The following is a 55,091-nucleotide window of genomic DNA, read 5'->3' as shown; positions in this document are numbered from 1 at the left end:
CACGACATGACCGGGCGGCGGCGGATCCGCCTGGCCAACGGGCGGGAGGCGTCGTCGCTGGAGATCCAGCAGGATTACCTGGGCAAGGCCAAGGACTTCGTGGACCGGCACGGCGGCGACCCGATCACCCACAGGGTGCTGGATCTGTGGGAGCGCACGCTGCGCGCGGTGGAGACCGGGGACCTGGACCTGGCGTCCCGCGAGATCGACTGGGTGATCAAGTACCAGCTGATCGAGCGTTACCGCAAGAAGTACGACCTGCCGCTGTCGTCTCCACGGGTGGCGCAGCTCGACCTGGCCTACCATGACGTACACCGCAAGCGGGGGCTGTTCTACCTGCTGCAGCGGCGCGGGGCCGTGGAGCGGGTGGCCTCCGACATCAAGATCTTCGAGGCGAAGTCGGTGCCTCCGCAGACCACCCGGGCGCGACTGCGCGGCGAGTTCATCCGCAAGGCGCAGGAGAAGCGGCGCGACTTCACCGTGGACTGGGTACACCTAAAGCTGAACGACCAGGCGCAGCGGACCGTGCTGTGCAAGGACCCGTTCCGCAGCGTCGACGAGCGGGTGGACAAACTCATCGCCGACATGTGACCGAGCGGAGCAAGGGAAGGTTTTCGGCGGCGACCTTCGTCGCGAACACGCCGTGGTCCACCGACAGCAGCACGTCCGGTAGCCAGCGCAAGGTGGGGTTCCAGTACTCCGGCTTACGGCTGCGGGTGCCGAACGATCGGCGTTCGCGGGAGTGGATCTCCGTCGCGGTGACCGCCTTGGAGTTGTCCGTCTCGCCAAAGGACTGCGCGGAGTAGCCTGCGCCCCTGAGGATCTGGCTGGTGAGCGCCTTGCCGGACTCGACATGCTCGGCGACGCGGATCGCGAACCGCGTGACAGTCAACATCGAGTTCGCGGCGGAGTTCGGCTGTCCCCCAGAACCAGCGCGACATCCGGTTGACCCAGCCGCCTGTGCGGGTCGCGGTCCGGAAGCGGCATGGCTCGCCCTCACACCCTGTTCTCGAAGGGACGCAACAACGAGGGAACGGCGGACACAACAACAAGCACGCCGACCCCGACCGGATCCGCGCCAAGATCCACGACCACCTGGATCGGCTGGCCCCGCGGCTGAGCAGTGAGCCCAGCACCCACAACAAACCCACAATGTTTTCACAACGCCGGTCAGACATGCTGACCCATGCGAGCACTCATACGGACCTGGGCGCGCCTCGCAAGCCTTGATCCTGCGCTCTCCTGCGCAAGTGCGCGCCACGATCACCGCCCGGCCAGCAGGCCGTGCCGAGCAAAAGGACGTGACATGCCATCGATCAAACGGATCGCCATCCGCACCGCTCTGATTGCGGCCCTGGGGGCCGCAGCGCTCACCGGCGGATCCAGCACAGCCTTCGCGGACGCCCAGTACTGGAATTACAAGTGCGACGACGGACGGGCCTGCGTCTACGTGAAATCGACCGGACAAGTCTGGAACATCGAGCACTGCGGGCTAACCGGCCTCCACGACTACTTCAACTATGCCCAGGCTCACGGTAACGCTTTCCAGATCGTCTACGGACCTACCCCGACCTACCCCAGGGAGCGTTACGACTTTGTCCCGCAATGGAGCCAGCGGCTACTTGGCGGGGAGCTGTTGGCCACAGCCGTATACGTATACTGCTGAGGGGTGACAGCAGATCTCCACCCCGCGCCTTTCCCGATGAATGTGATCGGACCTGGTCATTCACGAAAGAAAACCCTCGAGCTGGGATGATTCAGGTTTCTCCACAGCACCGTTCACCCAGCTCAGAGCCAGATCCGAGCAAACTCCACAAGGCCTGTTCGGCCTCGCAGCCTCCGATCCGACACTCCCTCGCCTATCGACCCGCTCGCAGCAGACCAAACCACGCGCTGGAGGCAATCCGCGCCACCCGAGGCCTCTGTGACCGACGTCGGCGCGCGAGGGTTCGCAGGGATCAGATGACGTCGATCAGCCCGGCGGACAGCACCGGCGACTGTGGCGGCGCGGTGACCTGCGCCCATGCCTGCCAGGTGCCTTCCGGCCGGAAGGTCGTCCCGTTGGGGCCGAACAGGATCGCGCGGTCGCGCCTTTCACGGTGACGGACAGGGGATCCCGCTCGGCGTCGGCCCAGTCGTTCTCGACCGGCTCCATGCCCGGCGCGGTGAACGCTATCTCCACCTGCTCTGTGCCGCTCGCCCCGCGAATCCAGAACGGCAGCCACTCCCGCGACAGCGACGAGATCATCTCCACTGGGGCTCCTGATGACACTACGCTTGTCGGCGGCGCCGAGCTGGGGTTCGCCGAACTGCTGGACAATCCGGTCGAGGTCGCCGGCGGGGGATATCGTCGCCTCGAACCCGCCAGGCGAATTCTTGGCCGCCGACGAGTGATCACGATCATGCCGAGCGTCTCCTGTTGACGTGGTGTACAGCGGGCGCGAAGCGCATCACGGGCTTCAACTCACGGCGGTCGTGGAATGCTCTGCGTGGTGATCGCCCCCGGCCAGGAGGTTCCTCGTGTTCCACAAGATCGTGCGAGCCCTCACCCGGAGCACTCCAGACCAACGGCAGGCAGCCGAGGACGATGCGTGCGCCTACGGAACACAGTTGCTCAGCGAGGCCCGCGAGGAGCTCAACAGGGCGGACACCAAGGCCCAGGTCCTTCTTGGCATCGTTGGCATCGGCCTCGGCGCCGTCACAGGCGGCCTGCTCGCGGGAAGCTGGTCACCTTTCGCGATATCCAATGCCATCGAGTGGCTGTGGTGGGCAGGGGCCGCGGCAGCTCTGGCATCCGTGGTGGTACTCGCCGGCGCGGTCTATCCGCGGTTGGATCGACGGAAGGGGAGCGGTGCCGTCATGTACTACGCCGATGTCTTCCACCTCGACTCCACGGCGGCAGTCGCCAGCGCCCTGAGACGGTCCTCAGCACTGGACCTGGAGCGGGTCGCTGATCAGCTGTACCGGGTCAGCCACATCGTCGGGCGGAAGTACCGCCTCATCCGCTGGGGGTTCTGGCTACTTCTCGGTGGCATGGCGGCCACAGTGAGCGCGGCGCTCATCAACGTCGTGCTCGCCGGGTCTCCGCCGTGACCGCGCAGTCGCTGGATGACGCCGCTCCGGCGAGCACCTCACGCTCGTCCGGCGAGCACCTCATGCTCGTCCGGCGAGCACCTCACGCTCGGCCTACCAGCAGCGTGTCGTCCTCCAGCGGTGGAACGGGCAGGCCGAGAAGTTCCAGGGTCCTGCGGAGCACAGTTTCGTTGCTGACGACGAAGTTGAGCATGTCCTCCCTCTCGTACCGCTGCATGATCGTGTCGACGGTGCCGAGCAGTTGCTGTGCTCCCTGCTGCCGCTGCTCGACGAGTTCCGCGATGATCTGCGGTAGTTGGTCCGGGGAAACAGCCAGTTTGATCGCGTGCTCCACCTGAGCGCTTCCCACCACGGCGGTCAGAAAATCCTGCCATTTCTGCCGAACCTCGTCGGTGCTCTTGATCTGGAGCAGCGCCGCGGCGGCGTCGGCTCTGATGTCATGCTGTTTTTTGTGGGCATCCCGGTTGAGCTGGCGTACCTCCTCGGGAACATTGACCTCGGCTCTGACCGCCCACCGGTAGACACCCGTCAGCGAGCCTGAGATCGCTCGGAGTCTGTCGTTCGTGGCCTGCTCCGCCCCGCCCGCCGCGGTGATCTCGAAGTGCCGAGTGGTCGAACGTACCTCCTGACACGCGCGCTGGAGGACCGCCTCCGCCTCGGGTACTTCATCGCTGAGGAGGGCTCGGGCCCGTTTCCCGCCCGAGGTCGCGGTTCGGAACAGGGTGACGGAGAAGTCGTAAGCGTCACCTTTGGCGGGCGAGGCCAGAATAAAAGGCTCGATGTCGACGGGCGGTTCGGCCTCGGGCTGGATCTGCTGGACGTTGTAGAGCAAGGGTGCCAGCCATTTGCGCATGAGATCAGCTCCTGTGAACGAGTTGACGCAGGTGATGGTGAAGTTCGGCGGAGATTTCGCCCTGGTGCCGCCAGAACCGGAGGTAGAGCAGGGCCCGCTCGGTGTTCCGCCCATCGGTCAGACTGAAGATCTGATCCGTGATCTCCCGTACAGTGGGCCGCTCGTCGTAATGGCGCAGCCATTCGTTCAGCAGCAGGTCCCAGGACTCGGGCACGGCCAGGCGCCCCTCCTCCTCGTAGCTGAGCGCATTGCGCCAGAGCATCACCAGGGAGGGATGGGGATCGAGCTCGCTTAGACGCGGCCGCTCGGAACTCGAAACGGGGAGCGCGGCAAGTCGTCCGAAGGCGAGGGCGGCGCCGCGACGACCGGCCGGTCCTCCGTCACGAACCCAGCCGGCGAGATGGTCCATGATGGTGGGCGCGGTGTCCCCGCGATAGAGGTACGCGATGGACTGTGCCACGTCGTGGTGGAACTTGACGCCCCTGTTCAGGACCAAGGTCCGGAACGCGGCGAGGGCTTGGTCAGGTGCGGAGAGACCAACGGACGAGGCGTAGGCGCGGATCGCGATCGCCTTCTTCACGTCGTTGCTACGGATCATCAAATCAAGATGAACGTGGACACGGCGTGTCATCGATGGGTCCTCGGCGGCGGCTTCCAGCGCCAGAGCGGCGAGCTGATGATCCCGGGACCGGCGGGAGCGACTCCACACCTCCAGGAACCGCTCGTTCACGAGGGCGAAGTCGAAGGTCGCAAGCTTTCCGACCGCGTGCCCCACCTTGATCCTCGTATGCCACGATCCCTCACCGCCGAGCCAGTTCAGCCAGTCGACCAACGAGTCTCGGATGGTTGGCTGGTCCTCCCAGATCACGCGCAGCATGACGGCTGCCAGCTCGGGGCGTCTCAGCCTTATGCTTCGCCCGCCCCCGGGCCCGCCGGGTGTGGCCTCGGCATCCACGTAACTCAGCCAGGCCGGTAGCTTCTCCCAGAGCTGGACCGGTTTCGGCGAATGATCACGACGCCACTTCTCGTCGAGACGTTCGGCCAGTGCCAGGGCCGCGCCGGAGATTTCCGCCTCGGGCAGTCCGTGAAGTACGGCGATGCTGGTCATGAAACACCGGCCCAAAGTCGGCCTGCGCTTGTCGAGGTCTTCACCCACCTTCGCGCGCATTCGATGGAATCGCCGATTCAGCATGGTCTCGATGGAGCTGCCGGACTCCACCGTGACGGCCACCTGCCTAACGAGTTCGACCACCTGCCAGGGCGCGGAGAGGGCGCGGAGCTCCTCGTCCAGAGCCCGCTGATCGTCTGAGGCAAGCCGTGCGCCCGATACCTGAACGGACAGATGCTTGGCGAATATCCGGCGGTTCGGCGGTGGATCGTGCTCGATCACGGGCGCGATGGAGGACCGGATGTGCTCCGGCACCAGGACGATCATCCTGCAGTCGGCGTTGACGCCGGCACGCTTGAGACTCGTGGTAACCCTGTCCACGGCGTCAGGCGTATCGACCAGATCCAGCAAATAGCCGTGCCCCGATTCCAGCTTCCAGTCGCGGGGATTCGGTGTGCTCGCGCCGTGTGGAATGATCCAACTTGCCCTGCCGGCCCAGTCGAGCAGCGCCGCCAGGGCGGTGGTCGCTTTTCCCGTCTCTGCCGCGCCACCGAGCAGGACCAGACGTTGGCTGTCGAGCAGCCTGCGTGTTTCGGTTTGCGACTGGGTTGGTACCAGCGTTCGCCGTAGGTCCTCGATCTCGTTTTCCGTCAGTTCGTGGATCGTCGCTGTCGGTTGTGGCCGCCCCTGGCCTACGTGGATGTCGCCCTGGGCGAACCAGATATTTCCTTTCTTGACGCGGTTGCTCACGCGGCCGATCAGGTCCCGGGTGCCGGGGCTGGGCAGTTCGTCGGCGTACAGGTCGTCCAAGCTCTGCCGGCGCTCCTGCCACTCCTGCCGGGAGGCGGTCATTTCATGACGGATTGATTTATTGTCGGGTTCTTGGAATGTTTCGTCTTCCTCCTCAGACGAGGTGTCCTCGACCTGCGGTTCTTCCGGCTGTGGGGTATCGGAACTCGATTCCTCAGGCGGGGAGTCGCTCATTTCTTCCTCCGCTTTGAGTCATGAGTGACGTTGATGTCCCCTTGCGCGAAGAGAATGTCGCCTCTCTTGACCTGGTTCGTGATCGACCCGCTCCCCGGTGGCGGTTGTGACGGAGCGTCCTTTCTGGCCTGCGGGGGCTCCGGAATCTCCATGTCATGCACGTCGAAGTGCGGCACGTACAGGTAGGCCGGATATTCTTGCCTCTTCTCCGCTACCGCGACCTCCAGGAACTCTGACGGTCTCGGCCGTCCCGGTCCCTGTGACACGTAGTCGCGGAACACCTCCCGCGAGATGATCAGCGCCAGGTCGGCGTCGCGGAAGGTGTCGAGCGCGGTCCGGATCGGTGACGAATCACGCAACCTCGCGGGCTGTACCGCGTGCTGCCCAGGCCATCCGGCCGCACCGTCCAACTGCAGCGGTCCGACGTGGACAGCCAGCCGTACTCTCATCCGGGCCCAGGTAGGATCGCCGCGGCGGCTGTTGTGCGCCGCGATGGCCATGTCCAGCTCGGTCAGGAACTGGTCGAGGAGAAGAGGAATCGTAACGAGAGGGCCCGGTTCGGCGGGAAGGACGGCGGTCAGCGAATCACCGCCCACCTGGCGCGACCACGACTCCTGGTCCAGCTGAACGCGATCCGCCGCCGTCTCGATGGCGCTGATCAGGCCGGACTGGAGGGTGCGCTGCTGGGCGTCGGTACGGCCGCCGTAGTTCTCGATATCGGCTGTGAGCAGGACGCGGTAATCGTGCGTGACCATGGCATCTCCAATGAGCGGGTGGGCTCAACGGTGAGGTACGACCCGCCGGGAGAAGCCTTAGAAATATGGCTTGGCGAGGAACGGGAGGTCGGCGAGCGCAGTCAGCCCTGCCAGGTCCTTCACCACCACGTCGCGATGCCCTCGCCGGATGACCCCCTCTGCGGCCAGTTCGCGCAGCGCCTTCTGCGTCGTGATCTCCTTGGCGCCCACCAGCATGCCAAGCTCGGCTCTCGTAAGCGGGACTCCGATGCTCACGCCGTCATCCGTGGTGCGGCCATGCCGCGAGATCAACGCGATCAGCACGCGCGCCAGGCAGATCTTCGTCTCGTACCCGGCGAAGTCGAGCCGCCGCTGATTGGCCCAACGCAGCCGGTCGGCCACGACCTGTGTCAGCGCCAGCGCCGCGGCCGGGCGCCGGGTCACGAAAGAGCGGAACACCGGGCCCTTGACCTGTTGGCAGACCGCGCGCCCGCAGGTCGTCACGGTCGCCGACCGCGGCGACCCGTCCATGGCGGCCATATCGCCCACGATGTCGCCCGACACCCGGATCGCCAGCGTCGCCTCAACACCGTTCTCAACGCCCCCGGTCACCTTGACCAGCGCGTCCAACAGAATCCAGACCGATGTGCCGCGCTCTCCCTGGCTGATCAGCACGTGCCCGGGCGGGAGCGCGCGCAAGCTCCCGAGCTCAAGGAGCTCCGAGCGTAGCTCGTCCGTCAGACGGTGCATGAAGGTGCCGGTCGGCCATCGGTTGGGTGCCAAAGTTCTCCTCCAGCAGGCGAGACCTCACACATATGCCAGCCGAGTCGTCTCAGCAAGGGGCTCATATGTTCGTGAAGCTCAGCCTTATCGGTGGGGTTCCCGAGGCTCAACGTCGGTCCCCTTCTCTCCCGATCCCATGGCAGGCGACGTACATCAACCTGCGATCCGCAGGGATGCGCGGTTGGCAGGCCTTGGCGTACGGGCCCTGGCACGCAAGTACGGCGTGCATCGTCGGACGGTGCGGGAGGCGTTGACCTCGGCGTGGCCGAAGCCCAGGAAGAAACTGCCGGCGCGGCGGAGCAGGTTGCCGTTCAAGCCGGCGATCGATCAGATCTTGTGGGCGGATCTGGACGCGCCGCGTGGCCTATCCGGGCGCTGGCTGGCGCGCACGGCCTGGCGGGCGGGACCGCAGTTCACGCCGGTCGACCGCTGGCTCCATGTGGAGCGGCGGCAACTGACGACGAAGGCCATCGCCGACGCAGTGAACATGACCCGGGAGCGCGCCAAACCACCCAGGCCGATGGCGCACGACTTCCGCAGTACGTTCATCGGCGACCAGCTCGACTCGGGCACCGATCTGGCGCCGATCTGGCCACGGTTCAGGCGCTCGTCGGGCACGCGAGCCCAACGACGACCGCGCGGTACGACCGCCTTGACCAGACGGGCCGCCGTGGCGCGGCTGCGCATCCCGGCTGGAAGACCCGGAGGCCCCGTGACCGAGCTGGTCCGTTGTGATGCGAGCGGCGGTCACTACATGGAAGGGCGGTGTTGATCAATTGGTAAGAATAGACGCGGCCGTTCGAGCAGCTCTTTGTTGAAACGTACTCCGCTTTCGTGCTCAATAATGGCCATGCAGATGGCGTTGACGTTTCCTACTTCCTCTATGTCATCATATAAAGGTGCGAGGAGTGGCGCATATGGCGTTAGGGGTCCGAGGAAATCTGTCCAGGGGGTGAAAGGTATGGCGAGCGGTTCCGGGAACCGTACTTCCCCTTCGGCGTCTCCGTAGCGGGCGTACAGAGTGGTATTGCCTTCGATGTCGTCGGCGAGGTACCAATGCCTGAACCCTTGGCCGGCCAGGCGATCGGTCGCCTCTTTGCGATCGGGGCCGGGGTTGACCGCGTCGAGCGTGACGATAGCGTCGCCGACTGCTATCAGGGTGAGATCATCGGGTTGGACGTGTTCAGGGGTCCGTAGCGCGGCAGGGTCCAATTGCAGTCGGTGGATGGCCTCCGCCGGCGCCAGTTGGCCGGAATCAGGAATGGTCACCGTGTATGCGAAAGCGTCGAGAGTTAAGGCATTGAGTATCTCTTCGTATTTTTCAACCAAATGATCTAGCATGCGCATCTCCTGCTTGAAGTCGACGTCTCGGGGATGAGCGGGCCCGCCCATCCCCGGGGACAGTTAAAGGCGGGCAGGCTGCCGAGGCGTTGATCTTCAGCAATGAGCGTCCCCGGCCAGCGCCCCCCGGAGATATTCCATATCGGCGCCAAGGGCCTTCCGGGTCGTCAGCCGTAACACAGGAGCGAGCAGCGGACTGCGTAGATCCAGGTCGATCCGGTGGAGGATTCGGGTCCCGTCCGGTACGCGATCGAGCCGGAAGCTGAGTTCGGCCCGCCGGAACAGGCGGGACTCCAGCAGCACGAAGACCAATTCCCGCTCGGCGTCGTACTGAGTGATGCGGAACCGCTGGCGTTTGCCCGACGGCGCGATGGTCATCGCCTCGTATCCCACGCCGACCGGCGCGGTCGACAACGGGACCACCTCCGCGATACTGCGGTCCCAGCGGGGCGCGGTCAGCGGATCACCGAGAAAGCGCCACACCTGCCGGATGTCCTGCGGGACGACAATGGACGAGTTGAGCTGCATCAGATGACTGCCTCCTTCACAGGATGGGGCGGAGCACCGCGCAGCGCGACTGCCCGAGCCGCAATATCCGCTTGGCACAGGGGTTGCCCCACTCGATCCTGCACCGCCGTGACCGGAACGGGGTCGGGTTGGGCGAAGTAGTTGGCGAGAACGAGCTTCTCCATGAATAGGAGCGGGTCACCTTCGAGCGGCAACGGAAGCGAGAGCCAGGCGGGCATGCGCACCTCCTCAGCCCGGGCGTCGCCTACTCTGGCCTACGTGATTATCGGCAACGTTGGATGAGGAGTGTCCATTAGTTCGTCGTCCAGGCGGACGCCGCTTTCCAACTCGACTACCGCTAGGCATGCCGCAGTGATATCTATCTCGGCTTCCACTACCTCGCTGTCGTAGCCGGCCGCGAGCAGTTTCCGGTAACCGATCAACGGGCCGAGCCGCTCTGACCGCTGAGCGAAGGGTATGTCTATCGGCTGTGGGTGATCTAGATCTCCTTCCATTTCCCCATACCGAACGTACATGCTGGTGTTGCCCTCGATGTCGACGGACACATACCAGTGCCGGAATCCCACGCCGGATAGCCGGTTACTTATCTCCTGGCGCTCCTCTCCTGGATTCGTCCAGTCCAGAGTAACGATGCCGGTATCAACCTGGTAGAGATGAAGGCCGCCAGGGCCGTGAAAGTCCTCGTAGCCCTTCAGCGCGAGCGGATCAAACCCTAGGCGCCGCACCGCGTCGCCAATGAGGAGCATGCCGGAGTTGGGAAGAGTTACTGTGTATGCGAAGGTGTCAAGGTCATTCAACATGTCACGGTAACGAGCGACGATTTCATCGAACACGAGTCCGACAACCTTTCGAAACGAATAAGGATGTCCCCCAGGACAGTGGCGACAACATGCCCGGCCCTTCGACCTAATCGAGTAAGGATGACATGGAGGTCCTCACCGTGATCGATTCCTCCATCGATCTCCTGAGCAAGATGATCATGATCCTCTAGGAGACATCGTAGGGCGTTTACACCTGCTTGTTCTATGCGGAGACTCGGTCGATAGTTGCCACAGGCACCTCTCACGCCATCTGTCCGCGACCATACCTGTAAAGACCGACATTCCGGATCGGCTCAGGGAAGCTGACAAGCTGCGGGCAACGTGTCTGGCGAGAAAGGCCTGCAGGCCGATAGCTATGTAGCACGTGATCGCTGCCATTGGCGGGGGTCGGCTCGTGCATTCGATCTGGTGCCGATTCTAGGCGAGGCGAGTGATCGCTAAAGGGAGGTGCAAGGTTCGGCAGTCGCAGGCCACAGCCGACCGAGAAGTCGCGCTGTGCCCGCAGCCGCCGAGCCCGCATGTGCAGACCCGCGTCAACTCAGCGTAGACGCGAGGGGTGCAACCTGGCTCACAACTGGTCCACAGCTAGCGAGCGTCAATGAGAACAGGCAGGACTCCATGAGACTGGAGGCCCGCCCGTACATGAGGTTCGAATCCTACAGGGGGTACACGATCTTGAGCAGCGGTTCCGGCCGCTGACCAGGGCGAACATCGTAATGGGCGGGCATCGCATCGGCCCCGGGCCTTCCGGCGACCGTGGCCCCGATCGGGCGATCCGCGGACGGCCTACCGATCGGCGCCCAGCTGATCGGACCGATGTTCGAGGACCGCACCCCGATCCAGTTCGCCGAGCTCCTGGAACGGGAGTTCGGCGGCTTCAGCCCCCGCCGCTCGCCCGCTAACCGTATTGATCCGCAGGATTGTTGACACGGGTGATCGGTGGGTGGCCGCCGACTGCGGTGCGCGTTCTGCTTTGCCGCCGGCCTAGGGCCGGTAGGGGCGGGTGTACTTGCCACGGCTCCCAGATCGGTCAGGGCTTGGTGCCAGGCGATGCCGCTGCGGCAGGCCAGGGCGTTGTCGGTGAGCACGCGTTGGATGCGGATGATGCCCAAGGCGGCGAAGTAGGCGGCGGCACGGCGTAGGAGGGCGGCGTAGAACTTTTCTGGCGGAGAACACCTGCTCATGCGCGGATTGGCTCCGCACACCCTCAACCGCTCGCGAGGCCGGGGCGGCCGCCGTCACCTGCCCTGGGCAGTGCCTGGTGCCGTGGATGGGGCAGCATCCCTTTACGAGGGTTTGTAACTTTGGTTGCCGCGGCAAGCGACCTTATGCAGTAGTGCGGCGGCCGTAGCAGCCGGTCTGATGGAGGCCTGGGACGGCGGTGAGCTCGCGTACCGCCTATGTCCAGGTCGAAAACGGAGCAGGCGCTTGATCACAGCACGAGATCTGGCATCCGCCTGTTGATCAGAGGTTATCGGGAGCGCTCGTCGTCGGGTGCCACGGCTTTTCCGACGATGAGGAGGAAGAAACACATGGAGGCACCGGGTGCGGAAACTGATTCTGGGTTTTTACGTCTCGCTCGACGGTTAGAGCGCTGACAGAGACAACGGAATACGGGACGTCATGATGAGCATCGACGACCCCGAGCAGGAGGAGTATTTTGTCAGCCGGCTGTGGGAGGCCGGGGCCTTCCTCATGGGCCGTAACACCTACGAGGCCATGGCCGGATACTGGCCCGGCTCCAACCATCCGTCTGCCAGGGCCATGAACGAGATCCCCAAGGTCGTGTTCTCCCGCACGCTGAAATCGGCCGACGACTGGCCCGAGACCCGGAGCGCCGGCGGTGACACGGCGGAAGAGATCGCCAGGCTCAAGGCCGAGCCCGGCAAGGACTTCGTCGCCGCCGGCGGCACCGCGTTCTTGCACTCCCTGATCAAGCTCGGCGTGGTCGACGAGTATCGGCTGTGGGTGCTGCCCGCCGTCACGGGCAACGGCGCGCCGCTGTTCCCCGAACTGGATCAGCCCGTGAACCTGCGCTTGGTGAAAAGCACGGCCTTCCCGTCCGGAATTCTCGAATTGGTGTACGCGCCGACCGACAAGTAAGACTCAGCAAGCCGTGCCTGTGCCAGATGATCGCCTGGGGCCGAGCGTTGCGGCCACTTCGTCACCAGCACGCGACCGCGTAGCGATTGCGAGGGACGTTCTCCCCGCAGAACCAGTCCGGATTGACAAAGAAAGGGATTTCACCATGACCGAACCCCACGTTTCACCGATCGGCGACGCGGCCAAACCCCCCGTCGCCGACCGGGCCGCGTTCCAGGCCGAACTGGACCGGCTTCGGACCCGGGAAAAGGCCCACACCCGCGAGGGCGACGCGATCGCCGCCGCCCGCCGCCGCCTGCCGATGGTCCAGGTCGATCCGCGGACCCCGCTGATCGGGGCGGACGGCCCGGTGCCGCTGATCGACCTGTTCGCCGGCCGGTCCCAGCTGATCGCCTACTTCCACATGTGGCACCCCGGTCGGCCCGCCGCGCAGCAGTGCGAGGGCTGCACCTTCAGCACCTCCCACGTCACCGAGCTGGCCTACCTGCACTCCCGCGACGTCAGCTACGCGGTCCTGGCTGAGGGCCCGTACGAGGAGGCCTCGCGCTACCACGACTTCATGGGTTACCCCGTCCCGTGGTACTCGGTGCCGCACGAGTCCGTGGAGCGGCTGATCGCCGGCCGGCATTTCGGCATCTTGGCCTGCTATCTGCGCGACGGCGAGCAGGTGTATGAGACCTACTGGACCACCGCCCGCGGCAATGAGGCGATGGCACCGTCGTACGGACTGCTGGATCGCACCGTCTACGGACGGCAAGAAGACTGGGAGGACTCGCCGAAGGGCTGGCCGCAGCGCTGGGGCTCCATGGGCGGCCAGTTCCAGCAGGACGGCCGCCCGACCGCCCAGTGGCCGCGCCTGCAGGCCGGCCGCGACGACGACCTCGGCCCGATGCCGGACGGATGGACCAGGTGTTCCTGCTCGCTGCACGGTGAACCACCGGCCGCGGCGACGCCCTGACCGGTTGCGGACCCGACGAGGGTGAAGAGGGCATCATGCCTCTCCTCCACACGGTGGGAATATCGGTCGGCTGCGTCCTGGCCCTCGTGCCGGCCCTGTTGCCCCCTGTAGGACCCGCCCGGAGGTGGCCGCACGTCGTCATGGCGCTCGGTATGGCGGCCGGGCATCTGGGCGGGTTGTTTCTCTTGGTCGGGGTCCTCGCGTTGCTGGCGGCCGGCTGGCTGTGCGGTTCCCCCTCCCGCCGCGTGGAGAGTGGTCATCACATCCAGGACTTCGTGGCCATGTCCATCCTCTTGGCGTTGACGGCGTTCGGCGGACCTCCTCTCGGCGGCACTCCCGCTGGGCACGCGCACGCAGGCGGTTCGCTGGCGACCGTGGGCCTGCTCATCGGATTGATCTGGACCTGCGCCCGGCTCATCCGCGTTCTGCCGGAGCGGGACGGGAAGCGAAGGGTGAACGGCCAGGATCTGTGCTCGGCCGGAATGGCGGCCAGCATGACGTTCATGGCCGCGTTGCCATCGTGATGGGTCGGAGCCGCGCGCGCACCTCAGATGGGTCGCGGCCGGGCTCCATCGGGGCCCGGCCGAGCCTGCAGCCAGCGCAGGATCTCGCAAGGGACGAGGTCAAAGGCGGTGGGGTCAAGAGCGCGGCGCTAAGGGCCCGATCCTCCCGTGCTCAGTCTGCTCGCCGGTCTGCGGGCACGAGGACGTCGATGATGGCGTGGACGCGCTGGGCGCGATCGGGGACGAGCACGGTGGGCTCGGTGAGGTAGTCGACCCATGCTTCGATTTGCGCGGCACCGCAGAACATGTGAGCCAGTCGCACAGCCAGCGAGCTACAACGAGAACGGGCGGGACTCCGTGAGACTGGAGGACCGCCCGTTCGTACGCTGTTTGCCCTGGTCGGCGGCCGGAACCGCCGGTCAAGATCGTGTGCCCCCTGTAGGATTCGAACCTACGCACCCGGCTCCGGAGGCCGGTGCTCTATCCCCTGAGCTAAGGGGGCTCAACGAGTGATAAGGCTACCAGTATCAGGCCACCACTCCGCACCACGATAAAGGTCCAGCCACACATCCGAGGAAAACCCCACGTGACCGCGCCACTACGGGTAGCTTTGCGGCCGTGGGCGAGGTTCTTGGCAGGGTACTGGTCGTGGACGATGACGAGGTCATCCGTCAGTTGATCGCGGTGAACTTGAGCCTGGAAGGGTTCGAAGTCGCCACCGCCACCGATGGGCAGGACTGTCTCGAGCGGGTGCTCGATGTCATGCCCGATGTCATCACGCTTGACGTGATGATGCCGTTTCTTGACGGCTGGGTGACAGCGCAGAGGCTGCGTACCGATGAGGCGACCAGTCACATCAAGGTCGTGTTGATCACGGCGCGGGCGCAGGACGATGACAAGAGGCGGGGGCGAGGGATCGGCGTCGACGCCTATCTCACCAAGCCGTTCGACCCGGCGGAGCTCATTGAGGTGGTCCGCGATCTTGCGGCGGGAAGCCGGGTCTGAGCCCCTGAGGTGTCAGTGGCCCCGCGACCAGCGCGGGGCCACAGGCTCAAGTGCAGGGGCGCGGGGGCATAGAGCAAGAGCAGCGCGCGAAGGACGTCGGGGCTACAGCAGTGCGCGAGTCCGAGCCTCTGCCGCCGCCTGTGTACGTGTAGAGACCTCCAGCTTGCCCAAGATGTTGGACACGTGCACGCTCACCGTCTTCTGCGCGATGAACAGCCGTTCCGCGATCTCTCGGTTGGTCAACCCCTCCGCCACCAGTCGCAGCACCTCGGTCTCCCGTGCCGTCAGGCCGCCGTCGCCATGGCCGCCGCCGCCGGTGGTGAAGCGGGCTCGGCGGGCGAAGTCGCTCAGTGCGGTCTCCAACGGTGTGGCGCGGAGTTTGCCGGCTGCCTCGCGGGCCAGGTCCCACTCCGCCTGGGCTTCTGTACGGGCGCCTGCTGCCAGCAAGGCCTCCGCCAGGCGCCAGCGGGCGCGGGCCGCCTCATAGACGAAGCCGAAGTCGAATGCCGCCACCACACGGCGCCACAGCTCGACGTCGAGGCGGCCGTGGACGCGGTGCCATTCGGCCTCCGCTCGCAGCGCCCAGGCTTGGCCTTCTGGGCCCATCGGGCCGCGGTCGCCCACTGGGCCGCTTTCTACGGCGAAGCGGACGCGGTTGAGGAGGTCGTCGGCGCCCTCCACCTGGCCCAGGTCGGCTAGGGCCCATAGGCCGATGGCGGCGACGCGCAGGGTGCCTGTTTCGCCGGGTTCGAGGGTGGCCATGGCGGCTTCTACGTGTTCCAGGGCGAGGGCGGGCTCGCCGCACCAGAGGGCGTGCTCGGCGGCCATGCCTCGGGACATGTAGGCGACGAGGAGGTCGGACCAGAACGGGCGTAGCCAGTTGAGGCGGCCTTCGACGGCTGGCAGGCCGCGGGCGACCTCTACGAACAGGGCGAACGATGACAGGACTGCTTCTGGCAGCGTGCCGACGCGGGCGCCGAAGCCGGCGGCGGTGGCTTCGGCTTCGTCCCATTCGCCGGCCACGTAGTGGATCAGGAAGCGGAGGAAGCGCAGGTCGGTGCCGTAGGTGCTCCAGTTGAGGCCGGTTTCGACCGCCAGCTGGATGCCCGCGTCGGCGATCTCGGCCGCCTCTACGAGCGAACCCTGCTCGTAGAGGATGCGGGCGTAGTGGAAGCGGGCACGGAGGTCCATGGCCAGGTGGCCGGTGTTCGCGGCGGAGGCGGTCTGGGCGAGCGAGCGGGCCCGGGTCATGTCGCCTTCGTGTTCGGCGTGCAGGGCCAGGGTGAGCAGGGCGCCCGCTTCGGCGTCGCGGGCGCCGGCGGCCCTGGCCGTCTCGATGGCGCGGCGGGCGATGTCCTCGGCTTCGATGTGGCGGGCGGACCAGGTGATCGTGCGGGCGTGGGTGGCCAGGGCTCGGGCGAGGGTGGGCTGGTCGGCGGCGGCTTCGACGGCGCGTTGGGCCGCGGCGATGGCGCCGTCCTGGTCGTCGAGCTCGACCAGGTAGTAGGCGAGCCGCTCGTTGACCTCGGAGGTCGGAGGCAGGGCGCGCAGTTGCTGGACGGCGCGGTGGTTGTCGCCGCTGTCGGCCGCCATGACCGCGCTGCGGAAGGCCAGCGCGGCCCGGTCCTCACCGGCGAGCTCGGCGGCGTCGGGGACTCGGTCCCACAGGCTCAGCGCCCGGTCGTAGTGGCTGTGGGCTTCTGCGGGCGCGCCCAGGCGCTCGGCCAGCCGGCCCGCCTGCGCCGAGGCGGCCAGGGCGCCCGCCAGGTCGTGGCCGGCCAGGTGGTGGTGGGCGAGCTCGGCGGGTGAGGTGAGCAGGCGCGCGAAGTCGGCGTGCAGTCTGCTGCGCTCGCCGGGCAGCAGGTCGGTGTAGGCGGCTTCCTGCAGCAGGGCGTGCCGGAAGGCGTAGCCGTAGCCGTCGACGCGGAGCAGGCCGCGCGAGACGATCTCGCGTACGGCCTCCTCGAAGTCGGCCAGCGGGAGCCCGGAGACCTCGCGCAGTAGCTCGTCCTCGACGCGGCGGCCGGCGACCGCGGCGGCGCGCAGCACGCGCTGGCCGGGCTCGGACAGCACCTCGACCCGGGACATCAGCAGGCTGGCCAGCCCGTCGGGCAGGGTGTCGCCCTCTGCCATGGCGGCGAACAGTTCCTCGGCATAGAACGGGTTGCCGCCGGCCCGGGTGACGATCACGCCGAGCTCCTGAGCGTCCACCTCACCCAAGGTCGCCACGTAGTCGGACATCTCGCCGGAGTCGAGAGGGCCCAGCTCCAGGTGGGTGACGCTGGGCAGGCGCTTCAGCTCGGCCAGCACCGACCGCAGGGGGTGACGGCGGTGCAGGTCGTCGGTGCGGTAGGTGCCGACGACGCACACGCGCTCGCTCTGCACCATGCGGCTCAGGAACACCAGCAGGTCACGGGTCGAGCGGTCGGCCCAGTGCAGGTCCTCGATCACGAACAGCACCGGCTGGACCTCGGCCAGCAGCCCCAGCAGCGAGCCGAACAGCCGCTGCTGCGTGAGCCCGGCCGGAGGCGCGCTCTCCACGCCCGGCAGCAGCTGGCCGAGCAAAGGATGGGCGGCGGCCGCCTCGCGGACGGCGGGCTCGGCGCCGCGCAGGGCGTCGGCGAGCGGGAGGTAGGGCAGGGTGTCGCCGAGCTCGGCGCACTGTCCGACCAGCACGTTGAAGCCACCGGAGCGGGCCGCGGCGACCAGCTCGGCCACCAGCCGGGTCTTGCCGATGCCGGCGTCGCCGCCGACGAGCGCCACCTCGGCGGTGCCATGGGCGGCGGATTGGAGCACGAGCGCGAGTCTCGCCAGCTCAGCCGCGCGCCCGACCAGGAGACCCTTCACGGCAGCAACTATGCCACGCCTGGCCGACATTCCGATTGGTCCAGGAACGGGGTACCCGATTGGCTCTCAACAGCGGGCCAAAGCCGCTTTACGCTTATATTTCATGATCCCTTGGTCCACGTACGTGCTCTTCGTGGGCGCCTCGCTCGCGCTGGTGCTCATCCCCGGCCCGAACCACCTCTACATCACCGCCAGGGGCCTTTCCCAGGGCCGGGCGGCGGGGCTGGCCAGCGCGTTCGGTGTGGAGACCGGCACGCTGGTGCACATCGCGGCGGCCGCGGCCGGGCTCTCGTACCTGATCACGAGGTCCGCGACGCTGTTCGGGATCGTCAAGTGGGCGGGAGTCGCCTATCTCGTCTATCTGGGGGTACGCGCGCTCACCGGCAAGGAGCCGGCCGAGTCCGAGGTGCCGCGGCCGGCGCAGCCGCTCGGCAAGGTGTTCCTCGAAGGCGTCGTGGTGAATCTGCTCAACCCCAAGGTCACGCTGTTCTTCCTGGCGTTGCTGCCGCAGTTCGTGAAGCCGTCGGCGGGGTCGCCGGCGCTGCAGATCGTGGTGTTCGGTGTCACGCTGCTGGTGCTGGGGGTGCTTTCCGACCTGGTGTACGCGTTCACCGCCGGGGCGCTCGGCAGCCGCCTCGTCAGGAGGGCCCGGGGGCTGCGGCTCTTCAGCGGGGTGGTGTACCTGGGGCTGGGCGTGATCACGGCGTTCGCCGGGAGAAAATGACCGCATGGCGCCGAGGAAGCAGCAGGAGATCTTCGATGCGACGCTGTTGCTGGTCGCGGAGAAGGGCTATGACGGTCTGACCGTCGAGGGAGTGGCCGAGCGGTCCGGCGTCAACAAGACGACGATCTACCGGTGGTGGCCGTCCAAGGCCGCGCTGCTGGGGGCTGCGCTGGTGGAGGCGGAGGCGCTGGAGTTCGAGGCGCCGGACACCGGGAGCCTGCGTGGCGATCTCGTCGCGCTCGTGGAGGGGATCCGCCGGCTGCTCACCCAGCCGCCGGCCAGGGACATCGCGGTGGCCGCGCTCGGCGCCGCCGTACGCCATCCCGAGCTGGACGCGCGGAAGTTCTTCGCCGACCGGTTCGCGCGGGAGCGGCAAGTCTTCGAGCGTGCGGTACGGCGGGGGGAGCTGAAGCGGTCGGTTGACCCGATGCTCGTGGTCGATCTGCTGGCCGGGGCGGTGTGGATCAGGGCGGTGTTCCGGGGGTTGCCGCTCACGGACGCCTTCGCGAGCCAGGCGGTATCCGTGGTGCTCGATGGTGTCATCCCCTAAGGGACAACTACGCTAGCCAGGCGGTGTCCGTGGTGCTTGGCGGTGGTGTCATGTCTTAGTGAGATAAATCCGGACCGCCCATGCGGCCGGTCAGAGGGCCTCGGCCAGTGCGGCTGGGATGCGGTCCAGCACCGGGTACGACATCAGCCCATAGGCGTAAAAGTCCACCGCCAACGCCCCCGCCGCCTTGGCCCCTCGCGCCTTCGCGACCAACCGATCAGCCGAGTCGCTGTCCGGGTAACCAGGCCGCAGCACCGCGCGTACCTCCCGATCCTTGCCCACCGACCGCAGGTAGGCGCCCACGTCGTCGGCCACCCGGGCGGCGTCGCGCGCGTAGGCGAGCACGCCGAACGCGGGCACGAGGTCGCCGAGCGCCACCAGGTCCACGCCGAGCTGCCAGGCGTCGTGCGCGGCCAGGCCGGGTGAGGGCAGCCCGTCGGTGTAGCCCTTGACGGCGCCGGTGGAGTCGATGAACACCAGCTTGGAGCCCTCGTCCGCCACGGCGGAGGCCACCTCGGAGACCAGCGTGGTGACGGTCTCCGACCGGGCGCGGGCGTAGGCGACGACCTCAGGACCCGCGTACGCCGTCAGCGCCGCCCGGGTCACCTCGCCCTGCGCGGGCGGGTCGCCGTCGAACACCCCGCCCACGATCCTGGCGCACTCCTCGCGGGCCACCTCGGCGTTGACGCCCAGGTCGGTGGCCCGGCGCATGCAGTAGTCGCAGAAGCACAGGCCGAACAGGTAGGCGTCCATCGGCCCGAGCGGTACGAAGGAGCGCTGCGGCTTGAGCGGCCTGAAGTGCAGCGACTCGGCCACGACGCTGTCGACGCCGAGCCGGGCGACCGCCCTCGCCAACGCGACGGCGTACTGCCGCACATCGGGATGCGCCGGGCACAGGTCGGTGAGCGAGCCGCGATCGCCGAAGCAGTCGCGTACCGTCACATCTGGGTGCTGGGTGCCGATCGTGGCATTGCGCAGGAAAACAGTCCAGCCGTGGAGCTTCAGCCCCCGCTCCGAACAGGCTTCGCGCAGGCCGTCGAGCGCGTTCTGGTATCCGGCCGTCGGCCTGAGCCGCAGACCGGAGAACAGGTCGGCCGGCGGGACGAAATGGGCGCCGTCGTGGCGGAGTGTGAGCCTGGTCAGTCCGTGCGGGGTGACGTCGCGGGATGCGTGGTGTACGGCGCCGACGGTCACGCCCGCCACGCCGTACCCGCTGATCCTGTCGAGCACCCGCTCGACGCCCTCGCCGCGTAGATCTTCGACGAAGACGTACACCGAACTGTCCACGGACCGACCTTACGCGCTCTTGTGCGCGACGAAGTCGATCTCCACCAGGATGTCCAGCAGGTCCGAGCCGACGGTCGTACGGACCGGGTACGGCTGGCTGAAGTACGACTTGTACACCTCGTTGTAGGCGGCGAAGTCGCGCTTGAGATGCTGCAGGTGAACCGTGGCCTTGACCACGTCGTCGAAGCCGAGGCCGTGGGCGGCGAGAATGGCGCCGAGGTTGCGCATGGTCTGGTGGGTCTGGGCGGCCACGTCGTCGCCGACGACCTCACCGGTCTGCGGGTCGAGCGGCCCCGCGCCCGAGGTGTAGACGAAGTCGCCGACGACCAGACCCTGGGAGTACGCGCCGACCGGGGCCGCGCCCTCGGTGGTCCTCAATTCCTTCTTCACAACATCTCCCTATTCATCAGCATTTATCAGCCAAAATGGGTGCTTATGGTGCCGACGCGCCTGTAGTCGCGGTCGACCACCGGGAGCGTGCGCCACTTGTCGAAGGCGGTGCACGGGTGCGAGATGCCGAAGGCGAGCAGGTCGCCCGGCTTGAGCCCGTCGGCGCGGACGACCGTGTGCTGGTCCTGCATCTTCACGATCGTGACGCCGCCGCGTCTGGGGACGGGCAGGCCCTCGTCGTACGGCGCGTCGCGCTTGCCCAGGCCGACGATCGCCAGGCCCGGCTCGGGCGTGGACAACACGTGCGCCCACACCTCCAGCGCGGGCCGCAGCTCGCCGGGGACGCGGTTGAACGGCGTGCGCTCGCGGTAGTAGCCGTCGTCGTGGGTGACGTACGCTCCGGCGCGCAGGACGATCCTGGCCTGGGTGGTGACGAGCTCGCGCCCGATCACGTCGAACCACTGGCTGCCGCCGACGGTCAGGATGGGATTCTTGACACGGATGTGCTCGGCGGCATCCTGCAACAGATACAGATATTTCCGGACCTCGGGCGCCGTCTTCAGCGCCCCTTCGTACCCGGCGACACCCGCCAGCTCCACCCCGTCGGTCCGCTGCACATGCGCTGCCACCTCCAGCAGCTGGTCCAGCGTGCGGCACCCAGCTCGCCCGCCCTCATGCCCGAGCTCGACCAGCACGCTGAACGGCCGCGACGAGGCATGCCGGGCCAGGATGTCCACCCCGGCCACCGAGTCGACGAAGGACAGGAAGTCGAAGCCCGGGTCGGCGGCCAGCTCGGTCGCCGCCCACTCCAGCCCGGCCGGGTCCACCATCTGGTTGGCCACCATGACCCTGGCCGCCCCGAACTCCCGCGCCGCCATCGCCTGCCGCGCGGTCGCCACGGTGAGCGCCCAGGCGCCCGCTTCGAGCTGCATGGTGGCGATCTCTCGGGACATGTGCGTCTTGGCGTGCGGCGCCAGCTCCATGCCGTGATCGCGGGCGAAGGCGGCCATGGTCGCGATGTTGTGCTCCAGCGCCTCCCGGTGCACGACCATCAGAGGGAGGGTGGCACCGTCGAAGACGGACCGATTGTGTTCGTGGATTCCCTGCACAACACCCCCATTTGTCCGCGCCTGACCCTATCTCATGTTTATTTTATGATCTTGTACGGCAGGCCGGGTGGAGGTGGCTGGGCGCCGATGTTTTTATGATCTTGTACGGCAAGCCCGGTGAGCCCCACCCGCCGCACAGGGCCGGGCCCCGTCCAGGGACACGCTCCTCCGGTGGAGGTGGCTGGGCGCCGTGACGTGCGCATTCTTGGCCCCGTCCGTGGCTCCAGGGGGCGCTGGCCGGTTACGGGCGCAGTGCTCGTCCTGGAGTCTCGCCCGTCAGGGCGCCGTTCGCCAGCACCGGCACCCCCGACACGAGCACGTCGTCCACTCCCCTCGCCGGGGTGCGCGGAGCCTCGTACGTGGCCAGGTCCGTCACCGTCGCCGGATCGAACACCACCACGTCGGCCGCGAAGCCACGCCGGAGCAGGCCACGGTCCGTCAGGCCGAAGCGTCGCGCCGGGTGCGACGACAGGTGGACGGCGGCCTCCCCCCACGTCCAGTCGCCCAGCTCGCGCACGTGCCGTCCCAGGAAGCGGGCGAACGCGCCGAAGCCGCGCGGGTGCGGGTGGCCGCCCACGTAGATGCCGTCCGAGCCGCCCGTGTGCGAAGGGTGGCGCAGCACGCGGCGTACCGACTCCTCCCCCTCCGGCCCCTCGTCGGGACGGGCTGTCACGCAGCCCGCTTCCAGGCGCGTCTCGATGAGCAGGCGGCGGCAGAACTCGTGCGGCGCCAGGCCCGCCCGCTCGGCCGCCTCGACCATGCCCAGGCCCTCCGCCCACTCCAGGCCGGGCGCGTGGGAGATGGTCAGGCGCGGCCAGGTCCGCGCCAGCTCCGGCCACCAGGCGTCGAGCTCCCCGGACGACAGCATCTCCAGGGCGCGGTCCGGCTCGGCGCCCGGGACCTCGGGCGGCAGGACGACCATCGCCAGGATGGTGTTGCCACGCAGGTAGGGGTAGGAGTCGAAGGTCAGGTCCACGCCCCCGGCCAGCGCCTGCTCCACCAAGGGAAGCAGGACGTCCGCGGGTCCGTGCAGGTGGGAGATGTGCACGGCCGTACCGGACCGCTGGGCTATCTCGACGACCTCCGACATGCCCACGTCGGCTCGCTCGCCGTAGGCCCGCATGTGGGTGACGTACGGCAAGCCCGCTAGGGGGGCGCACAGGGCGGCCAGTTCCGCCGCGGAGGCGTAGCGGCCCGGCAGGTACTCCAGGCCGCTCGACAGGCCGACCGCGCCGTCCGCCAGGCCGCGTTCGACGTGGGTGAGCAGGCGGGTCAGCTCGTCGCGTGCGGGGGCGCCCGAGGAGGGGCCCATGACGTCGTAGCGGATCGTGCCGTGCGGGATCAGGTAGGCGGTGTTGAGCGCGACCGCGCGGTCGTACCCCTGGAGCAACTCGGCGACCGTCAGCCCGCCGCCGGAACGCACGCCGCCCGCAAGGGGGCCGTTCACCGCCGCGAAGTAGCGTTCGGCGTAGGCGACGGCGTCGGCGGAGCCGGGGGCGAAGGACAGGCCATCCTGTCCCAGGACGAACGTGGTCACCCCCTGGCGAAGCGCGGCCAGCTGTACGGCGGGGTCGAAGACGGCCGCGTCGCCGTGGGCGTGGCAGTCGATGAAGCCCGGTGCGACGAACCGTCCGCTCGCGTCGATGACGGAGGCGGCCTCCGCGCCGTCGAGGCGGCCCACGGCGGCGACCCGGTCGCCGGTGATCGCCACGTCGGCTCGGTACGGCGGCGCCCCCGTCCCGTCGAGCAGGTGTCCGCCGCTGATGATCACATCGAAAGCCACTCAAGGATTAAACATGATCCAGCAGGTACCGCGCGGCTGCGGTCCGACCCGGGAGGCCCGTCCGGCGGCTGTCGTCGACTCGAACGGCCGACAAAACAGAACATGATCACTTTTGATCAAGCTTGAGATGGTTAATGCGCTACATGGCTATTTGTCCACTATATGAGCGGGAATTACCTCAAGACGCTCGTTGCTCGAGGCGGGACACCTGGCCGTGCTCTTCGCCGGAGACGGAGAAGGTCATGATCGAAAGAGGCGCGCTCGTCGTCCTCGGATCGGCTCTGGTCGCCGCCCTCGCCCTGCCTCAGGGCTTCACCGCGGCGGCCCCGGCCGCCCCTACGGCGGCCCTGTCGACACGGCTGAACCCGTGCGACGACAAGGGCCAGGGCTGCCCGAAAGGCTACTCCGACGGCTACGCCAACGGCGTACGGTGCCAGCCCTCCCGCCCAGGTAAGCACCCGGCTTCAGGCCAGCCGGACTACAGACTCGGCTACAAGGTCGGCTGGGCGGTGGGCCGGAAGCACGCCGGTTGTGGCGGGGGCGGCACATCCAGGAGCGCCAAGCGCAGGCACCAGGGCAAGAGACAAGGCGCCGCGGACGCGGCCAGGTTCCACCGGTGTGTGAAGAGGCACTTCAAGGGCCAGTCGAAGACTTTCAAGCACGGTTACAAGGCCGCCAACCCCCACTGCTAGGACCACCGGCCGTCAGTCGGAGATCCGGGACACCGGGCGGTCGCAACCCGTGGTCGTGGTGGTGACCGGGCGCTTGGCGAGCAGTTCGCGGGCCTGCGACCTGGCCAGGTTCCAGCCGTTCCACGCGTCCGGCTGGTTCAGGCCGTTGGCCTTGATCACGTCGGTCAGTACGCAGCTGCGTTGCGGCTCCGGGAGCCGGTCCAGGGCCGGTACGGCTTCCGCGCCGAGGTCGCCCAGGTAGTCCGCGTCCAGCTTGGCCGGCCCGCGTACCGCCACCTGCGTCTGGGCCACCTGGAAGTCCGGGTTGACGATCGCGAACGCGCCCAGTCCGAGCCCGGTGACCAGCACGATCGTGCGGGGCAGCCAGCCGGAGCCGCGCCCGGCCAGCCGGGCCGCGCCCGCCAGGATGACCAGGGCGAACAGCGCGCCCAGCCACCAGACCGTGGCCTGCACCGACAGGCGCAGCCGGGACAGGCCGTACGCCTCGGTGTAGAGGTCCATGCGGTGCAGCGCGGAGGCCAGCACCACCATGGTGAGGGCGCAGAGCACGCCGAGCTGACCGGCCAGCAGCCAGCGTTCGCGCCGCTCGGTCCGGAGCAGGCCGGCCACGACGGCGACGATGCACATCACGAACACGCTGACCACGACGAGCTGGAAGAAGCCCTGCCTGGCGTACTCGGCGTAGGTGAGGCCGGCGGTCTTCAGCACCCAGGAGTCGCCGCCGAACAGCACAGTGATCTGAACCGCCACGAACGCCGCGAACAGCAGATTCACCGCGGTCAGCGGCACCACCCAGATGCTCCTGGACACACCGAACTTGACCTCGGGCCCGATCGGATCCACCACGGGCCGCAGCGCGACCAGCACCACGGCGGCGAGCAGCACGGCCCCGACCACGAACAGGAAGATCCGCAGCGGCACCGACTCGGCCCAGTCCGGGGTCGTGGTCAGGCGCTCCAGGTAGGTGGCGAACACGGGGTCGGCCGAGGCGAACAGCAGGCCGAACACCACCAGCAACACCGCCGTGATGCCCAGCGCCGCGACCATGGGCAGGATGCGCCGCTTGGCGGTCAGCCGCTTCAGCGGCTTGGCCAGGAACCACGGCACCGGCCCCAGCGCGAGCAGCACCGACACGCCGCCCCTGATCACGCCCAGCCAGCCGAACCCCGCTCCGGAGACGGCCAGCGCCAGCAGCCCGCACCCGGCCATGAACAGGATCCCGACCAGCCAGTCGGCGTCCCGTACGGCGGCCATCGCGATCAGCCAGTAGGCGGTCAGGCCGAACAGCACCGTCCACGGCGTGATCCGCCGCAGCACCGCGGGCAGCGCCGCGGCGCCCAGCACCATCGTGACCAGGACGATGCCCAGCCCCACCTGCGCGTCCGGCAGCGCCACGGCCGAGAACACGCCGGCCCCCGCCGCCGCCGGCAGCAGCCAGCGCGGCGTCTCGGGCAGGTCGGGGCGCGGGAAGAGCGGCGGCGGGACGTACGGCGGGGGCGGCGACTGCGGCCCGTGCACCTGCGGACCGTGCGCCTGCGGCCCGGAGAGCTGCGGACCAGGCTGCCCCTGCCCCTGGTACGCCTGACCTTGCGACCCCTGCCCCTGGTACGCCTGACCTTGCGACCCCTGCCCCTGGTACGCCTGACCTTGCGACCCCTGCCCCTGGTACGTCCGCCCCGGTGGGCGACCCTGAGCGGGCTGGTACGGCGGGGCACCGGCAGCCCGTCGCCCGGTGCCCGCTCCCAGAGACACCCCGACGGCCCCCATGAGCGCGGTGACCAGCACGAGCGTGATGAGCGCGGCCGTGTCACTGCCCGTCGCCACACTGACGAACACGGCCGCGAACAGCCCGGCCAGGAACCCGAGCAGCAGCCCGATGACTCCTCCCCCGGCCATCCGCGCGAGCCGCCCAGCGGACACCGGCACCGTCGTCGGCACCGCCGACCTGGCCGCCCGCGCCGACGACGGCGAAGCCCCCCACGAGCCCCCCGACGGAGCCAGAGCGACCGGCTGACCCGAGACCATCGGCTGACCCGAGACCACCGGCTTAGCCAGCGCGACCAGATGTGCCAACGAGTCCGACAAAGCCGACGGAACCGGCTGGGCCGACGGGACCGGTGGGGCCGACGACACCGGTGGGCCCGACGACAGCGGCGACTCCGGCTCCTGAGCCGACGATGCCGCGAGCACCGCCTGCCCCGCCGTCTCGGTCTCCGGCGTGGCCTCCACATCCCCCGTGGCCGTCACCTCAGACAGACCCGGCTCGACCACACCGACGGCCGGCGCCACAAGAGCCTCCGGCGCCCCGCCCTCGAGTAAGGCATCACCCGCCGCGACGGGCGCCACCCCTTCGTCCGCCCCCGGAACGGGTTCTAATGGCGTATCCGCCATGATGGTCCTCCCTGGTAGATCGACGATCATGCGGCACCCCGCGCAGTCGTCGATGCGGATCGAACCGCCGTGCAGTTCGACGATCTCCTTCACGATCGCCAGCCCCAGCCCGGCACCCCCGCCGTCCGCCGTCCGCCCCGCGTCCAGCCGGGAGAAGCGCTCGAACACCCGCCCGTGAGCCGAGGTGGGGATCCCCGGCCCCTGGTCGGCGATGGTGATGCGGACCCCGTCGCCGTCGGGCGCGCCCGTCACGGTGACCGAGCCGCCGGGCGGGCTGTGGCGTACCGCGTTATCGAGCAGGTTCGCCAGGACCTGGGCGAGCAGGTCGGGGTCGGCGCGTACGACGAGGTCGGCGGGGGCCGCCGGAGCGAGCCGGACGTCCTCCCGCGCCAGCGCGGCCTCGCGCACGGCCTGTTCCAGCAGCGGTGCGAGCTCGACCGCCTCCGGTTCCATGAGGCGCACGCCCGAGTCGAGCCGTGACAGGTCGAGCAGCTGCGCCACGAGCCGGCCGAGCCGTTCGGTCTGGGCGAGCGCGGTCTTCATCGTGACCGGGTCGGCCGCGGAGACGCCGTCCACGACGTTCTCCAGGACGGCGCGCAGGCCGGTGATGGGAGTGCGCAGCTCGTGGCTGACGTTCGCGACGAGCTCGCGCCGTTGCCGGTCGACCTCGCCGAGGTCGGCCGCCATCGCGTTGAACGCCCTGGCCAGCTCCCCGACCTCGTCGCGTGAGGTGGCGCGGACACGCAGCGTGTAGCGGCCCTTGGCGATGGTCTGGGCGGCCCTGGCCATCTGGCGCAGCGGCTTGGTCATTCCCATGGCGAGCACCTGCACCATGATCAGGGCGAGGACCAGCGCGACCGCGATCCGGACGGGCCGGGAGAGGCCGGAGTTGATGCCGACCTCGTTGACCAGGAAGGCGGTGCCCACGGCCAGCACGATCACCAGGCCGAGCTTGACCTTGATGCGGCCGAGGAAGTCGAGCGGCTGCCTCATCGGCGGACCAGCGCGTAGCCGACGCCGTGCACCGTGCGGACGACGCCGGAGCCGAGCTTGCGGCGTAACGCGCGTACGTGGCTGTCCACGGTCCTGGTCGCGGCGGCCTCGGAGAAGCCCCACACGTCCGACAGCAGCCGGTCGCGCTCGAAGACCTGGCCGGGCCGCTCGGCCAGGCGGCGCAGCAGATCGAACTCCGTCCTGGTGAGCTGCGCCTCGGCGCCGCGGACGAACACCCGGCGGGCCGCCGTGTCGATCTCCACCTCGCCCACCCTGATCACCGTGTCCTCGGAGGCGAGCTGGAGGGCCCGCTCGACCCGGCGCAGCAGCGCGTGGATCCTGGCCACCAGCTCGCGCATGCTGAACGGCTTGGCCAGGTAGTCGTCCGCGCCCACCCCGAGCCCGACCAGCACGTCGGTCTCCTCACCGAGCGCGGTCAGCATGAGCACCGGCACCGGCCGGGCGGCCTGCATCCGGCGGCACACCTCCAGCCCGTCGAGTCCCGGCAGCAGCCGGTCCAGGATCACCAGGTCGGGCTCCGCCCTGCCGTACTCGACCAGGGCCGTCTCCCCGTCCCCCGCCACCCTGACGTCGAACCCCTCGGCCGCCAGCCGGTTCCGTACGGCCAAGGCGATGGTCTCGTCGTCCTCGACCAGGAGGATGCGTCGCTGCTCTGCCACGGACGAAAGCCTAGAAGGGGGCTGTGCAGACGGCACTCCCCAATCTGTGCATATCCGGTGCAGACTGAGCCGGTGAACACCGACGGATACCTGCGCCGCCTCGGGCTTCCCGACCTGCTGACCGCCCCGGCCACGGCCGAGAACCTGCGCCGGCTGCACGTCGCGCACATCGAGCGGGTGCCGTACGAGGCGCTGCAGATCTGGCTCGGCCGTCCCACCACGGTCGAGCCCACCGAGTCGGCGGGGCGGATCATCGGCGGCCGCGGCGGCTACTGCTACCACCTGAACGGCGCGTTCTCCCTGCTGCTCATGACGCTCGGCTACGACGTGACCAGGCACGTGGGCGGCGTGCAGGCCCCCGGCGGCACATCCGGCATCACCGCCAACCACCTGGTGCTCACCGTGCGCGGGCTGCCGTCCGACGACAATCCGGGCGGCGAGTGGCTGGCCGACGTGGGGCTGGGCGACGCGCTGCACGAGCCGCTCCCGCTGGTCGCCGGGGTCTACCGGCAGGGTCCTTTCTCGTACGGCCTGCGGCGGTCCGAGGTCGCGCCGGGAGGCTGGCGGTTCGACCACGACCCGAGCGGCTCGTTCCCGGGCATGGACTTCGACCCCACCCCAACCGACATATCAGCTTTTACTGCGATGCATCATCACCTGTCGACGTCGCCGGAGTCGGGTTTCGTGCGGGTCGCGACGATCGCCCGGCGAGACGCTTCCGGCGTGGACCTCGTCCGCGGGCTCGTCCTGTCGCGCGTGGGCAACGGCGCCCATTCCATCACCCTCCACACGGCTCGCGACTACTACTCCGCGTTGTCCGACGTGTTCGGATTGCACCTGGACGACGTGAGTCAAGAAGAGAAAGAAGCCCTGTTCGGGAGGGTTCACGACGCTCATGAAAAGTGGCTGACGGGAACCAACGCCTAGCCCATGGCTTTGCCATAGAACGTGGCGATATCGTGCACCTCGGGATGGGAGAGACCAAGAAGCTCGCCGGTCGCTACCGGCTGCTGAACCCTTTGGGCGCGGGTTCCGTACGGCTGGCATTCGACGAGGTAGAACATCGTGACGTCGCGGTCAGGGAGCTACGCGTGCCCGCCGAGTTACGCGGATCCGCGCTGCAGGACGCGCGGCGGGCCGCCGGGCTCCGGCATGCCTCCGTCGTACCGGTTCTCGACGTGGTGGTGGAGGACGGCGAGCCGTGGCTGGTGATGGAGTTCGTCTCCGGCACCTCGCTGGAGCAGACCGTTGACTCGCGGCACCCCTTGCCCGTGCAGCAGGCCGCCCGGGTGGGCGTGTGCCTGCTGTCGGCGTTGCGGACCGCTCATGACACGGGGATCGTGCACGGGCGGGTCAATCCGGGCAACGTGCTGCTCACCTCGACGGGCCGGGCGGTGCTCACCGGGTTCGGGCTGCCGGGACTGGGCATGCGGCCGGCCGCCGACATGTGGTCGATGGCCGCGACGCTGCACTTCGCCGTCGAGGGCCGGCCGCCGGGGCGGGCCCCCGCGGAGAGCACCGACGCCTTCCGATGGCTGGTCCGCGCCATGCTGGAGCCCGCGGGACCGCCGCCGGTCGACGTGGTGGCCGCGACGCTCGACCGGCTGGCCGTGGAGCAGACGCTCGGGCACATCCTCGCCACGGCCGGGCCGCTGCCGCCCGCACGGGTGGCCGAGATCGGGCTGGCCGTACTCGACCAGCTGGCCGACCTGCACGCCCGGGGCTCGCATCACGGCGGCGTACAGCCGGGCAACGTCCTGATCGACACCGCCGGCCGGGCCACGCTGGCCACCACGCCCGTGCCCGCGCAGGTGTCGCACGCACCCGTGATGCCGGCGACGATCCCGGCCTACACGGCGCCAGAACGCGTACCAGGCCCGGCGGCGGACCTGTGGTCGCTGGGCGCCACGCTGTTCGCGGCCGTCGAGGGCCATCCGCCCGCGCCCGGCGCCCCACTGGCCAGGGCGGGCGCGCTGGCGCCGGTGCTGTTCCGCCTGCTGTCGGGGTTCCCGGCGCACCGGCCTGGGCCGGACGCGCTGCGCAAGGATCTGAAAGCCGTTACGGACCTGTTTTGAGATACATCGCGAATGGAACCACAGAGGTGGTCCACGCGTTGGACTCAAGACGCACAATGGGAGAGGCGGGGCACGCGCTCCGCGTACGGAGGAAGTTGAGGATGTCACCAGTCCAGAAGTACGCCATCGGCGCAGGCGCCGCCGTTCTGCTCTCGCTGATCTTCTTCGGGCCCGGCTTCATCACCATGCTGGTCGTCCTCGGCGTGGTCGCCGCCCCGGTGGTCGGTTACCTGATGCTCGACCCGTCGCAGCGCGAGCGGCTCAAGCGAGCCCGCAGGCGCGGCATCGGCAGCTGAGCCAACCCGGACCGGGTGCGCGGCGGGGCCTCAGGCCGCCGCCGCGGCCAGGGCCGTGTGCACCCGGCTCGTCACCCGGCGTTCGATGTAGAACGACAGGAACGGCACCGTGCCGCCGAGCATGATGCCCAGCATGTACGGCCAGCTCCAGCGCGCCTTCATCCCCAGGTTCATCACCGTGATCAGATAGATCATGTAGAGGAAGCCGTGGATGGGCGCCACGATCTTCGATAGGCCCACGATGCCGAAGCCGTAGCGCAGCACCATGGCCACGCAGAGCACGAGCAGCATCACGCCGACGATGTAGGCGAGCACCCGGAAGGGCTTCAGAGCCGATTCCACCGTTAACCTTCCAGAACCATCTCAGGGGACTTGCCACTGTCCCGATCACGATCCGCTCGCACGGCATCGCGTACGAAGTGGAACCACATGAACACGGCGAACCCAGCGAAGATCCACCAGTTGGCGGCATAAGCGAGATTACGCCAAGTCAACTCCCCGCCGACGACCGGCGGCCGGACCTTCACCGCGGTCAGCGGCCCCGAGGCGGGCTGGGCGACGACGTAGCCGTTACGCACCTTCTGCCCGCTCCACAGGTTGATCAGCTCACCGGTGGCCACCGTCTGCACCTGCCCCGCGGGCAACCCCTCGGCGCGGCGCTGCACGCTGTCGGTGCTCTGCGACGGGCGCAGCCGGCCGGTCACCGCGACCTTGCCGCCGGGCACGGCCGCCGCCGGGTCGCCGGCCTTGGCCACCCAGCCGCGGACGACCGGCACCAGCGTGCCGTCGTCGAGCCGGAGCGGCGTGAGCACCCAATAGCCCTCGCCGCGCGAGACGTTGCCGCCGGGCGCGTCGACATCGGCCGGCCGGTCGGCCACGAGCAACTGGCGCGGCGCGTCGTAGACGCCCTCCGCCGAGACCTTGCGGCCCACGGCGGGCCCGGTCAGCTGCGCGCCCACCTGGGACAGCGTGGCGACGCCGACGGCGGCCGGATCGGTGACCGCGTGCGGCTTGCCGGAATCCTCGAACACGCCGAGTTGCCAGCGCCCGAGCAGGATGAACGCGACGAGGACCCCGATCGTCAGCAGATGCAAACCCACCACGCGTGGGGAGAACAGGGTCCGGAGCATGCTTCAAAGCTATCCGGCCACCAGGCCGGTCCCCTAATCAGCCCATGTCCACAGATCACGCTAAAAGCCGCAGACGCACCAGACGATCACGCTAAGCTGCTGGGCATGTCTGACCAGCATATCGACCCTGCCGGCAACACTCAGCAGTTCCGCGCGTTCGCGCAGCGGTCCGAGCAGGAGGCGCCGGCCAAGAAGTCTCCCCTTCTGCCGATCGTCGCGGTGATCGCCGTCGTGGTGATCATCGGCGTCGCCGCCTTCCTGCTCCTGCGCTAACCCCGCGCACTTCAGAGCGCCGACGGCAACCCGCTCTCGGCGCTTTTCGTGTGCCTTGGGAGCGGTTAACATACCGACTAGTCGGTGTGAGATGAGTCACCCTGGACGGACCCGGAAGCCTCTCATTACATTGGACAAGTCGTCTAATAATGCGGAGGAGCAGTGGACGAGCCAGGAATAGTGATCATCGGTTCGGGCTTCGCCGGGATCGGCATGGCGATCAAGCTCAAGGCCGCCGGATACCACGACTTCGTGATCCTGGAGAAGGCCGCCGACCTGGGCGGCACCTGGCGCGACAACACCTATCCCGGCTGCGCGTGCGACGTGCCGTCGCCCATGTACTCCTACTCGTTCGACCTCAATCCCGGCTGGTCGCGGATGTTCTCCCCGCAGGAGGAGATCTGGGACTACCTGCGGGCGTGCGGCGCGAAGTACGGCATCACCCCGCATTTCCGGTACGGCAAGCGGGTCGTCGCGCTGGAGTACGACGACCTCGACCGCCGGTGGGCGGTGACCACGGACGACGGCGAGACCCTGCGGACGAATGCCGTGGTGTCGGGCATCGGCGCCCTACACATCCCGTCTTTCCCCGAAATTTCGGGACGCGAGGCTTTTGCGGGGGCAGCCTTCCACTCCGCCGAGTGGGACCACTCGGTCGATCTGACCGGCAAGCGCGTCGCGGTCATCGGCACCGGGGCCTCGGCCATCCAGTTCGTGCCGCGGATCGCGGAACACGCGGCGCGGCTGACGGTGTTCCAGCGCACACCACCCTGGATCCACCCCAAGCCGGACTTCGGCTTCTCACCCCGGGCACAACGGCTCATGCGGTTGCCGGGCGCCGCCAGGACCGTCCGCAACGCCATCTACTGGCTGCTGGAGACCAGGGCGCTGGGCTTCACCCTCGACCCGAAGCTGATGAAGGCGTCCGAGCGACTGGCGCTCAGGCACCTGGAGAGCCAGATCCCCGACCCGGAGCTGCGCGGGCGGCTGACGCCCGACTACACGATCGGCTGCAAGCGCATCCTGCTGTCCAGCGACTACTATCCGGCGCTGACCAGGCCGAACGTCTCGCTGGTCACCGACGGGATCGCCGAGATCAGGGAGCACTCGATCGTCGACGCCGCCGGGGTCGAGCACGAGGTGGACGTGATCGTCTACGGCACCGGGTTCAAGGTGACCGAGGCGCTCCAGCGGCAGCGGATCGTGGGGCGCGACGGGCTGAAGATCCAGGACGCCTGGCAGGACGGCATCGAGACCTATTACGGCATCTCCACCGCCGGGTTCCCGAACCTGTTCTTCCTCCTCGGGCCGAACACCGGTCTCGGCCACAACTCGGTCGTGTTCATGATCGAGTCGCAGGTTCTCGTACGCGCCAGGCTTCATCTTCCGGGTACGCGCCCCGCTACGTGATGGACTGCCTGCGGCTGCTCTCGAAGACCCAGGCCAGGGCCATCGACGTCAAGCCGGGACGGCAGCGGGCGTTCAACCGGCGGCTGCGGGAACGGCTCGACCCGCTGGTGTGGAACGCGGGCGGCTGCCGGTCCTGGTACCTGGACGAGCACGGGGTGAACCGGACGCTCTGGCCGGGCTTCACCTTCGAGTACCTGATCTACTAACCGGCTCGTGATCCCCTAGCCGGTCCTGAACCCCTCTATCAGCCGGGCCGCACCACCAGGGCACTGCCGCCGCCCCGCCGGACCGGCTCGGCGACCGCCTGCACCTTGCCCCGGCCCAGGAACTCCAGCGCGGTGGCCGCGCCGATCTCCGTGGTCAGCGCGAGCTTGTGCCCGCGCGCCTCCAGCTCGGCCCGGTACTTGTCGAGGAAGGCCTGCTCGGCCAGCGTCTGCTCGGTGTTGCGCTGCGTGGCCCGGGGCGCGGCGACCGCCTCGGGCAGGCTCATGCCCAGCTCGAAGCGGTTGACCAGGATCTGCAGCACGGTCGTGATGATCGTCGAGCCGCCCGGCGAGCCGGCCGCCAGCACCGGCCGGCCATGGGCGAAGATCAGCGTCGGCGCCATCGACGAGCGTGGGCGCTTGCCAGGGGCCGGCAGGTTCGGGTCGCCGGGGGCGGGGCCGAAGGTGAAGTCCGTGAGCTCGTTGTTGAGCAGCACCCCGCGTCCCGGGACCACGATGCCGTTGCCGCCGGTGGACTCGATCGTCAGGTTGTAGGCGACCACGTTGCCCCACCGGTCGGTGATGGTCATGTGGGTCGTCTCGGGGCCTTCGTCGGTGGTCGCCGTGGCCGTGCCCGCCGGGGTGGCGCACGCCTCATAGCTGCCGTCGGGGTTGCCGGGCGGAGCGGGGTTGGCCATCGCCTTGTCGCCGATCAGGCAGGCGCGTTCCTTGGCGAAGCCGTCGGACAGCAGCTCCTTGAGCGGCACGTTCGGGATGTCGCCGACGTACTTGTTGCGGTCGGCGAAGGCCAGGCGGGAGGCCTCCAGGTATTCGTGCAGGCCCACGCTCGGCAGGGCCTCCAGGATGTTGAGCGCCTCGCCCACGGTCGAGCCGCCGGAGGAGGGGGGCGCCATGCCGTACACCTGCATGCCGTTGTAGTCCACGCGCGTGGGGTCGCGCTGGAGAACCCGGTAGGCGCGCAGGTCGGACAGCTCCATCAGGCCCGGCCGTACGTTGCGGGTGGCGCCAGGGGTGACGGGCGGCTGCTTGACGGTGGCGACGATCTCCTTACCGAGCTGCCCGTCGTACAGCCAGCCGATTCCGCGTTTGCCCAGCTCGCGGTAGGTGGCGGCGAGTTCGGGATTCTTGAAGACGGAGCCGACGGGCGGCGGCGCGCCGTTCGGGAGGTAGAGCTTGGCGGTGGAGGTGATGTCCTTGAAGCGGGCGAGGTTCGCGGCGGTCTGGTCGTAGAAGGTCTGGTCGACGATGAAGCCCTTCGACGCCACCTCGATGGCGGGCTGGAGCGCCTGCTTCAGCGAGAGCGTGCCGTACTTCCGCAGGGCCACATCCCACTGCGCGAGCGTGCCGGGGATGCCGGCCGACAGGCCGCTGGTGACGCCCTCGTCGAACGGGATGCCCTCCAGCGTGGTGGCGGTCATGGCCCGTGGGGCGGTCTCGCGGCCGTCCAGCGTGACCACCCTGCGGCTGCGGGCGTCGTAGTAGACCATGAAGCCGCCCCCGGTCAGGCCCGAGGAGTAGGGCTCGGTCACGCCGAGCACGGCGCCGGCGGCGACGGCCGCGTCCATGGCGTTGCCGCCCTGCTTGAGTACGGCGATGGCGGCCTTGCTGGCGTCGAAGTCCACGGTGGCGACCGCACCGCCGTACCCCTCGGCGACGGGGGCCTTCTGCTGCGGTGTGGGAGTGGCCAGTGCTGGGGTGGAGGCCAGCGAGATGAGGATTGCTGCTGCTGCAGGAACGATCACTCGGCGCATGTATCCACATTGGCCCAGGTACGCCCATCGTGGTAGGGCCCCCTGCGGCGGGAGGATGATGCGCAGGTCAAGCGGGTGGCCTAGCGTTGGGGGGTGCGAAAGAAGCCGGGAAACGACGTCTACGTCGCTTTGGTCGTCGCGGTGGTCCAGGTGGTGCTGTCGCAGGGGGCGGCCTGGGGGCAGCGGGATTTCCGGGCTCCGCTGGACTCGTTGGCGTACGTGCTGCTGCTGGTGGGGCCGGTGGCGATAGCGACCCGCCGGAAATTTCCCGTTCTTTCAGCTGTCGCCACTCTTTTGGCGACATATGCGTATGTGGTGGCTGGTTATCCGTATGGGCCGGTTTTTCTGGCGCCGATATACATGCTGGGGTCACTCGTGCTCGGCGGGCGGCGGCTGGTCGCGTGGATCCTCTCGGGGGTCACACTCGCCGTTTTCCTGATTTATGCCTCTTTGGGGGGAAATCAGACCCTGGGGATCTTCCACACACTGGCGATCACCGCGTTCATCCTGCTGTTCATGGTGATCGCCGAGCTGGTCAGGATCCGCAGCGAGCGGCGCGCCGAGCACCAGCGGGTCGTCGAGGAGGAGTCGAGGCGACAGGCCAGCGAGGAGCGGCTGACGATGGCGCAGGAGCTGCACGACGTACTGGCGCACAACATCTCGCTGATCCACGTCCAGGCGTCCACCGCCCTGCATCTCATGGACGATCAGCCCGAGCAGGCCCGTACCGCCCTGACCACCATCAAGTCCGCCTCCAAGGAGGTTCTCGGCGAGATGCGCTCAGTCCTCAACGTCCTGCGCGAAGGCGCCCCCCGCTCCCCCACGGCCGGGCTCGACCGCCTCGACGAACTCGTGGCGCGCTCCGGCCTGGACGTGACACTCAAACGCGTCGGCTCCCGGCCGCTGCCGCCGCAGCTCGAACGCGCCGCGTACCGGATCACCCAGGAAGCCCTCACGAACGCCGCCCGCCACGCGCCCGGGTCCCGGGTGACGGTCCGGCTCGAGTACGGCACCGGCGCGCTGGGCATCCTGGTCACGGACACCGGCGCGACGAAGCCGGCCGTACTGACCGAGGAAGGCAGCGGCAACGGCATCCCCGGCATGCGCGAACGCGCCGCCGCCCTCGGCGGCACCCTGACCGCCGGCCCGGCAGGCAACGGCTTCCAGGTCGAGGCCACACTGCCCCTCCCCGAGGAGACCTCGTGACCACCCTACGTGCGGGCCGTAAAGCCCCACTCGACATGACCGCCGTCGCGGAGGAGACCTCATGATCAAGCTCCTGCTGGCCGACGACCAGGCATTGGTACGGGCAGGCTTCAAAGCCCTGCTCGACGCCCAGCCCGACATGACGGTGATCGCGGAGGCCGCGGACGGCGCCGAGGCGGTACGCCTGTCCCGCGAGCACGAGCCGGACGTGGTGCTCATGGACATCCGCATGCCCGGCACCGACGGCCTGGCCGCCACCCGCCAGATGCCACCGGGCCCGCGCGTCATCATCCTGACCACGTTCGAACTGGACGAGTACGTCTTCGAGGCCCTGCGCGGCGGCGCCAGCGGCTTCCTCGTCAAGGACACGGAGCCGGCGGAGCTCATCCAGGCGGTCCGCGTGGTCGCGGCCGGCGAAGCCCTCCTGTCCCCCAGCGTCACCCGCCGCCTGATCGCCGAGTACGCCACCCGCGCCAAGGAACCCTCGACCACCAACCACCACCTGGACCAACTGACGGACCGCGAACGCGAAGTCCTGTCACTGGTAGGCACCGGCAAGACGAACGACGAGATAGCCGCGGACCTCTTCATGTCCCCCGCGACGGCGAAGACCCACGTCAGCCGAGCCATGATGAAACTCCACGCCCGCGACCGCGCCCAACTCGTCGTCATCGCCTACGAATCCGGCCTGGTGAAACCCGGCTGGCTATAGACAAGCATCGCCTTCGCCTGGGCTACCGCCCTTAAGCCGAGTCCAGGGCCGAAGCGTTCTCAGGGGGTGGGACAACCGCAGGCATTCGCGTGCCATGATCCCCGATCGACATGCTCATCCGCCATCTGGAGCACATCACCGTCACCAGCCCACTGACATGGTTCCGACTGGCCAGACCCGAGCGGCAAGCCGATGGCAGAATGTGACCATGCGGCCACCCCGAGCGAGATTCTTTAACACCACCGGTCCGTGCGACCCTCAGTACCACTACATACTGCCCCCCGCGGAGCGGCTCCCGCAGGCGCGCGAGCTCATCGAGATGGACCGTTACTTCGTGCTGCACGCGCCCCGGCAGACCGGGAAGACGACCGCGCTGCGCACCCTGGCGTCCGAGCTGACCGCCGAAGGCGACACCGCCGCCCTGATGCTCTCCGGTGAACGCGCCAAGGCGGCCGGCGACGACTACGCCGCAGCGGAGACGATCCTGTTGAAGTCCCTCCGCCAAGCCGCCGAGTGGTCGGGATGGCCAGAGGAGCTGCTGCCGCCGAATCCCTGGCCACAGGCCCCGGCTGGCACCAGGTTCGGTTCGGCGCTGACCGAGTGGTGCCACCGCTGCCCGCGCCGGGTAGTGCTATTCCTCGACGAGATCGACGCCCTGCAAGGCAACAGCCTGGTCAGCATCCTCAGCCAGCTCCGCGACGGCCACAACGCGCGGCCGGGAGGCCAGCCGTTCCCCACATCCGTGGTGCTGTGCGGGTTGCGCGACCTGCGGGACTACAAGGTCGCCTCGGGCGGCGAACCCGGCCGGTCCAACCCGGCCAGCCCGTTCAACATCGTCGCCAAGTCGCTGCGCCTGGGCGACTTCACCACCGACGAGATCGCCAAGCTGTACGACCAACACACGCGGGCGACCGGCCAGGAATTCACCAAGGACGCGGTGGACCGGGTCTTCGAGCTGACCCAGGGGCAACCGTGGCTGGTCAACGCCCTCGCCAATGAGATCACCATTGAGATGAAGGTGAGCGGCACCATCACCACCGCCCAGGTCGACGAGGCCAAGGAGCGGCTGATCCGAGCGCGTGCCACCCATCTGGACGCCCTCGTGGCCCGGCTGCACGAGCCGCGGGTCAAGCGGGTGATGGAGCCTGTGCTGGCCGGGACCTTCCCCAACATCGACCACACCTTCTCCGACGACCTGTCCTACGCCACCGATCTGGGCCTGATCAAGCAGAAACCTCCGCTGGAGGTGGCGAACCCGATCTATCGGGAGGTCATCCTGCGGGTCCTGGGTGACCCCTCGGCACAGTACGTGACGGCCGATCCGCACAGCTTCGTCATGCCGGACGGCCGTTTCGACCTGCCGCGCCTGCTGGAGGAGTTCGTCGTGTTCTGGCGCGAGCACGGCGAGGTGCTCATCCGGCAGGAGGGCTACCACGAGGCCGCCTGCCAGATCATCCTCATGGCCTTCCTGCACCGCCTCGTCAACGGCGGAGGCCAACTCGACCGGGAGTACGCCGCCGGCACCAAGCGCCTGGACGTACTGGTCCGCTGGCCCTACAACGGCCCCGAAGGCGAACGACTGGTGCAACGGGAGGCCATGGAGCTGAAGGTCTGGCGCGCGAACGGAGACGACCCTGAGCCCGACGGCCTCGCCCAGCTCGACCGCTACCTGGACCGCCTCACCCTCAACACCGGCGTGCTCGTAATCTTCGACCGGCGCCCCGAAGCCCCACCTTGGAAGGAACGAGGCGCTTTCGAAGAGGCGACCGCCCCGTCCGGCCGCCAGGTCACCCTTCTGCGGGTTTGATGGGTGCAGCCGTATCTCAGGCCGCCCGGTCATCGCCTAGCCTATGACCAGGCGATCAGTAGAACAGCTCCCAGTCCCCGGTGGTCGTCGAGCGCGCCCGGGCCAGGCTGGAGGTGACGATGATCGAGCCGTGTCCGCGCAGGTGCGGCAGGCAGGCGTCGATTCCGTAGACGACGCCGTCCAGGTTGGTGGAGATGGTGGTGCGGTAGGCGGCGGGGGTGAAGTTGTGCCAGCCGCACTGGCCTGGGATGCCGGCGTTGAACACGGCCACGTCGAGTCTGCCGTAGGCCGAGATCGCCTCGGCCACGGCCGCCGTGTTGTCCTCGGGCCGGGTGACGTCGGCCGGCACGAACCGGGCGCCGATCTCAGCGGCGACCTCGTTGCCACGCGAGTGGTCTTTGTCGGCGATGACTACCTTTCGCCCCTTGTAAGCCATGCGCCGGGCTATGGCGGCGCCGATGCCGCCGGCGCCACCGGTGATCAGCATCACGGTCAACGTGACTCCTCGGGCAGGCCGGTCGCTTCGACCGGTAGGCGAGCCAGCTCGACACCTCTGAGCCGCAATCCGTGACGGCGTAGGTAGGCGCGGCCGTACAGGCGTTGGAAGACCAGCAGGGCGGCGAGGGTGACGATCAGCAGGACGTCGTCCAGCAGTGGCACCGCGTCGACGGGCAGTGTGGCGGCCATGACGACGCGCAGGGCCGCATCGGCCAGCAGCGCGGCACCCCACATCGCCGTGGCGATCCGGAGCACGTGGCGGAACGGCGGGTGGTCCCTCCAGTTCATCTCCCATTGCTGTTGTTTGTCACGATCGGAGATCACGCGCATGGCCTCGTACAGGAACGGGCGCCGGCCGCAGAGCGTGATCAACGCCCATAGGCCCAGCGCGCCGGTGCCCCACGCGTTGCGGATCAGCAGCACGCGCGGGCTGCCGGAGATGAACGACATGGCGACGGTGAGCATCATCGTGCCGAGCACGAACACGGTGATCCCGCTGATACGCCGCTCGACGATCAGGTCATGGACGGCTCGCACCGCGGGTAACGCACTGGCGGCCAGCAGCGCGATCCACTGGCTCACCCCAGCCGCCCTGAGCCCGTAGAAGATCGCGAGCGGTCCGGCGAGCTCCAGGGCCGCGACGGTCACCAGGCCGCGGTGCATCCCGCTCATCGCTCCTCCGAAGTCCGCTGTGCGGCCCGTTGCACGGCCAGGACGAAGGTGTCAACAACGGTGCCGCGGTAGATGTCGAAGTCGAGCGCGTGCTCGCCGCGCATCCGGGGGGCCGCCGCGTCGATGGTCGCGCGGATCATCACGGCCATCGACCGGGCGTCGAAGTCGCCGAACTCGCCGCCGCGCTGTCCCTCCTCCAGCAGCATGACCAGCCCCTGGACGCTCGGTTCCTGGTAGCCGGCGGCGGTGTACGGCTCGCCGGCCTGATCGCGCAGATGGGGTCCGATCTCGGTCAGCGCGGCCAGGTCGGTGGGGTGCTCCCGGAGGAACTCCAGGTTCGACTCCAGGTAGGCCCGCAGCCGTCCGGAGGCGGTGGTCTGGGCCTTGATCCGCTCCAGGATGAAGGCGGCTCCCGTGTGGTAGACGTCTTCGACGATCTGCCGAATGAGGTCCTGCTTGCCCGCGAAGTGGTAGGAGATCATGCGGGGGCTGCTGAGGCCGGCGCGCTCGGTGATCGTGGCGAAGGTGGCTTTGTCGTAGCCGAGCTCGGCGATGGTCTCGATGGCCGCGCGTGGCCACCGCCTGGGCGCGGCGCGCTGAGTCCGCGTGGCCAGGCGAACCGCCTCAGCGCGGCCCCGCGGCCGCGCCCCCGAGCCAGGCGGTCACCTCCTGGGCGCGGCGCAGGTCGTACGGTGCCGACAGGCGTTCGGCCGCCCGTACCGCCTGGCCCGCGGCCTTCGCCGCCGCCCGCCGTTCGCCCGCGGCGGCCAGGACGAGCGCGCGGGCCCAGCCGATGCGGGCGGCGGCTCCCGGATGGCGGGCCTGGTACTCGGCGAGGTGCCGGTGGAGCCTCCGGGCCGTCGCGGGGTTCGGGTCCGGATCCGAATCCGGGGACATGTGGCAGAGCAGCTCGGCCAGCCCCGACCAGCACTCCAGCATGCCGCGCTGGGCCTTCGGCAGGCGGGCGGCCAGATCCAGCGCCCGGGCCAACGCCTCCCGCGGGTCGTCCGCCATCAGACGAACCGAGAGCGCCTCCCGCGAATGGCCCGCGACCAAGCGGGCCGAGGCCGTGAGCAGGCGCAGTTCCTGGATCACCGGCATGACCGCGCCGTCCCGCAGGCCGAGGCGCTGCTCGTGGGCGCGGCGGCGCTCGGTCGAGGCGCGGGCGGCCGCCAGCACCCCGGCGACCCGATCGGGGCTGGTCCCCTCGATCCGCAGCAGCGCCTCGGCCTGGCCCGTCAGGCACCAGTGGCGGCCGATGTCGTCGCCGCCGACCCGGCTCGCCGCCTGTTCCGCCGTGGCGGCGTACAGGTTCGCGGCCTGCTCGAAGTCGCCCCGCCAGAGCGCCGTCTCCGCGAGCATGCCCGCGCAGTTCTCGGCCACCCGCGGGTCCAGCGTCCTGGCCCGGCACTCGGCGAACGACCCCCTGGCCGCCTCGAACTCCCCGGCCGAGAGCTGGTCCAGGCCCCGGGCCAGGCGGGCGCGGCTCGCGGGCTCCGTGGGATGCGCGATACCGGTCAGGGCCCGGTCGGCGAGCGCGCCGTAGCGATCGGCCAGGCGGTGGCGTCCGGCGACGCGGGCGATGGTGGCGAAGTTCGCGTACGCCTCCGCGCGCAGGTCCGGGGCCGAGGTGCGGTCGGCGGCGTTGAGCTGGCGCAACGAGACCGCCAGCATCGTAGGTACGTCCTGCTGGTGGTAGGCCAGCCGCGCCAGGAACGTCAGGGCCTGCGCCACCTCGGCGTCCCGCTCGGACCGGGGCACCGGAAGGACCCGATGGAGGACCTGGCGTGCGGCGGCCGTCAGGATGGCGGCGACCAGGCCGGGCCGGGAGACCGGCAGCGGCCTGCCTACCGTGTCGAGTGCCGCCCTGACCAGCCGGTACGCCTCCCGCTCCCGGGCAAGCTGATGCTCGCTCACGCACGCCATCCGCAACCATCGCGCGCGCAGGCGGGGAGCCTCGGGTGTACGGGCGAGATGCCGCCGCACGACGACCCCCGACTCCTCGTACAGCCGCAGCCGCAGGCACAACACCCAGTAGTTGTCCAGGAACCCGGGCTCCCCCGAGACTGCCCAGGCCAGCCGGATGTTGTCCATCTCCGCCCCCAGCACGCGGGTGACCTCCGCGTCCGAGGCATCCTGCAGAGCGGCGGCGTGCCGGTCGAGCAGGCGCGAGAAGTACGCGGCGTGCCGCTCCCGCGCCGCCCGCCGCTCGGCCGGCGGCAGGTGCGCGGCGGCGAACTGCTGGATGAGCGGGTGGATGACGTACCGTCCGGCCAGGGTGAGCTCGATCATGCTCTGGTCGACCAGCCGGACCAGCACGTGCGGCCCGGCCCTGGCCACCTCCAGCGCCGCGGGCAGCGTGCAGCCGCCGCCGAACACCGCCAGCGCCGCCAGCGCCTTCTGCCCGGCCGGGTCGAGGAGCCGCCAGGAGGTCTCGAACACCGTACGCATGCAGGCGTGCCGCGACCGGGCCGCCGGTCCCGCGGCCGACAGCAGGCCGGAGTCCACGCCGAGGTGGCGGCCCAGCTCGGCGGGCGGCACGGCGCGCAGCAGCCCGGCCGCCAGCTCGATGGCCAGCGGCAGACCACCTGTGGCGGCGCAGATCGCGGCCACGTCGGCGGCGTTCCGGTCGGCGTCGAACGCCGGTTGCGCCCGCGTCGCCCTGGCCGCGAACAGGGCCTCGGCCGCCGGTCCCGGCAGGCCCGCCACCTCGTACGTCACCTGACGGGGCAGGTCGAGCCGCCGCCTGCTCGTCGCCAGGACCCGCACGCCCGGGGCCGTACGCAGGATGTGCCCGATGACCGCGTCGAAGGCGGGCAGGTGCTCGAGGTTGTCCAGCACCAGGAGGACCTCCTGCCGGGCCAGCGCCGCCAGGAGCAGGTCCAGGGCGGGGCGCTGCGGCGTGAGGTCCACGCCGAGGCGGCGGGCGAGGGTGGTGACGGCCGCCTCAGGGCGTACCCCGGCGAAGGAGACGAAACGGGCCGAGTCCGAGGCGGCGGCGATGGCCAGGCGGGTCTTGCCGACGCCGCCCGGGCCCAGGAGGGTGACCAGGCTTTCGGCGGCCAGCAGCGTACGCAGCCGCACCAGCTCCGCCTCCCGGCCGAACAGCTCCGTGCCGGGCACGGGCAGGGCCGCGCGCCGGACGGCCGTCCGCTGGGTGAGCAGGTGCCGCCTGGCCGCCGCGGTCTCCGGCGCGGGCTCGACGCCCAGGTCGTCGGCCAGCCGCTGCCGCAGGTCGTCGTAGCAGGTCAGAGCCGCTGCCCGGTTGCCCGCCGCGGCCAGGGCCGCCATCAGCAGCCGGTGCGCCTCCTCGTCGTACGGGTCCAGCCCGGCCACCAGGCGTGCCAGCCGTACGAGATCGGCCGGTGGCGCGGAGCCGGAGCGCAGCAGCAGCTCGCGCAGCAGCAGCCGGGCCCGCCCGCGCTCCAACTCCAGCCACCCGCCGAAGGCCGGGGCGTCGCAGAACCACACCCCGTCCATGAAGTCGCCCCGCCACAACCGCAGCGCCTCTGCCACGGTCGCCGTCTCGGCCAGGCGTCCGTGGTCCAGGTAGCAGCCGCCGGGGCGGAAACGTACGTGGTCACGGGTGATGTCCAGCCACCCGCCCACCTCCTTGCGCAGCTCCGACAGCGCCAGGCGCAGACTGCCGCGGGCGTTGGCGTCCGGCCGCTCGCCCCACAGCAGCGCGGCCAGCTCGGAGCGCGGGCGCGGGCCCGGCGTGGCGGCGAGGTAGCAGAGCAGGGCGCGGGTCTTGGCGGAGCGGATGCCCACCGGCCGCCCCCCGACGGCCAGCTCAGGCGGACCGAGCAGCAGCAGGGTCAGCGAGTCTCCCATAGCCACAGGAGGGTAGGCGCGTCCCCGCCGCGTGACTGCGGAAAAAGGCGTGCCCGGAACGTGCACTGCGCCACTGACCAGCGCTCTAACGATGTGCTCACGCTGCCTGCCGCACTCTGATGCCGCGTCTCGCAAGGGCCGCGAGACGCGATCATCACCACGATCCTCTCCAAAGGAGAAGCAGCATGCGCTCTCAGAAGCTGATCCCCGCGCTCGCCTTGGCGGCGGGCCTGGCCGTTCCGGCAGTGCTGGCCACGGCCTCGCCCGCCGGCGCGACCACCTCGGCCGCGAACTGCTCGGTCGCGTTCTACGACCTCGACGCGTCCGCCGTGGACGAGGTCGACGGCAAGGACGAAATCAGGCTCGAGGTCGGATCGAGACTGTTCCCCAGCAGCTGGGTCAACATGAACGCCGGCAGCGACGCCGACCCGGTGGACTTCGACTACGCGAGCGTCAACCTCAGCAGCACCTCGTCGCTGGCCTTCAACCTGCGCGAGGTCCAGCCGCCGATCGTCAAGGCCGGTTTCAACCTCGGCACGTACATCGTGTACGGCTCCACCTGCGCCGGGCTCTCCACCGGCCAGTCCGTCATCGTCGGGGGCATCATCTCGGGCACCCATGACAGCTACTACGAATACAACCTCAGGTTCAGAGTGACCGGGCTGTAACCCGCCCGAACGTGAAGGCTCCGCCGTGGTCCCGAGGCGGGGCCTTCACCTTCTGCTGATCCTCACCTGCTACCCGGCCGACGGGCTCACTTCTGCTTCTTGGGGACCGAGCCACCGGACGTACCGGAATTCTTGCGCTTACTCGGCCGCTTCTGGAAGTCGTCGTCGGAGGACTCCTCACCGACTCCCTCGAGTTGCATCTCCCGCTCGGCTTCCTGGCGGGCCCGCTCGGCTTCCTGACGAGCCCGCTCGGCTTCCTGACGAGCCCGCTCACGAGCCTCCCGCACGTCTCTCTTCGAGGGCAGCAGTTTGTAGACGATGCCGAGCTCGTGGACGTCCCATTTCTCCAGCTTGACCGCGTCCGCAGGCGGCTGCACGCCGGTCGCGCTCATCTTCGTCCGGTAAATCGCCCCGGCCTTCTCTTTCTGCGCATCGGTCTGTTTTCCCGCGGCTCGCCTGATCGGCTGGTACGTCGCCGAGAAATAGACGTGGTCGTAGTCGTCGAGCCATTCGGTGAAGCTGGTCGATACCTTTGCGTTCTCCGCGGGAACGGCCTCCCCCTTCTCTTTCTTCGACTGGGTCCAGTCCGATGTGAAGAAGACGCCGAAGGCCAGGCGGGCGCAGTCGGTGTGGCCCTCGTCCACCTCGTCGAGTTTGGCGACGTCGCCTTCGAAGTCGTTCTTGAAGTCCTTGATCCGGCCGAGCGACTGGGTCTTCACCTCGACGATGACCTTGTCCGAACTGGAATCGGCCACGGTGCCGTTGAGTACGAAGTCAGCCTGCTTGGGCTTTGGCTTCTTGGTCGTGTAGACGGTGCGAGTCTGTGGGGCTCCCAGATCGGCCCACGGATGCTTGTCCTCGATATAGGTCGACAGGGCGGTTCTCAGCGAGTCTTCCCATCCCTCCCCGGGCATGGCCCAGAACTTCGCGATGGTGTTGAGATTCTCATCGGCCCACGCGAACAGCAGCGTAAGGAATCCGTCCGCGGTGAGGAGCTTCGTCCCCGATCCCGGCTCCGTGGTGAATGTCTGCTCGGTCATCTTTCCTGTTTCCCTCTCCCCCAGGTATGGTCGGCAGCCACAACATGGGCGAGGGGATTCAGCAAAGAATTGACGAATACTTGACGCGCTGCTCACAGCGTTGCAGCCGAAGCAATGGCGATTTATTTCGCGCGGATAATTCTCACGAATCAAATCGCCATCAGCATGATGATCCGCGAATCAGGCGGGTAGCGGGTCGCTCCGCCACAAAGCGAACCTCAGCACGTCCGCATCGCGGCGCGAGTCTGCGCGGTGGACATCGGCGGGGCAGGCAAAGGCCGGGCGGCGACGGCGCGCAGGCCGTCCAGGGCCAGGGCGAGGTGCCGCCGCCAGGCTCCCGGCGCCACTGTGTATGTGGCCTTGACGGTCGCCGCCACACCCCAGAGCACGAAGGCCAGGTCGGCGAGTGTGATGTCGCCCCGTAGGTCCCCGGATCGCTGGGCGCGTTCGAGGATCTCGCGCATCAGGCCGTACCCGCGATCCCCGTCCACCGCCGCTCCCCGTGCGGCGAGGTCGTTGTAGCCGAGGTCGGCAGCCTGCAACTCGCACACGCCGGTCAGGAACGCGACGAACCCATCCCAGGCGTCGTCCATCGCCAGCGCCCGCTCGGCCAGCTCGGCCACGGTCGCCCGTCGATCCTCGAAGACCGTTGAGGGCCATCTCAACTTGAGGAGCACCTCAACTTATGACCCGGACCATTGTGATCACCGGCGGCACGAACGGCATCGGCAAAGCCCTGGCCCGCCACCACACCGAACGGGGCGACCAGGTCGTGGCCGTGGGCAGCAGCGAGGAGGGCGAACGCCGCCTGCGCGAGGCGGCACCCAAGGCCCGCTTCATCAGGTCCGACCTCAGCTCACTCCGCCAGACCCGAGACCTGGTAGAACGGCTCAAAGCCGAACACCCGGCGATCGACGCGCTCGTGCTCGCCGCGTTCCGCTTCAACCCGGCACGGGTGGAGACCGAGGAGGGGTTCGAGCACACCTTCGCTCTCACCGCGACCTTGCAGGGAGCCAAGGCCAGCGAACTGCTGGGGGCGGCCTATGCCTCTGAGCGCACGAAGTATGTGCTGTACAACCCGGCATTTGTCGCGACCGGACTGCACGAGTCCTTCAAGCAACCGCTGCACGACCTCGTACGGGTGGCATCGGCGGTATTCGCCCAGCCAGTCGCCAAGGCCCTGCCGCCGATCACCGCGCTCATCGACCAGCCGCCGACCTCGCCGCTCACGATCTGGAAGAAGGGCAAGCCCATCGATCTTGCCGTGGACCGGAACGAGGCGCGGCGTTTGGCGGGAACCATCCGTGCCCTGGCGCCTTAAAGGAACCGCGCGGCCCTCTCCGGCTTCCCTTTCTCCTTCACCTTCTTGGTGACGAGACCTTCGCGAGCCACCGAATCCACCATGGTCACCCGCCGACCGAGCTGGTCGGGGCGCCGCCGGTACCCTTGCCCGCGACCCGGGCCACCCAGGCCGTCACCCCCAGCACCACCGCCGCCAACACCCCCAGCGCCGCCGCGTTCGCCGGCTGCCCGGCTCCCGGAAGCCCTCCCACGTATACGCCCGCCATCGGCAGCAGCACCACCAGAGCACGGCGGCCGACCGGCGACCGCAGCGCCATCACGGCGGCCACCATCGCCACCGCCCACATGAACGGGTAACCCCACCGGTGTGAGATCGCTGCACCGACCACCGAACCGCCGAATATCATCCCCATCCACGCCAGCAGCCGCCGGCTCCCCAGCGAGCCGGGTCCGGGCGACGGCGCGAGGAGCAACATCACCCCGCACAAGCTCGGGGGCAGCACCGACATCGCCAGCCCGCCGAAATCGACAGGAACGCCGCCGACCAGAACCACCCCATCGGTCACCACGTACGTGGACGACCAGGCCAGATCACGCTGAACGACGAGCCAGGCGATCACCAGTGCGTATGCCCACGCGCAGGCAGCGGCCGCACCGCCTCTCCCACGCCAGGCCAACCCCACGACGACCCCGTACGGCAGGGCGTACGAGACCTGCTTCAGGAGTTGCCAGAGCTCGTCCTCCACGAGCGGCCCCTGCCATACCGGCGCCCCGTACAGGACGGCCCGGGCGAGGGCCGCCAGAAGGAGCGCGACGGGCGCGATGAGCGCGGCCACGTTGACCGCCTCTCGCCAGTGTGGACCCGCTCCGCGCTGCACTCGGATGGCCAGCCCGCCATATACCAGATCGAACGTGTCCCGCACCCCGGGCCGTTGCCGGCCGGGCTCCGCGCTCGCCACCAGCACCGCGATCATCTCTTCCTCGTGCAGTGCCCGGTGCTCCGCCGGATACCACCGGGCGAGCAGTTGCCGATAGCGCTGTTCCAGGAACGTCACCGTGCCCTCCCCAGCTCGCCGAACACCGCCGGCAGCCCGCTGAACACCGACCCCAGCTCCCCGAGACCCGGCCGCACACCCCGGGCGCGCAGCCGAGCCGTAGCCGTGTCCGCGTTGTGCCGCAGTTGCTCGGCCTCCGCTGCCAGCCGAAGCTCACCGTCCGGTGTCAGCCGGTAGTACCGTCGTGCCCGCCCGTCCACGACCTCCTCCTGATCGGCCGCCACCAGCCCTTCCATCTGGAGCCGGTCGAGGGCGGCGTACAGGGTGCCGGCCCGAAGCCGCACCCGCTCGCCGGAAATCCGCACAACGTCGGTGATGATGCCGTATCCGTGCTGCGGCCCCGCCGCGAGCGCGGTCAAGATGAGGAACGTCGGTTCCTGCATTGCCCTAAAGCTCATGACAACGATATATACCGATGATCAGAGTCAAGAGCAACCCGCGTCCGCGTCGGCACGGGAGGACAGAATTGCCCTCATGATGGCGACGAGTGTGACGCTGCGAGTGCTGGCGCTGCTCCATCAAGTGGGGTGCCAGGTGTGGGTGGCCGGTGGATGGGGCATCGACGCCCTGGTCGGCAAGGTCACCCGTGAGCACCACGACCTTGACCTGTTGCACCGTGTCGAGCAGGAGCCGCTGCTGATCGACACGCTGGCGGCCGCCGGGTTCGCCGAGCGGCCCGGCGCCTTGCCGGGCCGGCCTGTTCGCTTCGTCATGGAGGACCGTCATGGTCACGAGCTGGACCTTCATCCGCTGCGGTTCGACCCGGACGGCTCCGCTGTCCAGCAAGCCGACGACCATGGAGGCGTCTTCGTCTATCCCGCGGACGCCTTCACCACCGGCATGATCGAGAACGTCCAGGTGGGGTGCCTCTCGGCCGCCCAGCAGGTCGCCTTTCATCAGGGGTACCAGCCCCGCGACCGTGATCTCCATGACATGGCCCGGCTGCGCGAGGCATTCGGTATCGCCACCCACTTCTAGGACCCTCAGGGAGTGTGGCGTAGGAGTGGGCGGTGGCCCCAGGTGGCCCAGCGCCAGAGCCACTCGAGGGGCCCGAAGCGGTATCGGCGCAGCCAGAGAGTGGACCACACCCACTGGGTGCAGAGAATGGCAGCGGCGATCCCGACCACCATCGTCAAGGACCAGTTGTCCGGCGAGCCACCGATGACGCGTTGGACAGCGAGGACGAGGATCGTGGCCGTCAGGTAGTTGGTCAGTGCCATCCGGCCCAGTGGCGCGTAGATGGCCTGCAGCGCCGGTCGGAGTGCCGTCCGGAGCAGGACCAGCAGGGCGCAGATGTAGAAACCGGCGACCAGGAGCCCACCCACGCCCATCGCGAGGCCGAAGCCGGGGTCGTCGGACCGCAGCCCGACCTGCCACCACAGGACGGGCGCCGCCACCGCCGCCAAGGCCGAGCCCAAAACGAGCGGTACCCGGGTGGACTGCTCGATCCGGTCGATCACCCCATACCGGGTCAGTGCCGAGCCCAGCAGGAAGAGCCCGGGGACCAGGCCGAAGAAGCCGGTTCCGAGGATCGGCGAGACCGCGAGGAGCGCGGCGGACAGGCCGGCTACGGCCCAGCGGGGCAGCCAGGTCGAGGGGAGCAGTATCGCCAGGCCGACGATGGCGTAGATGGTCAGGATGTCGCCCTGCCACAGCAGGAAATGGTGCACGAGACCGAGCGCGAGCAGCACCAGCAGTCGGCGCAGCAGGAGCACTCGCGGATGAGCGGTACGGCCCGCGGACGACTCCAGCAGCAGGGAGAATCCGACGCCGAACAGCAGGGAGAAGATCGGGAAGAAGCGCTGCTCGACGAGCAGCCCCATCCACACGTCCCCCGCTGTCGGCGACCCATGGGTCACGACCGGGCCGCCGAGGCTGGCTATCGGCTGGACGTTGGCCAGCAGGATCCCGCACAGCGCGAATCCGCGGATTACGTCGAGCGCGCCGATGCGTGGGCGGCTGGAGGAGGTCATCGCCCGGCCGCCGGATTGAGCCGGGCGCCCGCCAGCAGGTGCACGGCGGCCCTCAGGCTCGGTCGGGTCCGTGGCCTTCGGCGTCGGATAGGGATCTTGATGTGGCATGAGGCTCATCCTGCGAGCCCGATCCGGTGCCGGGCATCGGGCGAAAGCAGGGTTGCGGGGTGCTTGACGGTACTTTCGGCTGGTTCGCTGCTAGGTGGTCATCTCCTAGCCTGAGCGGTGTGAGGGGTCGCGGGTGGGTCGGGTTCGCGGTCGATGCCGGGCTCGGCGTCGGGTTCGCGGCGGCGCTCGCCTTCCAGGCGTACCGGATCGCCGACAGCTGGGGTGGCGCCTACTGGCAGTTCGGCTGTGTCGCTGGGGCGGTGGTGTGCGGGCTGGCTCTGGTGCGTCGGCGCGTCAGGTTGTGGGCGGCCATCGCGGGCCTGGTCGTCGCGGCTGTCGCCATCGTGGTCGCCCGGCTGGCCGGGCTGCCGAGTGAGCCGGGGCCCGCTATGGCGTTGGGCCTGTCGGTGCTGGTCGGTTCCGCGGTCAGAGTGCTGCCGGCCTGGCGGGCGGGTGCCGTCGCGGCCGGCGGGGGTGCGGTGGTCGCCGGTGGGCTGCTGGCCGCGTTCGTTTTCTCCACGGGCTCGGTGGTGGCGGTGGTGAACGGCGCGGCGTGGCTGGCCGCGCTGGTGGCCGGGCTGGGGCCGCGGCTGCTGGCCGCTCGGCGCCGGGCCATCGTCGAGCGGGTGCGCCGCAACGAGCGCCTGGAGCTGGCCCGCGAGTTGCACGACGTCGTCGCCGACCACATCACCTCCATCGTGCTCCAGGCCCAGGCCGGTCAACTCCTGGCCCGTAAGCAGCCGCACACGGCGGAAGGCTCCCTGGCCGACATCGAGGCCGCCGGATCCGACGCGCTGGCCGCGACCCGCCGCGTGGTCGGCCTGCTGCGCGACGCCGACGCCAGCCCCATCCCGAACGCCAACGCCAATAACACGTACTCCGCCGCATCCGCCGCCGCTGGCGCGTCCGCCGCCACGCCCGGCGCCGAGCAGCTCGGCGAGCTCGTCAAACGGTTCGACGGCCACGGTCTCGCGGTGCGTTTGAGTTTGCCCGACGGGGAGTCGGGGTGGCCGCCCGAAGTGGCCCGTACCCTCTACCGGATCGTGCAGGAGTCGCTGACCAACGTCTCCCGCCACGCCCCGAACGCCCGCCACGTCACGGTCAGCGTCACCCGAGACCGGGACGCCGTCAGAGTGCAGGTCGTCGACGACGCCCCGCCGGGCGCGGCCCACTACCCCCACCGAGGCGGGTACGGCCTGATCGGGATGCGCGAACGCGTCGAGGCCCTCGGCGGCACGCTGAGCGTCGGCCCGCGCCGCGGCGCCGGCTGGTCCGTACTCGCGACCCTGCCCGCAGCCGCAGCCGCTTCCGCTTCCGCCCCCACTGCCGGTTCCGCTTCCGCCAACGTGAGCAGGCGGCGATGACCATTCGGGTCCTGCTGGCCGACGACCAGGCGATGATCCGCGCCAGCCTGCGCATCATCCTGGAAGACCAACCTGACATCAGCGTGGTCGGCGAGGCCTCCGACGGCGCCGAGGCGGTCGCCCTGGCCCGGAGGCTGCGCCCGGACGTGTGCCTGGTGGACGTCCAGATGCCCCGCCTGGACGGCATCGAGGTCACCCGCGAGCTGGCCGGCCCCCGCGTCCCCGACCCGCTGCGGGTGATCGTGGTGACCACCTTCGACCTGGACGAGTACGTCTACGGCGCGCTACGGGGCGGAGCGGCCGGCTTCATCCTGAAAGACGCCGGCCCCGCCCTGCTCGTCGAGGCCGTCCGGGCCGCGAACGCCGGAGACGCGCTGATCTCCCCGTCGATCACGCTGCGGCTCCTGCGCCACCTCACCGCTTGCGGCCTACCGGCCGCTGGCGGAGCCGCCCCGCCGCTGTCCCAACGCGAGACCGAAGTCGTCCGGGCCATGGCCGCGGGCCGTACCAACCAGGAGATCGCCACCGAGCTGTTCATCTCGGTGAGTACGGTCAAAGGTCACGTCACCGCCATCCAGGCCAAACTCCAGATGCGCAACCGAGTCGAGGTCGTCGCCTGGGCTTGGGAGAACCGCATCGTGGGCACCGCCTGAAAGCCGCTTCCCGAATCAGCGCGCGGAATCGGCCGTCCACCGAACTACTGGAAGCCCGATGAGGTCAGAAGACGTTCTTGAGGAACGGCAACAGGGCTTCGGCCGTGCGCTCGGGGAACTCCGACATGGGGTAGTGGCCCGCCTCGTCGATCAACACGGCCTGCCCCCGCAGCAGTGACGCCTGGGTCCGCGCCTCCGCCGCCGGGTCGGGGAAGTCGGGGTCCTTGGCGCCCATGAGGACCAGGGCCGGGCAGCGGACCTGGGGGATGACCTGTTCGGCGTCCGGCGCCCGGTCGAGGAGCATGCGGCGCATCGCCTCGTGCCGCTGCGGGTCGCGCAGCAGGGCAACCAGCTTGGCGCGGTGCCCGTCCAGGTCGGCGGGCTTGGCGGTGGGATGCGCCACGCCGTAGTAGACCTTCCACAACCGGGGTGAGAAGCCGATGACCCGGACGAGCGCGCGGACGGCGATGTTGAGCGGGATGGCTCTGATGAACCCGTCGATCGGGACGATGCCGGCCACCCGCTCGGGGGCCTCTGCGGCGGCGCGGACGATGCCGCCTCCGGCGTAGGAGTTGCCGAGCAGGACGGCGCCTGGCGCGTCCAGTTCCTCCAGCAGGGCCACGATGTCGCCGCCCACGGCGGACTGCGAGTAGTCATCCCACCCCGCCGACGACTCCCCGTGGCCGCGCAGGTCCATGGTCACCACCCGGTACCCCGCTTCCACCAGCGCGGGACGCAGGAACCGGTAGACCTCCCGAGTGTCTCCGAGGCCGGGCACGCACACCACCAGCGGCCCCTCACCGGCGGAATCGTAGGCCAGCCGCCCGCCCGGCACGTCAACGAACATGTCAGCGCCCTTCACGAAGGAGGACATAGGCGGTCTCAGCTGAGGACATCGACAACGAGGCCCAGGACGAGCAGCGCCGCCATCACGCCGCCGGAGACCATCGCGCGCCAGGTGACGGGTGCGCGCTGCCGTACCGAGCGGAAGTACAGGACGGCGCCGACCACCAGGAGGACCCCTTCGATGACGGCCGTGGCCCAGGGGACCTGCCACAGTCCGAGGCCGAGCAGCGGCAGGCCGCCGGCGTTACCGGGCAGCAGCGGCAGGTCGGCGCGGTGGACCAGCAGGTCGAGCAGCCAGTGGCTGAACACCATCGCGCCCAGCAACCAACCGGTCCTGCGGCCCCACCGCCGGGCGCTGAGGCCGCCGTACAGCGCCGATAGCAGTAAGGCGCCCAGCAGCGAGTGGGTGTATTGCGCGTTGATCAGCGCTTCGCCGTAGGTTCCGGGGGCGACGGCCTTGAAGGACTCGATCCCGCCCGCCAGGTACAGGGCCACGAAGACGACGTCGAGGAACTGCGTGGCGAGCATGAGCGACCACAACGGGACGCGCGGCTCGCGGGCCTTGACCGCAGCGGCCAGGCCGAAGTGTCCGATGAACATCTAGCGTCCTTCCTTGGCGACGGGCTCGGCGGCGCGGGTGGCCCAGTGGTCGAGCCACCCGCACAGCACGACGAACAAGATCAGAAAGATAAGGAAGTCCACATGTTTCCCCTTACGTCTGTGCGCGGATCGCGCTTGCGGTACGACGCTAGGGATCGGAGGCGTCCGGCCGGTATCGGACGATTGTCGGGTGATGCGACTGATGCCGGTCTGGCGAGGGACGGTACATTCTGATCGTGCTGCGAGGGCGGGAACGAGAACTGGCGGAGATCGAGGCGCTGCTCGCACGGGCCAGGGACGGCCGGAGCGCCAGCCTGATACTCCGGGGCGAGCCCGGCATCGGCAAGTCCGCGCTCCTCGACCACGCGGCCCAGTCGCCGGAGGGCCTGCGACCGCTGCGCGGCACCGGCATCGAGACCGAGGCCGAGCTGCCCTTCGCGGCGCTCCATCTGCTGCTCCGCCCGGCCCTCGACCGGATCGGCCGGCTGCCGGCGCCGCAGGCCCGGGCGCTGGAGGGCGCGTTCGGCCTGGCCACCGCCGGCGGGGACGCCCCTGAGGACCGCTTCCTCATCGGCCTGGCCGCCCTGTCGCTGCTCACCGAACTGGCCGAGGACGGCCCGCTGCTCTGCCTGGTCGACGATGCCCAGTGGATGGACCGATCGTCGGCCGAGGCGCTGCTGTTCGCGGCCCGGCGGCTGCACTCCGAGGGGATCGCCCTGCTGTTCGCCGCCAGGGACGGCTTCCACGCGCCCGGGATCCCCGAGCTGCGGCTCGAAGGACTCGATCGGCAGGCCGCCGGCGAGGTGCTGCGCGAGCGCACGCCCGGGCTGGGCCCGTCGGTGCGGGAGAGGATCCTCGCCGCGAGCGGCGGGAACCCGCTCGCCCTGATCGAGCTGCCCCGGGCCCCCGAGGCGCTGCGGCAGGCGCAGGAACCGCTGCCGCTGCCGCGCAGGATCCAGGAGGCGTACGAGGCGCGCATCGCCGTCCTGCCGCCGGGCACCCAGACGATGCTGCTGGTCGCGGCCCTCGACGACGCCCGGGATCTCGACGTCGTGCTGCGCGCGGCCGGCCGGCTGGGGGTCGACGGCAGTGCCCTGGGCCCGGCCGAACACGCCGGTTTCCTGTCCACCGCCGACGGGCAAATCTCCTTCGGCCACCCGCTCATGCGCACTGCGGCGGCGCGGCGGGCGGTCTACGACGAACGCCTGGCCGTGCACCGCGCCCTCGCCGGCGTACTCGACGACGAGCAGGATGCCGACCGCCGCGCCTGGCACCTGGCCGCCGCCACGACGGGCCGCGACGAGCCGATCGCCGCCGCGCTGGAGCAGGCGGCG

58 protein-coding genes, 1 tRNA gene and 1 pseudogene (1 of these 60 running past the window's edge) are annotated in these 55,091 nt (G+C 69.2%); 27 read left to right on the top strand and 33 right to left on the bottom strand.

Translation table 11 applies throughout. The features are described from left to right. Positions 1-591: the 3' portion of a Pup--protein ligase gene (pafA, locus tag AB0B61_RS00300; RefSeq protein WP_358425572.1), read on the top strand. Its footprint begins 768 nt before the window's first position; only the last 591 of its 1,359 coding nucleotides appear in the window; its start codon lies beyond the left edge, outside the window; it ends in the stop codon at positions 589-591. Here the strand turns inward: pafA and AB0B61_RS00295 are convergent. Then, the gene (locus AB0B61_RS00295) at positions 575-895 is read right to left on the bottom strand and encodes a hypothetical protein (protein WP_358425569.1); all 321 of its coding nucleotides are present in this window, start codon (positions 893-895) and stop codon (positions 575-577) included. The genes pafA and AB0B61_RS00295 overlap by 17 nt on opposite strands. Positions 896-1,306: 411 nt before the next feature. Here AB0B61_RS00295 and AB0B61_RS00290 point away from each other — a divergent pair, with 411 nt between their 5' ends. The 3 genes from AB0B61_RS00290 (at position 1,307) to AB0B61_RS00280 (ending at position 3,093) form a co-directional block, all read left to right on the top strand. Then, the gene (locus AB0B61_RS00290; protein ID WP_358425566.1) at positions 1,307-1,666 is read left to right on the top strand and encodes a hypothetical protein; all 360 of its coding nucleotides are present in this window, start codon (positions 1,307-1,309) and stop codon (positions 1,664-1,666) included. Positions 1,667-2,153: 487 nt separating this feature from the next. Further along, the gene (locus AB0B61_RS00285) at positions 2,154-2,423 is read left to right on the top strand and encodes a hypothetical protein (RefSeq protein WP_358425563.1); all 270 of its coding nucleotides are present in this window, start codon (positions 2,154-2,156) and stop codon (positions 2,421-2,423) included. A gap of 97 nt (positions 2,424-2,520) precedes the next feature. Beyond that, complete coding sequence (locus AB0B61_RS00280; RefSeq protein WP_358425560.1) at positions 2,521-3,093, top strand: Pycsar system effector family protein; 573 nt, start codon at positions 2,521-2,523, stop codon at positions 3,091-3,093. Positions 3,094-3,175: 82 nt separating this feature from the next. Here the strand turns inward: AB0B61_RS00280 and AB0B61_RS00275 are convergent, their stop codons facing one another. The 4 genes from AB0B61_RS00275 to AB0B61_RS00260 are packed head-to-tail and all read right to left on the bottom strand — an operon-like array spanning position 3,176 to position 7,471. Next, a complete protein-coding gene (locus tag AB0B61_RS00275) occupies positions 3,176-3,946 on the bottom strand; it encodes a hypothetical protein (protein WP_358425558.1) in 771 nt (256 codons plus the stop codon). Positions 3,947-3,950: 4 nt separating this feature from the next. Then, positions 3,951-6,038, bottom strand: coding sequence for a hypothetical protein (locus AB0B61_RS00270; protein ID WP_358425555.1), 2,088 nt, complete (start codon positions 6,036-6,038; stop codon positions 3,951-3,953). Then, the gene (locus AB0B61_RS00265; RefSeq protein ID WP_358425552.1) at positions 6,035-6,793 is read right to left on the bottom strand and encodes a hypothetical protein; all 759 of its coding nucleotides are present in this window, start codon (positions 6,791-6,793) and stop codon (positions 6,035-6,037) included. The genes AB0B61_RS00270 and AB0B61_RS00265 overlap by 4 nt, the downstream gene beginning before the upstream one ends. Positions 6,794-6,850: 57 nt before the next feature. Next, complete coding sequence (locus AB0B61_RS00260) at positions 6,851-7,471, bottom strand: Crp/Fnr family transcriptional regulator (protein ID WP_358425549.1); 621 nt, start codon at positions 7,469-7,471, stop codon at positions 6,851-6,853. Positions 7,472-7,736: 265 nt separating this feature from the next. Between AB0B61_RS00260 and AB0B61_RS00255 the strand changes: the two genes are divergently transcribed. Further along, positions 7,737-8,327 (top strand): hypothetical protein, encoded by a 591-nt coding sequence (locus AB0B61_RS00255; RefSeq protein ID WP_358425546.1) that lies wholly within the window; start codon positions 7,737-7,739, stop codon positions 8,325-8,327. Here AB0B61_RS00255 and AB0B61_RS00250 read toward each other — a convergent pair. The 5 genes and pseudogenes from AB0B61_RS00250 to AB0B61_RS00230 all read right to left on the bottom strand — a co-directional run. Next, positions 8,306-8,896 carry a hypothetical protein gene (locus tag AB0B61_RS00250; protein ID WP_358425543.1) on the bottom strand — a complete coding sequence of 197 codons (591 nt, stop codon included), beginning with the start codon at positions 8,894-8,896 and terminating at the stop codon, positions 8,306-8,308. The two genes, AB0B61_RS00255 and AB0B61_RS00250, sit on opposite strands and share 22 nt — an antisense overlap. Before the next feature lie 96 nt (positions 8,897-8,992). Next, positions 8,993-9,424: an SRPBCC family protein gene (locus AB0B61_RS00245; protein WP_358425540.1), complete on the bottom strand. Its 432-nt coding sequence runs from the start codon at positions 9,422-9,424 to the stop codon at positions 8,993-8,995. Next, positions 9,424-9,642, bottom strand: coding sequence for a hypothetical protein (locus tag AB0B61_RS00240; protein ID WP_358425537.1), 219 nt, complete (start codon positions 9,640-9,642; stop codon positions 9,424-9,426). Before AB0B61_RS00240 ends, AB0B61_RS00245 begins: the two co-directional genes overlap by 1 nt. Before the next feature lie 36 nt (positions 9,643-9,678). Beyond that, positions 9,679-10,257: a hypothetical protein gene (locus AB0B61_RS00235; RefSeq protein ID WP_358425534.1), complete on the bottom strand. Its 579-nt coding sequence runs from the start codon at positions 10,255-10,257 to the stop codon at positions 9,679-9,681. 886 nt (positions 10,258-11,143) lie between these two features. Beyond that, positions 11,144-11,387, bottom strand: a pseudogene (locus AB0B61_RS00230) (hypothetical protein); the annotation flags it as partial. 481 nt (positions 11,388-11,868) lie between these two features. Here AB0B61_RS00230 and AB0B61_RS00225 point away from each other — a divergent pair. The 3 genes from AB0B61_RS00225 (at position 11,869) to AB0B61_RS00215 (ending at position 13,830) form a co-directional block, all read left to right on the top strand. Beyond that, the gene (locus AB0B61_RS00225; protein WP_358425532.1) at positions 11,869-12,348 is read left to right on the top strand and encodes a dihydrofolate reductase family protein; all 480 of its coding nucleotides are present in this window, start codon (positions 11,869-11,871) and stop codon (positions 12,346-12,348) included. 145 nt (positions 12,349-12,493) lie between these two features. Next, positions 12,494-13,306, top strand: a complete 813-nt coding sequence (locus AB0B61_RS00220) for a DUF899 family protein (RefSeq protein WP_358425529.1) — start codon at positions 12,494-12,496, stop codon at positions 13,304-13,306. Between the two features lie 35 nt (positions 13,307-13,341). Continuing rightward, positions 13,342-13,830 carry a hypothetical protein gene (locus tag AB0B61_RS00215; protein ID WP_358425526.1) on the top strand — a complete coding sequence of 163 codons (489 nt, stop codon included), beginning with the start codon at positions 13,342-13,344 and terminating at the stop codon, positions 13,828-13,830. A 151-nt stretch (positions 13,831-13,981) separates the two neighbouring features. On the opposite strand, the gene AB0B61_RS00210 is transcribed toward AB0B61_RS00215, so the two are convergent. Together AB0B61_RS00210 and AB0B61_RS00205 are read right to left on the bottom strand one after the other, a co-directional pair. Next, positions 13,982-14,131 (bottom strand): hypothetical protein, encoded by a 150-nt coding sequence (locus tag AB0B61_RS00210; RefSeq protein ID WP_358425523.1) that lies wholly within the window; start codon positions 14,129-14,131, stop codon positions 13,982-13,984. A gap of 108 nt (positions 14,132-14,239) precedes the next feature. Next, positions 14,240-14,311 (bottom strand) — tRNA-Arg (locus tag AB0B61_RS00205). Positions 14,312-14,427: 116 nt separating this feature from the next. Here AB0B61_RS00205 and AB0B61_RS00200 point away from each other — a divergent pair. After that, positions 14,428-14,814 carry a response regulator gene (locus AB0B61_RS00200; RefSeq protein ID WP_357647542.1) on the top strand — a complete coding sequence of 129 codons (387 nt, stop codon included), beginning with the start codon at positions 14,428-14,430 and terminating at the stop codon, positions 14,812-14,814. Between the two features lie 102 nt (positions 14,815-14,916). Here AB0B61_RS00200 and AB0B61_RS00195 read toward each other — a convergent pair whose 3' ends face one another. After that, positions 14,917-17,661: an AAA family ATPase gene (locus AB0B61_RS00195; protein ID WP_358425521.1), complete on the bottom strand. Its 2,745-nt coding sequence runs from the start codon at positions 17,659-17,661 to the stop codon at positions 14,917-14,919. A gap of 103 nt (positions 17,662-17,764) precedes the next feature. On the opposite strand from AB0B61_RS00195, the gene AB0B61_RS00190 reads away from it, so the two are divergent. Both AB0B61_RS00190 and AB0B61_RS00185 read left to right on the top strand, forming a co-directional pair. Further along, positions 17,765-18,385 (top strand): LysE family translocator, encoded by a 621-nt coding sequence (locus tag AB0B61_RS00190; RefSeq protein WP_358425518.1) that lies wholly within the window; start codon positions 17,765-17,767, stop codon positions 18,383-18,385. Between the two features lie 4 nt (positions 18,386-18,389). Beyond that, complete coding sequence (locus AB0B61_RS00185) at positions 18,390-18,935, top strand: TetR/AcrR family transcriptional regulator (protein ID WP_358425515.1); 546 nt, start codon at positions 18,390-18,392, stop codon at positions 18,933-18,935. Positions 18,936-19,025: 90 nt separating this feature from the next. On the opposite strand, the gene AB0B61_RS00180 is transcribed toward AB0B61_RS00185, so the two are convergent. The 4 genes from AB0B61_RS00180 to AB0B61_RS00165 all read right to left on the bottom strand — a co-directional run bounded on the left by AB0B61_RS00180 (position 19,026) and on the right by AB0B61_RS00165 (position 23,504). Beyond that, positions 19,026-20,222, bottom strand: a complete 1,197-nt coding sequence (locus tag AB0B61_RS00180; RefSeq protein ID WP_358425512.1) for a hypothetical protein — start codon at positions 20,220-20,222, stop codon at positions 19,026-19,028. 9 nt (positions 20,223-20,231) lie between these two features. After that, entirely contained in the window at positions 20,232-20,612 is a 381-nt protein-coding gene (locus tag AB0B61_RS00175; RefSeq protein WP_358425509.1) for a Rid family detoxifying hydrolase, read from the bottom strand. 26 nt (positions 20,613-20,638) lie between these two features. Beyond that, entirely contained in the window at positions 20,639-21,664 is a 1,026-nt protein-coding gene (locus AB0B61_RS00170) for an alanine racemase (protein ID WP_358425506.1), read from the bottom strand. Positions 21,665-21,962: 298 nt separating this feature from the next. After that, positions 21,963-23,504 (bottom strand): amidohydrolase family protein, encoded by a 1,542-nt coding sequence (locus AB0B61_RS00165; protein WP_358425503.1) that lies wholly within the window; start codon positions 23,502-23,504, stop codon positions 21,963-21,965. 242 nt (positions 23,505-23,746) lie between these two features. Between AB0B61_RS00165 and AB0B61_RS00160 the strand changes: the two genes are divergently transcribed. Next, positions 23,747-24,196 (top strand): hypothetical protein, encoded by a 450-nt coding sequence (locus tag AB0B61_RS00160; RefSeq protein WP_358425500.1) that lies wholly within the window; start codon positions 23,747-23,749, stop codon positions 24,194-24,196. Positions 24,197-24,208: 12 nt separating this feature from the next. Here the strand turns inward: AB0B61_RS00160 and AB0B61_RS00155 are convergent, their stop codons facing one another. Together AB0B61_RS00155 and AB0B61_RS00150 are read right to left on the bottom strand one after the other, a co-directional pair. Beyond that, positions 24,209-27,580 (bottom strand): DUF4153 domain-containing protein, encoded by a 3,372-nt coding sequence (locus tag AB0B61_RS00155; RefSeq protein ID WP_358425497.1) that lies wholly within the window; start codon positions 27,578-27,580, stop codon positions 24,209-24,211. After that, complete coding sequence (locus AB0B61_RS00150) at positions 27,577-28,260, bottom strand: response regulator transcription factor (protein ID WP_358425494.1); 684 nt, start codon at positions 28,258-28,260, stop codon at positions 27,577-27,579. The genes AB0B61_RS00155 and AB0B61_RS00150 overlap by 4 nt, the downstream gene beginning before the upstream one ends. 72 nt (positions 28,261-28,332) lie before the next feature. Between AB0B61_RS00150 and AB0B61_RS00145 the strand changes: the two genes are divergently transcribed. From AB0B61_RS00145 to AB0B61_RS00135, 3 genes are all read left to right on the top strand, one after another. Continuing rightward, positions 28,333-29,187, top strand: a complete 855-nt coding sequence (locus AB0B61_RS00145) for an arylamine N-acetyltransferase (RefSeq protein WP_358425491.1) — start codon at positions 28,333-28,335, stop codon at positions 29,185-29,187. A 44-nt stretch (positions 29,188-29,231) separates the two neighbouring features. After that, positions 29,232-30,335: a protein kinase gene (locus tag AB0B61_RS00140; RefSeq protein ID WP_358425488.1), complete on the top strand. Its 1,104-nt coding sequence runs from the start codon at positions 29,232-29,234 to the stop codon at positions 30,333-30,335. Between the two features lie 101 nt (positions 30,336-30,436). Beyond that, positions 30,437-30,631 carry a hypothetical protein gene (locus tag AB0B61_RS00135; RefSeq protein ID WP_358425485.1) on the top strand — a complete coding sequence of 65 codons (195 nt, stop codon included), beginning with the start codon at positions 30,437-30,439 and terminating at the stop codon, positions 30,629-30,631. A gap of 30 nt (positions 30,632-30,661) precedes the next feature. Here the strand turns inward: AB0B61_RS00135 and AB0B61_RS00130 are convergent, their stop codons facing one another. Next, the gene (locus AB0B61_RS00130; RefSeq protein ID WP_357941524.1) at positions 30,662-30,973 is read right to left on the bottom strand and encodes a DUF3817 domain-containing protein; all 312 of its coding nucleotides are present in this window, start codon (positions 30,971-30,973) and stop codon (positions 30,662-30,664) included. A 2-nt stretch (positions 30,974-30,975) separates the two neighbouring features. Continuing rightward, positions 30,976-31,761, bottom strand: a complete 786-nt coding sequence (locus tag AB0B61_RS00125) for an SURF1 family protein (RefSeq protein WP_358425482.1) — start codon at positions 31,759-31,761, stop codon at positions 30,976-30,978. 105 nt (positions 31,762-31,866) lie between these two features. Here AB0B61_RS00125 and AB0B61_RS00120 point away from each other — a divergent pair, with 105 nt between their 5' ends. The 3 genes from AB0B61_RS00120 to AB0B61_RS00110 all read left to right on the top strand — a co-directional run bounded on the left by AB0B61_RS00120 (position 31,867) and on the right by AB0B61_RS00110 (position 33,650). Beyond that, positions 31,867-32,034 (top strand): hypothetical protein, encoded by a 168-nt coding sequence (locus tag AB0B61_RS00120; protein ID WP_358425479.1) that lies wholly within the window; start codon positions 31,867-31,869, stop codon positions 32,032-32,034. Positions 32,035-32,196: 162 nt separating this feature from the next. Continuing rightward, positions 32,197-33,444 (top strand): NAD(P)/FAD-dependent oxidoreductase, encoded by a 1,248-nt coding sequence (locus AB0B61_RS00115; RefSeq protein WP_358425476.1) that lies wholly within the window; start codon positions 32,197-32,199, stop codon positions 33,442-33,444. Further along, on the top strand, positions 33,441-33,650 hold the full coding sequence (locus AB0B61_RS00110; protein ID WP_358425473.1) for a hypothetical protein: 210 nt from the start codon (positions 33,441-33,443) through the stop codon (positions 33,648-33,650). The genes AB0B61_RS00115 and AB0B61_RS00110 overlap by 4 nt, the downstream gene beginning before the upstream one ends. Positions 33,651-33,688: 38 nt before the next feature. Here AB0B61_RS00110 and ggt read toward each other — a convergent pair whose 3' ends face one another. Continuing rightward, positions 33,689-35,419 carry a gamma-glutamyltransferase gene (ggt, locus tag AB0B61_RS00105; RefSeq protein ID WP_358425470.1) on the bottom strand — a complete coding sequence of 577 codons (1,731 nt, stop codon included), beginning with the start codon at positions 35,417-35,419 and terminating at the stop codon, positions 33,689-33,691. Positions 35,420-35,512: 93 nt separating this feature from the next. On the opposite strand from ggt, the gene AB0B61_RS00100 reads away from it, so the two are divergent. The 3 genes from AB0B61_RS00100 to AB0B61_RS00090 all read left to right on the top strand — a co-directional run bounded on the left by AB0B61_RS00100 (position 35,513) and on the right by AB0B61_RS00090 (position 39,144). Further along, entirely contained in the window at positions 35,513-36,625 is a 1,113-nt protein-coding gene (locus AB0B61_RS00100; protein ID WP_358425467.1) for a sensor histidine kinase, read from the top strand. A 61-nt stretch (positions 36,626-36,686) separates the two neighbouring features. Next, on the top strand, positions 36,687-37,337 hold the full coding sequence (locus AB0B61_RS00095; RefSeq protein ID WP_358425464.1) for a response regulator transcription factor: 651 nt from the start codon (positions 36,687-36,689) through the stop codon (positions 37,335-37,337). Positions 37,338-37,545: 208 nt separating this feature from the next. Next, positions 37,546-39,144 (top strand): AAA family ATPase, encoded by a 1,599-nt coding sequence (locus tag AB0B61_RS00090; protein ID WP_358425462.1) that lies wholly within the window; start codon positions 37,546-37,548, stop codon positions 39,142-39,144. Positions 39,145-39,199: 55 nt separating this feature from the next. On the opposite strand, the gene AB0B61_RS00085 is transcribed toward AB0B61_RS00090, so the two are convergent. The 4 genes from AB0B61_RS00085 to AB0B61_RS00070 all read right to left on the bottom strand — a co-directional run bounded on the left by AB0B61_RS00085 (position 39,200) and on the right by AB0B61_RS00070 (position 44,148). Continuing rightward, the gene (locus tag AB0B61_RS00085; protein ID WP_358427666.1) at positions 39,200-39,631 is read right to left on the bottom strand and encodes an SDR family NAD(P)-dependent oxidoreductase; all 432 of its coding nucleotides are present in this window, start codon (positions 39,629-39,631) and stop codon (positions 39,200-39,202) included. Positions 39,632-39,636: 5 nt separating this feature from the next. Beyond that, positions 39,637-40,314: a VC0807 family protein gene (locus AB0B61_RS00080; RefSeq protein WP_358425460.1), complete on the bottom strand. Its 678-nt coding sequence runs from the start codon at positions 40,312-40,314 to the stop codon at positions 39,637-39,639. Then, positions 40,311-40,877 (bottom strand): TetR/AcrR family transcriptional regulator, encoded by a 567-nt coding sequence (locus AB0B61_RS00075; protein ID WP_358427663.1) that lies wholly within the window; start codon positions 40,875-40,877, stop codon positions 40,311-40,313. The genes AB0B61_RS00080 and AB0B61_RS00075 overlap by 4 nt, the downstream gene beginning before the upstream one ends. Positions 40,878-40,938: 61 nt before the next feature. After that, the gene (locus tag AB0B61_RS00070; protein WP_358425457.1) at positions 40,939-44,148 is read right to left on the bottom strand and encodes a BTAD domain-containing putative transcriptional regulator; all 3,210 of its coding nucleotides are present in this window, start codon (positions 44,146-44,148) and stop codon (positions 40,939-40,941) included. A 185-nt stretch (positions 44,149-44,333) separates the two neighbouring features. Here AB0B61_RS00070 and AB0B61_RS00065 point away from each other — a divergent pair, with 185 nt between their 5' ends. Next, entirely contained in the window at positions 44,334-44,816 is a 483-nt protein-coding gene (locus tag AB0B61_RS00065) for a hypothetical protein (RefSeq protein WP_358425455.1), read from the top strand. Between the two features lie 86 nt (positions 44,817-44,902). Here the strand turns inward: AB0B61_RS00065 and AB0B61_RS00060 are convergent, their stop codons facing one another. Both AB0B61_RS00060 and AB0B61_RS00055 read right to left on the bottom strand, forming a co-directional pair. After that, positions 44,903-45,952 (bottom strand): hypothetical protein, encoded by a 1,050-nt coding sequence (locus AB0B61_RS00060; protein WP_358425452.1) that lies wholly within the window; start codon positions 45,950-45,952, stop codon positions 44,903-44,905. 122 nt (positions 45,953-46,074) lie between these two features. Continuing rightward, positions 46,075-46,521 (bottom strand): hypothetical protein, encoded by a 447-nt coding sequence (locus tag AB0B61_RS00055; protein ID WP_358425449.1) that lies wholly within the window; start codon positions 46,519-46,521, stop codon positions 46,075-46,077. 20 nt (positions 46,522-46,541) lie between these two features. Here AB0B61_RS00055 and AB0B61_RS00050 point away from each other — a divergent pair, with 20 nt between their 5' ends. Next, positions 46,542-47,177, top strand: coding sequence for an SDR family NAD(P)-dependent oxidoreductase (locus AB0B61_RS00050; RefSeq protein WP_358425446.1), 636 nt, complete (start codon positions 46,542-46,544; stop codon positions 47,175-47,177). An 85-nt stretch (positions 47,178-47,262) separates the two neighbouring features. Here the strand turns inward: AB0B61_RS00050 and AB0B61_RS00045 are convergent, their stop codons facing one another. After that, on the bottom strand, positions 47,263-48,213 hold the full coding sequence (locus AB0B61_RS00045) for a hypothetical protein (protein WP_358425443.1): 951 nt from the start codon (positions 48,211-48,213) through the stop codon (positions 47,263-47,265). Further along, positions 48,210-48,611 carry a helix-turn-helix transcriptional regulator gene (locus AB0B61_RS00040; RefSeq protein ID WP_358425440.1) on the bottom strand — a complete coding sequence of 134 codons (402 nt, stop codon included), beginning with the start codon at positions 48,609-48,611 and terminating at the stop codon, positions 48,210-48,212. The genes AB0B61_RS00045 and AB0B61_RS00040 overlap by 4 nt, the downstream gene beginning before the upstream one ends. A 76-nt stretch (positions 48,612-48,687) precedes the next feature. Here AB0B61_RS00040 and AB0B61_RS00035 point away from each other — a divergent pair, with 76 nt between their 5' ends. Then, the gene (locus tag AB0B61_RS00035) at positions 48,688-49,191 is read left to right on the top strand and encodes a hypothetical protein (protein ID WP_358425437.1); all 504 of its coding nucleotides are present in this window, start codon (positions 48,688-48,690) and stop codon (positions 49,189-49,191) included. Positions 49,192-49,196: 5 nt separating this feature from the next. Here the strand turns inward: AB0B61_RS00035 and AB0B61_RS00030 are convergent, their stop codons facing one another. Then, on the bottom strand, positions 49,197-50,294 hold the full coding sequence (locus tag AB0B61_RS00030) for a DUF418 domain-containing protein (RefSeq protein WP_358425435.1): 1,098 nt from the start codon (positions 50,292-50,294) through the stop codon (positions 49,197-49,199). A gap of 119 nt (positions 50,295-50,413) precedes the next feature. Here AB0B61_RS00030 and AB0B61_RS00025 point away from each other — a divergent pair, with 119 nt between their 5' ends. Together AB0B61_RS00025 and AB0B61_RS00020 are read left to right on the top strand one after the other, a co-directional pair. Beyond that, positions 50,414-51,658, top strand: coding sequence for a histidine kinase (locus tag AB0B61_RS00025; protein WP_358425432.1), 1,245 nt, complete (start codon positions 50,414-50,416; stop codon positions 51,656-51,658). Next, positions 51,655-52,311, top strand: coding sequence for a response regulator transcription factor (locus AB0B61_RS00020; RefSeq protein WP_358425429.1), 657 nt, complete (start codon positions 51,655-51,657; stop codon positions 52,309-52,311). Before AB0B61_RS00025 ends, AB0B61_RS00020 begins: the two co-directional genes overlap by 4 nt. A 64-nt stretch (positions 52,312-52,375) precedes the next feature. On the opposite strand, the gene AB0B61_RS00015 is transcribed toward AB0B61_RS00020, so the two are convergent. Together AB0B61_RS00015 and AB0B61_RS00010 are read right to left on the bottom strand one after the other, a co-directional pair. Beyond that, complete coding sequence (locus AB0B61_RS00015; protein WP_358425426.1) at positions 52,376-53,158, bottom strand: alpha/beta hydrolase; 783 nt, start codon at positions 53,156-53,158, stop codon at positions 52,376-52,378. Positions 53,159-53,193: 35 nt separating this feature from the next. Then, positions 53,194-53,757: a permease gene (locus AB0B61_RS00010; RefSeq protein WP_358425423.1), complete on the bottom strand. Its 564-nt coding sequence runs from the start codon at positions 53,755-53,757 to the stop codon at positions 53,194-53,196. A gap of 236 nt (positions 53,758-53,993) precedes the next feature. On the opposite strand from AB0B61_RS00010, the gene AB0B61_RS00005 reads away from it, so the two are divergent. Further along, positions 53,994-55,091 (top strand): ATP-binding protein (locus tag AB0B61_RS00005; RefSeq protein ID WP_358425420.1); only part of this gene is annotated, 1,098 nt, incomplete at its 3' end.

This window comes from Nonomuraea sp. NPDC049158 (genome assembly GCF_040648335.1).
GTDB lineage: Bacteria > Actinomycetota > Actinomycetes > Streptosporangiales > Streptosporangiaceae > Nonomuraea.
Note: the sequence above shows the minus strand (reverse complement) of the source record. Positions and strands in the feature narration are given on the sequence as shown.

Excerpts from the sequence above, each read along its gene's own strand:
- AB0B61_RS00120 (WP_358425479.1), top strand. The coding sequence starts at position 31,867 with ATGTCTGACCAGCATATCGACCCTGCCGGCAACACTCAGCAGTTCCGC.
- AB0B61_RS00070 (WP_358425457.1), bottom strand. The coding sequence starts at position 44,148 with ATGGGAGACTCGCTGACCCTGCTGCTGCTCGGTCCGCCTGAGCTGGCC.
- AB0B61_RS00265 (WP_358425552.1), bottom strand. The coding sequence starts at position 6,793 with ATGGTCACGCACGATTACCGCGTCCTGCTCACAGCCGATATCGAGAAC.
- AB0B61_RS00270 (WP_358425555.1), bottom strand. The coding sequence starts at position 6,038 with ATGAGCGACTCCCCGCCTGAGGAATCGAGTTCCGATACCCCACAGCCG.
- AB0B61_RS00035 (WP_358425437.1), top strand. The coding sequence starts at position 48,688 with ATGATGGCGACGAGTGTGACGCTGCGAGTGCTGGCGCTGCTCCATCAA.
- AB0B61_RS00245 (WP_358425540.1), bottom strand. The coding sequence starts at position 9,424 with ATGCAGCTCAACTCGTCCATTGTCGTCCCGCAGGACATCCGGCAGGTG.
- AB0B61_RS00275 (WP_358425558.1), bottom strand. The coding sequence starts at position 3,946 with ATGCGCAAATGGCTGGCACCCTTGCTCTACAACGTCCAGCAGATCCAG.
- AB0B61_RS00030 (WP_358425435.1), bottom strand. The coding sequence starts at position 50,294 with ATGCCACATCAAGATCCCTATCCGACGCCGAAGGCCACGGACCCGACC.
- AB0B61_RS00295 (WP_358425569.1), bottom strand. The coding sequence starts at position 895 with ATGTTGACTGTCACGCGGTTCGCGATCCGCGTCGCCGAGCATGTCGAG.
- AB0B61_RS00135 (WP_358425485.1), top strand. The coding sequence starts at position 30,437 with ATGTCACCAGTCCAGAAGTACGCCATCGGCGCAGGCGCCGCCGTTCTG.
- AB0B61_RS00220 (WP_358425529.1), top strand. The coding sequence starts at position 12,494 with ATGACCGAACCCCACGTTTCACCGATCGGCGACGCGGCCAAACCCCCC.
- AB0B61_RS00085 (WP_358427666.1), bottom strand. The coding sequence starts at position 39,631 with ATGCTGATCACCGGTGGCGCCGGCGGCATCGGCGCCGCCATAGCCCGG.
- AB0B61_RS00250 (WP_358425543.1), bottom strand. The coding sequence starts at position 8,896 with ATGCTAGATCATTTGGTTGAAAAATACGAAGAGATACTCAATGCCTTA.
- AB0B61_RS00010 (WP_358425423.1), bottom strand. The coding sequence starts at position 53,757 with ATGTTCATCGGACACTTCGGCCTGGCCGCTGCGGTCAAGGCCCGCGAG.
- AB0B61_RS00225 (WP_358425532.1), top strand. The coding sequence starts at position 11,869 with ATGATGAGCATCGACGACCCCGAGCAGGAGGAGTATTTTGTCAGCCGG.
- AB0B61_RS00080 (WP_358425460.1), bottom strand. The coding sequence starts at position 40,314 with ATGAGCGGGATGCACCGCGGCCTGGTGACCGTCGCGGCCCTGGAGCTC.
- AB0B61_RS00140 (WP_358425488.1), top strand. The coding sequence starts at position 29,232 with ATGGGAGAGACCAAGAAGCTCGCCGGTCGCTACCGGCTGCTGAACCCT.
- AB0B61_RS00020 (WP_358425429.1), top strand. The coding sequence starts at position 51,655 with ATGACCATTCGGGTCCTGCTGGCCGACGACCAGGCGATGATCCGCGCC.
- AB0B61_RS00090 (WP_358425462.1), top strand. The coding sequence starts at position 37,546 with ATGCGGCCACCCCGAGCGAGATTCTTTAACACCACCGGTCCGTGCGAC.
- AB0B61_RS00155 (WP_358425497.1), bottom strand. The coding sequence starts at position 27,580 with ATGAGGCAGCCGCTCGACTTCCTCGGCCGCATCAAGGTCAAGCTCGGC.
- AB0B61_RS00015 (WP_358425426.1), bottom strand. The coding sequence starts at position 53,158 with ATGTTCGTTGACGTGCCGGGCGGGCGGCTGGCCTACGATTCCGCCGGT.
- AB0B61_RS00240 (WP_358425537.1), bottom strand. The coding sequence starts at position 9,642 with ATGCCCGCCTGGCTCTCGCTTCCGTTGCCGCTCGAAGGTGACCCGCTC.
- AB0B61_RS00065 (WP_358425455.1), top strand. The coding sequence starts at position 44,334 with ATGCGCTCTCAGAAGCTGATCCCCGCGCTCGCCTTGGCGGCGGGCCTG.
- AB0B61_RS00095 (WP_358425464.1), top strand. The coding sequence starts at position 36,687 with ATGATCAAGCTCCTGCTGGCCGACGACCAGGCATTGGTACGGGCAGGC.
- AB0B61_RS00125 (WP_358425482.1), bottom strand. The coding sequence starts at position 31,761 with ATGCTCCGGACCCTGTTCTCCCCACGCGTGGTGGGTTTGCATCTGCTG.
- AB0B61_RS00285 (WP_358425563.1), top strand. The coding sequence starts at position 2,154 with ATGCCCGGCGCGGTGAACGCTATCTCCACCTGCTCTGTGCCGCTCGCC.
- AB0B61_RS00040 (WP_358425440.1), bottom strand. The coding sequence starts at position 48,611 with ATGAGCTTTAGGGCAATGCAGGAACCGACGTTCCTCATCTTGACCGCG.
- AB0B61_RS00170 (WP_358425506.1), bottom strand. The coding sequence starts at position 21,664 with ATGGTCGTGCACCGGGAGGCGCTGGAGCACAACATCGCGACCATGGCC.
- AB0B61_RS00190 (WP_358425518.1), top strand. The coding sequence starts at position 17,765 with ATGATCCCTTGGTCCACGTACGTGCTCTTCGTGGGCGCCTCGCTCGCG.
- AB0B61_RS00050 (WP_358425446.1), top strand. The coding sequence starts at position 46,542 with ATGACCCGGACCATTGTGATCACCGGCGGCACGAACGGCATCGGCAAA.
- AB0B61_RS00185 (WP_358425515.1), top strand. The coding sequence starts at position 18,390 with ATGGCGCCGAGGAAGCAGCAGGAGATCTTCGATGCGACGCTGTTGCTG.
- AB0B61_RS00290 (WP_358425566.1), top strand. The coding sequence starts at position 1,307 with ATGCCATCGATCAAACGGATCGCCATCCGCACCGCTCTGATTGCGGCC.
- AB0B61_RS00160 (WP_358425500.1), top strand. The coding sequence starts at position 23,747 with ATGATCGAAAGAGGCGCGCTCGTCGTCCTCGGATCGGCTCTGGTCGCC.
- ggt (WP_358425470.1), bottom strand. The coding sequence starts at position 35,419 with ATGCGCCGAGTGATCGTTCCTGCAGCAGCAGCAATCCTCATCTCGCTG.
- AB0B61_RS00215 (WP_358425526.1), top strand. The coding sequence starts at position 13,342 with ATGCCTCTCCTCCACACGGTGGGAATATCGGTCGGCTGCGTCCTGGCC.